This is a genomic window from Bradyrhizobium sp. 137 (assembly GCF_023074095.1).
Taxonomy (GTDB): domain Bacteria; phylum Pseudomonadota; class Alphaproteobacteria; order Rhizobiales; family Xanthobacteraceae; genus Bradyrhizobium.
The window spans coordinates 1-57,671 of sequence record NZ_JADPKU010000127.1 but is presented as its reverse complement, the minus strand read 5'-3'; the positions used below and the strand labels follow the sequence as shown (position 1 = coordinate 57,671).

The window sequence follows — 57,671 nt, the reverse complement described above, 5'->3', positions numbered from 1 at the left end:
CGTCGTTGCGCAGATAGAGAACGGCGGGCGGATAGCCTCTTGCGACAGCCTCTCCAATCTGCAGTTCACCGGACATTCGACAAGACTCGGCGGGAGAGTAATGGACCGGCACAGACCAAACCAACCGGCGGCATTCTACAAGTCATACGCGATGTTCCGGCCCGCATGCAAAACGTCGACGTAATTTGAGGGTCTGTTTACGCTCCGCCGACCGTGGAATCAACCGGGAATGGCGGCGCACCGAGCGGGCCGGAAAAAACAGCTCGCCACGAGCACGCTCAGCAGTCTGGAGGACGGAATCCGTCGAAGTGCGCGATTCCGTCCGCTCCCACAACCTTGCATTGTTCGTGTGGCTCCCGTATGACCGAAGCTTGCCAGGTCACTCCATTCAACCGAGGAACCTCCGACATGCGCTGGCAGACAAAGGCGCGAGCGTTCTCGGTGCTGTCGAATATCCCCTTTGGCGAAGACATTCACTATGCCCTGCAGCGCTACGTCACTCGACGGCTGCCGCGGCCCGAGAAGCAGGTCAAATCCGTCTATACGCTTGCGCAGCGGCTGCTGGGCGTTCACGAAGCGTACAGCCTGCGGCCGCTCCGGGATTCGACCTGCTTCGAGTTCGGCGCCGGGCGCGATCTGATTATTCCGCTCGCCTTCAGCGCGCACGGCGCGCGGCGCTTCATCACCGTCGACATCGAGCGTTTGGCCAAGCTAGAGTTGATCCGCTCCAACGCCGCCATCATTTCCCGCCTCAGCGGCACCAGCCACCCCGACATCGATTCCCTGGACGATCTCGAACGGTCGTGGAGGATCGACTATCGTGCGCCAGCCGATGCCCGGACGACGGGCCTGCCGGCCGGTTCGATCGACTGCGCGGTCTCCGTCGAAACGCTCGAGCACATTCCCAAGACCGACATCGCGGCAATCTTGAAGGAGCTGCGGCGCATTATGCGTCCAGACGGACTGGTCCTCGTGCAAATCGACTATGGCGACCACTTCAAAGGCTTCGATCCGTCCATCAGCTCGTTCAACTTCCTGACCTATTCCGAGGAGGATTGGGCGCCCTTCCAGTCGCGCTTCCAATACGTCAATCGTCTGCGCCACAGCGAATATCTGGAGCTATTCAGAGAGGCCGGGTTCGAGCTGCTGAGCGACCAGCCCGACCGCCGGCCACCGGAGCGACATATCCTCGAACGATTGGCACCATGCTTCAGAGGGTTCTCCGAGGAGGATCTGTTCACGCTCGGCTCCCTGATCGTGGGTCGTCCGGCCGCCCCGTCGAAAGGAAATTGAAGATTGCCAGTTCCCGGCTGGGCGCACGGACATCACATGGCAGAGCGGCGAAACAAACGAGTCCTGTCGGCTAGCACCCACGGGAGAATGGGCCGGCCGAACCTCTGCACCCGCTCCTCCACAACGATTGCGGCGAACAGCGCAGCAATTTTGACCCAATATGTCGGCGTCGCGACGAAGTTCAGCATGCCACCGATGTACATGACGTAGAAGCCGTACAACACATAAAAGGATAAAGCCGCGGTGAGATATCGCTCGGCGACGATTGAGCGGATCATGACCGCGGAGATGAGCGCAGTGAGCCAACCGGCCCCCAGCAGAAAGATCCAGCCCAAATAAGGACCAAACAGCTCGAAGAAGATTTCAGGAAATCCGCCTGCGAATTGAAATCCGCCCGTGATGTGCTCCGTTGTCCGTGGCTCACCGATCGTCTCGGACATCAGAAACTGCGGTGTCGTGTTTCGTCCCGCAACGATGGGGCGCTCGAACAGGGCATCGAACGCGTGCCGCGCATCCCAATCTCCGTTGACCAGAACACGTTGATAGGATGCCCATCCAATCTCTGACGGCTGCACGAGAACGCGCTCTACAAAAGCGCCCCGCGCGGCCTCACCTTCGAATCCTCTGACCCTGGTCAGATTCCAGTAGAGCGCGAATGCGATCATCGCGGCCGTCGCCACAATGACGCCGGCGCCGGCCAGCACGATGCGGCGATCGGCAATCCGAGGCATCAAGCTGAATAAAGTTCCGTTTCCGAGTCCCCGCGCCTGAACGAGCAACACCGCCGAGAACGGTATGACAAAGAATGCACAATATCGGTAGAAGGGCGAGAACCGGCCGCCTGCGAGAAACGTGTAGAACATGAGTGCGGCCAGCAAACTCAGAAAACGATAATCGTATCGCTGGCGCCGCAACCACTCCGTGACGAACATGGCTCCCCACCAGAAGCAGAGCATGTCGCCTCGCTCGATCACAAATCGATGGAGGAAATTGGCCTGCTCGTTAAAGGTCCAACGCTCGATCTTGGCAAATAGCGGAATGACGCCCCCTTGAATCAGGGCGCCGAAAAGCAAGACCAAGAAGAGGACGGACGCGTAGCACGTGGCGTCCGAAAGGGTCAGTTGAGAATGGCTCGCACGCGGTTCGGGAATTGGCGCCGACCGCGCCCACTCGTCGAGCGTCGCCGGACTGAAGACCCAGAGGAAGGGAATTAGCGTCAGAAAGTACGCCATGGACTGGAACACCGTCATGACGCCGGGGCCAATATACATCTGAAGCTGGGACGAAAAAACCGGCCCCGAGAGATCGATATAGAGCGACGAGATCGTGCGCCACGCGAAGGTAAACAACAGAAAGGCGACGCACACGAAGATCGTCGACCTGAAGAGCGCCAGCCAGACGATGAAGAGGAGTATCGAGACTCCAGCCAGAAGGGTCATTGCCAGGCCCTACACGGCACGCGCCGACCGTCTCAGGAAGAAGGTCAACAGACCGATAAAAAGAACCATGCCCAAGCCCGCCAGGATCGCCTTTCGCACGAGATTGACTTGCCGGGGCCCTTCCGTCGCAGGTGACGCTTCATCTTGTGAAGCCGTCATCCGCCCGGTGCGCTCGAGATAGGCCAGTACAGCGATGCGCGTGTCGATGTTGAGCATCCTGTCGACCGACGCACCTGGACTAGCCACGAACACAGGTCCGGCAAAAGTTCCATCCGATCGAGCCGGCGCGAACTCCATGTCGCCTTTCTTGAGCGTATCGTTGAGCCGCGCTCTCGCATCTTGCAGGCTAGCGCGCACCGAGCGCAATAACTCCATTCTCGGCTCGAATAATTTCTGGTGCGCTGCCTGGATCGCGAGGATTGCTTGTTGAAGCAGGGTCAGCGCCTCCTCCTTCGAGGCGGAACTCGCCTCCAGACGGATCGAGGAATCGTCGACAACGATCCCGCGCAACGAGGCTCCCGCGAATGACCCCCGGGGGTCGCGAAGTGCCTTCCGAGCATCGGCCAGAACATTGTCCTGAAATTGGATCGCTCCGATCCGCGCCACCAGATCACGGGCATTCTCTACACGTTCGACCGGCACCCCGGAGAGCCCGAGAATGCCGTCAAAGCTGGGCATTGTGCCAATTGCGATCGACGTGGTCGCGGTCCAGGATTCCACCTTCCGGCCGACCGCAAGGGAACCAAGAGCAGCCAACAGGATCGCTCCGATCACGAGCGAAAGAATCCAATGTCTCCGTACCGCTTGGGCAGCGATATCTGACCACCTCGCAAGCGGCAAAAAAGCTGAAGCTTGCGGTGTACGCTCGACCATCGGCATGTAATTCTTGTTCCGGACACGATATGAATGGGAAGCTCCACAATGTGAATGTGGATGGGCGCCCAGTCGATATCATACTGAGCCATCTATGGTTGATCAATCGGCGCATACCAGAGGGCTCTCGATGAACGATTGTGAGCCTGGCTGCCGCTTGGATCCGCCTGGACGCTGGTCTAGCGAAGGGGATCCACGACTTTTCCCTTGCTCGTTGCTTCCGGCCGCTGCTAAGTAAACACTGCATATACAACAGTTCCTGTCACGGCGAGCAGCGCGCGATTTTGCGCGCTGGTGCGGGACGCTGGTCACTCCTGTTGCTTCCTCCAAGCCTTGTTCGAAGGTCGACCGCAGCTGGGAGAAGACCCGGCCAAAGCTCCATCCAACGAGAAGCCAGAGCATTGAGTCAGGAATATTGCGCTGCTCACCTTCGACTGAGGTGCCCACGGGTAGATCTGTCATGCTGAGACAGGCCGTCATCCTCGTCGGTGGGCTCGGCACCCGCCTCGGCGAACGCACCAAAACCGTGCCGAAACCGATGCTCGAAATCGGCGGGCGGCCGTTTCTCGACACGCTGATCGACGAACTGGCTCGATACCACGTCTTCGATGAAATCCTGTTGCTTGCTGGCCACAGGGCCGAGATCGTCGAGACCCATTATGCTGGCGCGACCAAGGGCCGGGCAAAGATCCTGGTATCGCGCGAGAGCGAGCCGCTCGGCACCGGTGGCGCGCTCGTGCATGCGCGCAACCTGCTGCACGACCGCTTCCTGCTGCTCAACGGCGACTCGCTGTTCGACTTCAACCTGCTCGATCTGATCGCGCGCGCGCAGGGCGGGCGCGTTCACATGGCATTGCGCGACGGCGTCGTCGGAGACCGCTACGGGCGCGTCGTGCTCGATGGTGACGTGGTGCGTGACTTCATCGCTCCCGGCTCGGGCGCCACAGGGCCTGTCAATGCGGGCATCTACGTCGTCGACAAATCCATTCTCGCCGACATCGCGAAGCTTCCGGCTTCGCTCGAGCAGGATGTATTCCCCGGCCTTACCGCATCCGGCGCACTGCGGGGCACGGCCTATCGCGGTTACTTCATCGACATCGGCATTCCCGACGATTTCGCACGCGCCGATCGCGAGTTGCCGGAGAAGCTGCGGCGGCCGGCCGTGTTCTTCGATCGCGACGGCGTGCTCAACCACGATTCAGGCTACACGTTCGAGACGCACAAGCTCGGATGGATCGAGGGCGCGCGTGAGGCCGTGAAAGCCGTCAACGACGCCGGCTACTTCGCCTTCGTCATCACCAATCAGTCCGGCGTCGCCCGCGGCTACTACGAAGAGCACCACGTCCTCGCTTTGCACCGCTGGATGGCCGACCAGATGGCGCTGATCGGTGCGCATATCGATGCATTTGAATATTGCCCTGATCACCCGGACGGAACCGTCGCCCGCTATTGCCGCACGAGTGACCGGCGCAAGCCGGCCCCCGGCATGATCACCGATCTCATCAAGCGCTTCCCCGTGGACATGACGCGCAGCATGGTGATCGGCGACAAACAAAGCGACATCGAAGCAGCGCAGGCGGCGGGGCTGACCGGGCATCTGTTCGAGGGCGGAAATCTGGAAGCATTCGTGAAGCACCGCCTGGTCTCGACCGGGAAGAGCTAGAGGTGCGCCCAAAAAGCTGCACCCCGGCATTTGGCGGATGTTGCTCTGTTGCACGCCACGACCAGTGTGCTATAGCGCCATCTTGTTGCGAATACTGGCTTAATCGCCTTTCTGGGGTCCGGCATGGAAGATCTGAAGGGTGCCCGCGTCCTTGTCACCGGCAGCGACGGCTTCATCGGCTCGCACGTCGTCGAGGAGTTGGTCAAGGCCGGCGCCCGCGTCAAGGCGATCGTCTATTACAACTCCTTCAACTCCTGGGGCTGGCTCGACACGGTGCCGGCCGACATCATGACGTCGGTGGAGGTGGTGGCTGGCGACATACGCGATCCCCACTTTATGATCGCGGCCGCGAGCGGCTGCAGCGACGTGCTGCATCTTGCGGCGCTGATCGCGATCCCGTTCTCCTATATCGCGCCCGACTCTTATGTCGAAACTAATGTGCGCGGCACCGTGAACGTGCTCCAGGCTGCGCGCATGGCCGGCGTGCGCCGCTTCGTGCAGACCTCGACCAGTGAAGTTTACGGCACGGCGCAGACGGTTCCGATCAAGGAGAGCCATCCGCTGGTCGGACAGTCCCCCTACTCCGCCTCGAAGATCGCCTCCGATCAGATGGCGCTGTCGTTCCAGGCTTCGTTCGACATGCCGGTCGTGGTGATCCGCCCCTTCAACACCTTCGGCCCGCGGCAGTCGGCGCGTGCGGTGATCCCGACGATCATTAGCCAGATCGCGACCGGCAAGCGGAATATCCGCCTCGGCGCCGTCAATCCTACGCGGGATTTCTCGTTCGTCACCGACACTGCGCGCGGCTTGATCGCGGGCCTCACGGCGCCTGCAGAGCAAGTCGTCGGCCAAACCATCAATCTCGGCAGCGGTTTTGAGATCTCAGTCGGCGCGACCGCGCGGATGATCGCCGAAGTCATGGGAACATCGATCGAAATCGAGACCGACGAGCCGCGCCTGCGTCCCGCCAACAGCGAGGTCGAGCGGCTCTGGGCCGACAATTCCAAGGCACGCCAGCAGCTCGGCTGGAGCCCTGAATTCGGCGGTGTCGACGGTATGCGCCGCGGCATGGTCAAGACGGTCAACTGGTTCACCAATCCCGCAAATCTCAGCCGCTACAAGGCTGACGTCTACAACGTCTGAGACGATAGTGGATAGTCGCGTGACCAGCACAAGCTTCGAGCCAAAGACGATCGTCGATGCCGTGCGGCGCGCGGTGGGGACACCTAACGGAGTCCTCGGCCTGCACGAACCGGTGTTTGCCGGCAACGAGATCGCCTATCTCGAAGAGTGCATCAAGAGCACCTTCGTCTCCTCGGTCGGCCCGTTCGTCGATCGGTTCGAGCGTATGCTCGAGGAGATCACCGGCGCCAAACGCGCGGTCGCCGTCGTCAATGGCACGGCCGCGCTGCATGCCTGTTTCCGGCTTGCCGGCGTCGAGCCCGGTACCGAAGTCATCTCCCCTGCGCTGACCTTCATCGCGACGACGAATGCGATCGCCTATTGCGGGGCGACACCGCACTTTGTCGACAGCTCGTTCGAAACGCTCGGCATGGACGCGAATGCGCTCGCTGTGCGACTGGACGCGGTCGCGCAGAAGACTGCAATCGGCACCATCAATCGCGAGACCGGCCGCCGCATCGCGGCGATCGCCCCGATGCACACGTTCGGGCACCCCGTCGATTTGGACGCGATCGCCGCCCTTGCGGACGCTTGGAACATCGCGCTGGTTGAGGATGCCGCGGAATCGCTGGGGTCCACCTACAAGGGCCGCGCGGTCGGGTCGCAGGCACGCCTGGCAGCGCTTAGTTTCAACGGCAACAAGATCGTGACCACAGGCGGCGGCGGCGCCATCTTGAGCAATGATGAAGAGCTGGGGCGCCGCGCCAAGCACCTGACGACGACCGCGAAGCTGCCGCACAAATGGGCCTTCATCCACGACGAGATCGGCTTCAACTATCGGCTGCCCAATCTGAACGCGGCGCTCGGCTGCGCCCAGCTCGAGCAGCTCGAAGGCTTCCTGGCCAGCAAACGCAAGTTGGCTGCGGCCTATCAGCGTGCCTTTGCGGATGTTCCCGGCGTCCGCTTCTCGCGCGAGCCGAAGGGTACCACGAGCAATTACTGGCTGAATGCGATCCTGCTCGACGAAGCCCAGGCCGGCCAGCGCGACGATCTTCTCGCCGCGCTCAACGACGCCGGTTTCGGCGCGCGTCCCGCCTGGACCTTGATGCACAAGCTGCCGATGTTCGCGCAAAGCCCGCGTGGCGACCTTTCCACCGCCGAAGCCATCGAACGCCGGCTGATTAACCTGCCCAGCAGCGCCAGCATCAGAGCCCGCGATGAATAATGTCGCGCGAAAGATCTGCTTCGTCACCGGCAGCCGCGCCGATTTCGGGCTGCTGGTCTGGCCGATGCGCGCGATCCGGGAAACGCCCGGCCTGACGCTTCAGCTCGTGGCCACCGGCATGCATTTTGCGCCGGAGTTCGGCTACACCTTCAACGCCATCCGCGAGGAAGGCTTCGAAGTCGACGAGGGTGTCGAGTCGCTGCTCAGCAGCGACTCCGGCGTTGGTGTTGCCAAATCAGTCGGACTCGGTGTGATCGGCTTTGCGGACGCCTTCACGCGCCTGCAACCGGATCTCGTCGTTGTGCTCGGCGATCGCTTCGAGATGTTCGCGGCCGCGCAGGCTGCGATGTTCATGCGACTGCCGATGGCGCATCTGTTCGGCGGCGACGTGACCGAGGGCGCGATCGATGAATCCACCCGCCACGCCATCAGCAAGATGGCGCACCTGCATTTCACCAGCAATCGGGCTTCGACGCAGCGGCTGATCCAGCTTGGCGAGCATCCGTCCCGCATTCACACCATCGGGTCGGTCGGCATCGATGCCATCAAGCATCTCGATCTGATGGACCGCGACGGCATCGGCCGCGCGCTCGGAATGTCGCTAGGCGAACGCAATGCGCTCATCACGTTCCACCCGGTCACGATTGAATCCGGGCGTTCAGTGGCCGAGCTGGACGAATTGTTCGCGGCACTATCGACGCTCGATCCCGCCTTTCGTTTCGTATTCACGCTCGCCAACGCGGATGCTGAGGGCCGTGCGTTGAACGCCAGGATCGAGGCTTTCGCGGCTCACCGCCGCAACACGATCGCTGTCGCCTCGCTCGGGCAGCTTCGCTATCTCAGCCTGATGAGTCAGGTGGATGTGGTGATCGGAAATTCCTCCAGCGGCGTGCTCGAAGCGCCCTCCTTCGGCGTTCCCACGGTCGACGTCGGCGACCGTCAGAAGGGGCGCGAGCGTGCGGCCTCGGTGTTTCACGCCGCGCCCGAGCGCGGCGCGATCGCCGCCGCCATCTCGCACGCGCTCCAGCGCGGCCGGCAGGCTACCGTGAACCCTTACGGCGACGGCGCATCAAGCCGGCGATTCGCCGAAATCGTCGCCGGCATTCCGGATTTCAGACGATTTCTGGCGAAGGGCTTTTACGAGCTTCCGGCAATGGGGGCGCAGCCATGACGACACACACGCTGATCATCGCGGAAGCCGGCGTCAATCATGATGGCAGTCTGGAGAAAGCACTGGCGCTGGTCGATGCGGCCGCCGATTCCGGCGCCGACATCGTCAAATTCCAGACGTTCAACGCGAAGGCGCTGGCAGGCAATGCAGCCAAGAAGGCGGATTACCAGCAGCGTGCCACCGATGCCGCCGAAAGCCAGCTTGCTATGCTGGAACGCCTCGAGCTGCCGCAGGCAGCGCACCATACGCTGATTGCGCGCGCCAAGGAGCGCGGCATCGAGTTCCTGTCAACGCCATTCGACGACGCCTCGCTCGCCTTCCTGCTGTCGCTGAAACTGCCGCGCATCAAGATCGGATCGGGTGATCTCACCAATGCGCCGCTGTTGCATGCTGCTGCGAAAGCCGGCGCAATGCTCATCCTCTCGACCGGCATGGCAACGCTCGGCGAGATCGAGGAGGCTCTGGGCGTGCTCGCCCATGGCTACGGCGAGCGCAACGAACGGCCCGGCATTGCCGCGTTCCGCGCGGCGTGGCGCGATCCGGCGGCACGCAGCGCGCTCGCACGGCACGTCAGCCTGCTACATTGCACGACCGAATATCCCTGCCCGATCGGCGACGTGAACCTCGCCGCGATGGCGACGATGCGGACATCATTCCAGCTTCCAGTCGGCTATTCCGATCACACCGACGGTTTTGAAGTTTCGGTCGCCGCCGTCTCGCTCGGCGCCACGACGATCGAAAAGCACCTGACGCTCGACCGCAGGGCGCAAGGCCCCGATCACGCGGCCTCGCTGGAGCCTGACGATTTCAAGCGAATGGTCGCGGCCATCCGCAACGTCGAACGCGCGATCGGGGACGGCGTGAAGGCGCCGAAGGAATCCGAGATCAGGAACGTGCCGGTGGCGCGCAAGAGCCTCGTCGCAGCGCGCGCGCTGAAGGCCGGTGAAACCATCGGCCCGGCCGACATCACTGCCAAGCGGCCCGGCGCGGGCCGGCCGCCGATCGACTATTGGTCACTGATCGGAACGGCAGCGCCGCGTGCGCTCGAGCCGGACGATCCGCTCTAGCCTTGCGGCTTTGCCGGAACGCCGCGAAGGACGGATCCTGGCGGCCATGGGGCCGTAACCACCGATCCCATCGCAACCAGCGTGTCTTTGCCGATCGCGATGTGATCCCTGACCCGGCTGCCGAGACCGACGAAGCAGTTCTCGCCGATCTCCGCACCGCCGCCGACCACCGTCCCCGGCGACAGATGTGTGTAGTCGCCGACCCGCACGTCGTGCTCGACGATGGCGCCAGAGTTGATGATGCAGTGATCACCGATCCGGCTCCGCGCATTGACGATCGCGCCCGGCATGATGACGGCGCCTGCGCCGATCCGGGCTGACGGGGAGACGATCGCGCGCGGGTGAATCACGGACGCCCAGCGCTTGACCTGCATGCGGCCCACCATCTGCCGGCGGGCAGGCCCCGCCTGCATCAATCCGATTCCCGCCACGAAGGCGGCATCCGGATAGTTCAGCGCGGCCTCGTCGGTTCCGAGATAGCTGAGGTCGCCGAGCGTTCCGGGCTGGCGATCGAGAAAGCCGACGACCTTGAACCTGCCGGACAACAGCGCCGCCTCGTAGACCATGAAGGCATGCTCGCCGCCCCCTATGATGATGAGATCATCCATCGCGATTCCCCTGCGCGGATTGATCTTAACGGCCGGATCGCCGGTCTTCAAACTGCCGCTTCGGGCCGCGAAATGGTGAGGTTAACGGGGCGGCCCGAGGCACGTCCGCCGGGGTTGACGCCGCCTCTCGCAGCCGCGATATAGCAGGCTCAGCCCTGGGCCGCTCCCCCTATATCTGGCGTATACGAGGCAGATTGCCATGAAATCCTGGCGTAAGGCCGTCGTCGGAACGCAGGCGACCGTGGGCGAGGCCATTGCCGCCATCGAGAGCGGAAGCATCCAGATTGCACTGGTGCTAGACGACCAGAATCGGCTGCTCGGCGTTGTCACCGACGGTGACGTGAGGCGCGGGCTGCTGCGCGGCATCCCGCTGACCGGCCTTGCAACCGATATCATGAACCGAGCGCCGGTGTCGGTTCCTGCGACCCTGCCGCGCGAGGATCGCCTGCAATTGATGCGGCAGAGGTCGATCAAGCAGCTCCCGCTCGTCGACGAGGGCGGCCATTTGGTCGTGGTCGAGACGCTCGATGAGCTGCTCGAACCGCGCCATTATCCGAATCCTGTCCTGATCATGGCGGGCGGTCTCGGCGAGCGCTTGGGCGCGCTGACGCGCGAGGTACCGAAGCCGATGCTCAATGTCGGCGGCCGGCCGCTGCTCGAGACGATCGTCCGCAATGTCGTGCAGCAGGGCTTTGGCAACATCTTCATCTCGGTCAACTACAAGGCCGAGGCGATCAAGGACCATTTTGCTGATGGTAGCGCCTTCGGCGCCAATATCCAGTACGTGCACGAGACCGAGCGCCTGGGGACCGCAGGCGCGCTCGGACTGTTCCCGACGCCGCCGGCTTTGCCGACGATCGTCACCAACGGCGACATCCTCACCACGATCAACTACGGCGCTCTTCTCGACTTCCACAACGGAACACCGGCGGAAGCGACGATGGCCGTGCGCGAGCACAAGGTGCACGTGCCCTACGGCGTGGTCTCCACGTCAGACGGTTTTCTCGACGCCATCCGCGAGAAGCCGACCGAGAGCTGGTTCGTGAGTGCCGGCATCTATGTGGTCGGCAGTTCCGTCTTCAGCCATGTCGCGCCCGGCGTCAGGATCGATATGCCGACCGTGCTGGAGCGCGTTATCGCCAGCAAGGGGCGCGTCGCGGTCTATCCGATCCGTGAATATTGGCTCGACATTGGCCGCCTGGAGGATTTCGAGCAGGCGCATGCAGAGTTTCATGAGGTCTTCCCGTGACCTCGACAACCGCCATCGTAGTTGGCCTCGGCTCGATCGGCACAAGGCATGCGCGCGTCCTGGGCGGGCTTGGGCTTCAGGTCGCGACCGTCAGCCGCCGCGAGGGCGGCGACTACGGATCGATCACGCAGGCGCTCGCGGCTGCGCATCCGGATTACGTGGTGATCGCCACCGAGACTATGCGCCATGCAGACGACCTGCAAGAGCTCGCGCAAGCCGGCTTCCATGGCAAGGTGCTTGTCGAAAAGCCGCTATTTGCGACACCGGCATCGCCACCGAAATATCCGTTTGCCCATGTCAGCGTCGGATACAATCTGCGGTTCCATCCCGTGATGACGGCGCTCGCCGAGAGATTACATGGGCGCGACGTGATCACGGTGGCCGCCTATGTCGGTCAAGACATCAGGGACTGGCGACCCGGCCGCGACCATCGTGCGACCGCATCCGCCACGGCTGAGGCCGGAGGCGGGGTGCTGCGGGATCTCAGCCACGAATTGGATTATCTCTTGTGGCTGTTCGGGCCGTGGCATCGCGTCGCCGCGCTGGGCGGCGCGTCCGGGGCGCGCGACCTTGACGTCGACGACCATCTCGACCTGCTGCTTGACATGCAGCGGGCGCCAGCGGTCCACGTCCATATGGACTATCTCGACCGCCAAGGCATCCGCCGCATTCGCGTCAACGTCGACGACGACACCATCGAGGCCGATTTGGTCGGCAGCCGCCTCTCGGTCAACGGCAAGACAACGGAGATCGCCTGCGAGCGCGACCAGAGCTACCGCAACATGCATATCGCCGGGATGCATGGCGCGAGCCCGGCCTGCTCGCTTGCCGAAGGGCTCGGCGTGGTGCATCTGATCGATGCTAGCGAGCGCGCGCTGCGCACCAAGACCTGGATATCGCCATGAGTCTGCTTTGCACCATGTGCGCGCGGGGCGGCTCGAAAGGGGTCGTCGGCAAGAACGCGCGCGATCTGCTGGGCAAACCCGTGCTCGCATGGAGCATCGAGCAGGCGCGCGAGACCGGCCTGTTCGACGCGATCGCCTTCAGCAGCGATTCGGACGCTCTGCTCGACGCAGCGCTGAGGGCCGGTGCAGACATCGCGGTCAGGCGCCCGGCTGAGATGGCGACGGATGCGGCGCCGAAGCTGCCGGCGATCCGCCATTGTCTCGAGCAGGCCATCGCACAAACGGGCAAGACACCGGAGATCTTCGTCGATCTCGACGTCACCTCGCCGCTCAGGCTTGCCTCGGACATTAGCGGTGCGGTGGCGCTGCTGCGCGAGAGCGGTGCTCGCAATGTCATTACCGGAGCGCCGGCGCGCCGGTCGCCCTATTTCAATCTGGTCGAGCAGCGCAGCGACGGCAGCGTCGGTCTTTCGAAATCTGCCAACCCTCCGATTACGCGTCGGCAGGATGCGCCGCGCTGCTTCGACATGAACGCGTCGATCTATGTCTGGCACGTCGCGCCATTCCTGGAGCAGCCCGCGGTGTTCTATCCGGATACGCGTCTGTTCGAAATGCCGGAAGAGCGCTCGATCGACATCGATTCCGATCTCGATTTTGCGCTGGTGGAACTGCTGCTGCGCCAACGATTGCCGGTCTGAGGAGCCTCAAACGATGACCACGAGCTTCAAGGCTCTGTTCGATCTGACCGGCCGCACGGCCGTCGTCACCGGCGGGTGCGGCATCCTCGGCCGCCGCTTCGTCGAAGGCCTCGCCGAGTTCGGCGCCAATGTCGCGATCGTCGATCTCGATCAGGTCGCGACCGATGCGGCAGCGGCCGACGTCGCCTCACGCCATGCCGTCCGCGCCAGAGGCTACGGCTGCGACATCACCAGCCCCGATGCAGTGCGCAACACGGCCGATGCGATCGAGGCCGGCCTTGGACCGGTTTCGATTCTTCTCAACAACGCCGCCAACAAGACTCGCGACATCGATGCCTTCTTCGCCCCGGTCGAGAGGTTCTCCCAGGAAACGTGGCGGGAGATCATGGCGGTCAACCTCGATGGCATGTTCAACGTCGCGCAGGTGTTCGGCGGGCGAATGGCCGAGCGCGGCTACGGTGCCATCGTGCAGACCGCCTCGATCTACGGCCTGATGGCGCCCGACCAGCGCATCTACGAAGGCTCCGAATATCTCGGCCGCGCCATCAACACGCCCGCGGTCTACACGGCGTCCAAAGCCGGTGTCATCGGCCTGACGAAGCACCTGGCGACCTACTGGGCGGCTAAAGGCGTTCGCGTCAATACGCTCACCCCGGGCGGCGTCGAGAGCGGGCAGAACGAGACCTTCAAGCAACGCTACAGCGCCCGCATTCCACTTGGCCGGATGGCCAAGCCCGACGAGATGGTCGGCGCGGTGCTGTTCCTGGTCTCCGATGCGGCTTCCTACGTCACCGGCCAGAACATCGCGGTCGACGGCGGCCTAAGCGCGTGGTGAACGGCGGAGCATGCTCAGACAATTGATCCGCAACACGCTGATATCCAGCGCAGCCTTCGGGATTGCGGCGGTGCTCGGCTTGGTCGTCATCCCCGTCATCATCCGCACTTGGGGCGTGACCGAGTTCGGCCTCATCGTGCTGGCCCGCATCCTGCTGCCGAGCGGCATGATGGGACTGCTCGATCTCGGCCTCTCCGAAGTCACGACGCAAGCGGTCGCGCGGGCGCGCGAGCATCGCAATTGGCGCGTCGCTGGCCAACAACTCGCGCTTCTCACCGTGATGGCCGCCGTCCTCGCAGGACTGCTCGCGGTCACGATCTGGATCAGCGCGCCATACCTGACCATCGCACTCCGCGTCGATACCGCTCACGCGGACAGGTTTGCGCAAATCTTGCGTTACACCGCGCTCGCCAACCTGGTGCTGATCCCCGCGCTGGTCTGGGAAGGCATCGTCAAGGGCTTTGAGCGCTACAATGTCCTGCGGCTGGCTGAGGTGAGCTCCACGATCGTCTACGTCGCCTGTACGATCTGGGCGGCCAACGCCGCAGCATCATTCGAACTGGTGGCCTATATCTATCTCGCCAGCACCTTGATGCGCGCAGGTCTGGTGTTCACCGCGGCCTTCGTCGCCGTCGTGCGCAAGGTCAGGCTCGCGATGTGGGACGCGCCGATCCGGCACGAGCTGTTCCACCGCTGCGCGCTGTTCGCGCAGGGCAAGCTGACGGGCGGCTTGGCGCTGCCGATTCAGCCTTTCCTGGTCGGCCTCTTATTCGGGCCCAAGGGCGTCGGCGTGTACGACACCCTTGTCCGGCTGCCGCGGGTGTCCAAGATCGTCGTCGGCCTCCTGACGTCCGCCTTGTTGCCGGTGGCAAGCCGCTTGGACGAGCGCGGCAACGCTGCGGCGTTCCAGCGGCTCGGTGAATTCGGCCTCATCATCCTGCCCATGTTCACGGTGCCGCCGCTGATGGCGGCCGCCATGCTGTCGCGCGAGATCATGCAGGTCTGGATCGGACCACAGATGGCTCCCTACGCCTTCTGGATGGGCCTGAGCTTCGTGGTGCCGATCTGCGCTCAGTACCTCGCCTTCGGCAACGTCATGTTCCTAACCCGCGCAGACGTGCAGTCCCGCCTGAATCGGCTCATGATCTATCAATTGGCGGTGTGGGCCGCGGTGGCGGTGGCGACGCTGCACTTGTTCGATGAACGAGCGCTGATCCTTGGCCAAGTGGTTGGGAACGCCGTCATTCTACCGTTGCAGATCGGGGTCGTGAGCCGCGGGTTGCAACTTGACTCCTACCGCCTCCTTAGAGCACTTCTCGCCCAGGCCGTCATTCTCATAGTCTTGGGCCTGCTGCTACTCGAGCTTGCAGACCATTTTGCAATCGACGGCTTCTGGAGGCTCGGGCTTGCGATCGCCGCGTTCTGCGCAGTGACCTGGGCCATACAGTATTTTCTCGTTCTGGAAGACCGCCAGCGGGCGATCTTCGTGGAACTTGGCCACCGCTTCGGCTGGGCGTCGACCTAGCTCGTCAATTTGCACCATGCGGGAGATCGATGAAAGCCTTGCTCGACACGAGGAGACGCAAACGGTGCGCATAGGCCTAGTGGTCGATCACCCCAAGCGCGACCTGCCGGGAGCAGTCATGCTTGGTTATCAGCTCGCACGGCGTGGCGCCGCAGTCACGCTGGTGCCGATGTACGAGCAGGCCGTTGATGTCCCGAGGCTGGGGCTGGACGCCCTGGTCGTCAATTACGCACGTCCCGTCAATCTCGACCTGATGCGGAGCTTTGCCAAGGCCGGACTCGCGCTGTACGTCCTCGATACCGAAGGCGGCGTGCTCGCGGAAAAGGGCGGCAACTCGCCACCGGCGATGGCCGCACATATCAAGGATAGCGGTTACGCCGACATCCTGGCGGGCTATTTCTTCTGGGGCAACCGGCTGCATGACGCCTTCCTGGCGGCCGGAACCATGCCTCCGGAGCATCTTCACCTCACCGGCTGCCCGCGCTTCGATTTTGCAGCCCCGCGCTGGCGCGCGCTGCTCGACGGCGAACCGCGCGGCTACGTGCTCGTCAACGCCAACTTCCCTCTGGTCAATTCACGCTTCACCGGCAAGCCGGGCGGCGAACGCCAGGCGATGGTGCGGGCCGGCTGGGACGGCCCCTATGTCGATCGCTTCATCGCGGACCTGAAGCAGGTCTTCGCCAACTATCTCACCGAGATCGACCGCCTCGCCACAGCGCGGCCTGACCGCAGCATTCTGGTGCGTCCGCATCCCTTCGAGAGCGAGGAGGTCTATCGCAACGCGCTCGCGCGCCACGCCAACGTCCTAATCGACGGCACCGGCAGCGTGCTCGACCGCATTCGCAATGCGGCGGCAGTCGTTCATCTCAACTGCGGCACCGCCGTCGAATCGGCATTGCTCGGAAAGCTGCCGCTCCAGCTCGAGTATTTGAACACGTCCATCACCGCCGGCCATGCTGCGCTACCCGCGCGGGTGAGCCGGAAAGTCGCCTCGTTCGATGAGCTGCTCGGCGTGATCGATCACATCGAGCGTGAGACCGAGACCTTCGATTTCGCTCGCGTTCACGCCGCCGATATCGAGGCGTTCTTCCATCTCAACGACGGGCAAGCCGCCGAACGCGTCGCCGACGTCCTGACCCGCGCAACGACTTCGCGCCGGCCATACCTCTCGCTGCTCGCAACCGTGAAGGGCACGCGCGCCAAGCCGAGCCTCGGCCAGGTCGTCAAGGGTGCCGCCAGCGCCGCGCTCGGCTCGGCCGTCACCGAGCGGCTGCGCAGCCAGTTCAATCCCGCCCGGCGCGACAAGCGGATCGAGCCGATCTTCGTCAGGACCCTGCTTCAACGCATCGCAACCCATGATCGTGCGAACCCGTCGCAATTTGCGGCAAGACGCGCGCATTGCGCGATGACGGGCCTGCCGCTCGCGAGCATTGCGATCGAACACACCAAATAGACTCATGACCACTGCAAAGACCATTCTCCTCACCACGCTTGCCGAATACCAGACCCGGTTCTGGATTCCGGTCGCGCAGCGGTTGCGCGCAGCCGGACATGACGTCGAACTGCTCGCCTTCGACGATCGCAGCGCCGAGATGTCGGTCGCCGAAGGCGTTCCGGTCACGAACATGTATCGCGAGGGTCTCAAGGCCGGCCCCTGGCCTGACGATCGCAAGGCGTTCGACGCGCGCGTGGCCTCTTACGGACTCGACGGGACCAATCTCCTGTTCAGCCATGAACGTTTCACCTTCGGCATCAACGATACCGCGGCGCTGCGCCGGCGTTTCATGATCTATGCCAATGCCATGGAGGCGCTGCTCGACCGGCTGGAGGCGCAGGAGCGACGCGCCGAACTGGTCCAAGAGCTCGGCGGCTTCCTTTCCGTCATCGCAAGCTTCTACGCCGCCAGGCGCCGGGGCATCCGCAACTGGTTCATCGAGCCGTCGTTCTTTCGCGGCCGGATGTATTTTACGCCGGACAGCTTTGCTGCGCCCGACGTGATGGCAAAGCCCGCCGATGCGGTGTCCGCCGAGGTCCGCGGCTATCTGGACGAGACGCTGACGCAGCGCGCGATCGTCATTCCCAAGAAGGATCAGCACCACTATTCGGCGGCGTTCAAGAAGGTCGTCAATTTGCGCAATGCCCATCGTCTCGCCGAGAAGCTCTGGGACCAATTCGCGCTCGGCAAGCACCAGGAATTCGGACACAATCTGCGTCATGCCCGCGTGCACGCCGCGATGGCGCTCAACGCGACGCGGCTGCGCAAGCTTTACCGGCCGCTACCCGAAAGACCCTTCGTCTACTATCCTTTCCATGTTCCGGCCGACATGGCGCTGACGCTGCGCTCGCCGGACTATCTCGACCAAGTTGCGACCGTCGACTTCCTGCTGCGCACCATCCCGGATTCGCACGTGCTCGTGGTGAAGGAACATCCAGCCCAGATCGGCGCCATCTCGGCCGCCCGCCTGCTCGAGCTCGCGCGCCGGTTCGACAATTTCGTGCTGCTGCCGCCGCAGACCAACAATTACACCGTGCTTAATCGCGCCGACGCCGTCGTCTCCGTCAACAGCAAGTCGGGTGCCGAGGCACTGCTGCTTGGCAAGCCGGTCGTGGTGATGGGCGATGCATTCTACCGCTCCTGTCCTCTGGTGCATGCGGTCGATCGACTGGCCGACGTGCCCGCGCGGCTGCGCCAAGCGCTGTCTACCGGGCCATTCGATCCCACCAAGGGTGCGCCCTATTTCGAGTCCGCCTGGCGCCGGTCTCATCCGGGCGAGCTCTATATCAGCGATCCCGAACTGCTCGACACGTTCGCGGCCTCCTTGCGCGCTGCAATGGCCGAACCGGCCCGTGTGAATTGAACGGACCCATCATGCCGCTCGTCTCGATCATCACACCGTCCTGGAACGTCGAAGGCCTGATCGAGGAGACGATCCGCTCGGTGCAGAGCCAGACATTCGCCGATTGGGAGCTCTTGATCGCCGACGACTGCTCGACCGACAACACGCCGGACATCATCGCGGCGATCGGCGCGCGCGATCCCCGCGTCAAGCTGATCCGGCAGGCCAAAAATGGCGGCCCGGCGCTCGCGCGCCAGGCATCGATCGATGCCGCGCAGGGCCGCTATCTCGCCTTCCTCGACAGCGACGATCTATGGCTCCCCGAAAAGCTCGAGCGGCAGCTCGCCTTCGCTAAGGCGAAGCAGGCCGCCCTCAGCTATACCGCTTTCCGCCGCATCAACGAGACCAACACGGTCACCGGACGGCTGATCGAGGTGCCGGCCTCGCTCAGCTATGGCCAGCTCCTGAAGAACACCGCGATCGCGACCCTGACCGCGATGGTCGACCGTGAGATCTCAGGTCCCATCACGATGAAGAACGAGGGCTACGATGATTTCTGCCTGTGGCTCTCGATCCTCAGGCGCGGCCGCACCGCATACGGTCTCAACGAGGACCTTGCCCGCTACCGCGTCAGGGGATTCTCGGTCTCCAGCCGCCCGGTGCGCTCGGCCAAATGGGTCTGGCAGATCTACCGCAACGTCGAACATCTCTCGCTGATCAGGTCGGTCTGGTGTTTTGCCCATTGGGGCGCGCGGGCCTGGCTGAAGCGGCGGGAATTCTAGCAAAGCCCGGCGCACAAGCGCCGCGTAGCCATCAGCCAGCCGGAAATGATCATTTCGGCCCGGACGGCGGCCCACTGGACTTTTGACGTATCATCACGCCAGAATGCAAGCCTATTGGCCTTTCCGCCCGTAGCCGATACCACTCTGCCGGCCTCACCGGACGAGTCCGCCCCCAAGATCCTCCTGGAACCCGATCATGCCGTTTGAAAGCTACAAGAACAGCCGCATCCTCGTGACCGGGGGCGCCGGCTTCATCGGATCGCATTTGTGCGAGCGACTGCTCGAAGCGGGGGCCGAGGTGGTGTCCGCGGACAATTATTTCACCGGCAGCCGGCGCAACATCGCCCATCTTATCGCCAATCCGCTGTTCGAGCCGGTCAGGCACGACGTCACCTTCCCGCTCTACATCGAGGTCGACGCGATCTTCAACCTGGCCTGTCCGGCCTCGCCAATCCACTACCAGCGTGACCCCGTGCAGACCACCAAGACCTCGGTGCACGGCGCCATCAACATGCTCGGCCTCGCCAAGCGACTGAAGGCGCGCATCTTCCAGGCCTCCACCAGCGAGGTCTATGGCGATCCGCTGATCCATCCGCAGACCGAGGACTATTGGGGTAATGTCAACCCGATCGGCATCCGCTCCTGCTACGACGAGGGCAAGCGCTGCGCCGAGACGCTGTTCTTCGACTACTGGCGTCAGCACGGCCTCCCGATCAAGGTCGCGCGCATCTTCAACACCTACGGCCCGCGCATGCAGCCCAACGACGGACGCGTGGTGTCGTCCTTCATCGTCCAGGCTCTCAAGGGCGAGCCGATCACCGTGTTCGGCGACGGCGGGCAGACCCGCTCCTTCTGCTATGTCGACGACCTCGTCGAGGCCATTACGCGGCTGATGGTGACACCGGAAGACGTCACCGGCCCAATTAACCTCGGCAACAACTCTGAGTTCACGATCCGTGAACTCGCCGAAAAGGTCATCAAACTCACGGGCTCGCGTTCCAAGCTGGTGTTCAACCCGCTGCCCCAAGACGACCCGCGGCAGCGCCAGCCCGACCTCGCCAAGGCGAAGGCGGCGCTGAACTGGGAGCCGAAGGTTGCGCTTGAAGATGGGCTGAAGGAGACGATCGCCTACTTCAAGCACTCGCTTCAACTGACCTGATTCCGCGCGCAGCTTTCATCGTCCGCAGCGCGCTTTCGCAATAAGCGCGCTGCGATCGCAAAAATCATCATTCGATGCTCGCTACGAAAAGCGCGAAATCAACCCAATGCACAGTAGCCGGACCCGCCCATCAATGGCTTAACCACTGGCCCGAACGCGTTGCGGATTTTACGACGCAATTCGAGTCGTCGGGCAAAACAGGCGCACTATGTCAGCATGTCAATGGTGCGTCAGGCAGGAAGCTGCTGCCGTGGAGGCCGTTGAGAAGGCAGCCGGGCTGACGGGCACGTGGGCATCGTGATTCACGACCGCACACCGACGGAGGACGTGACCTCCGCACCAACCCAACCGGGCATAGGATGGTGCCTCTGTCGGGCTGGACAGTGACGAGTCATCGACATTGAACATGAGACTATCCGCAGCCACCGGCGCTGCGCCGACGACGCCATCGCCATTGAGATCCTGCTGGAGTCGGCTCCAGTACTTTGATGGGATCGGTCCCCACCACTTCGGGAGCCGCGGCCAGCGTCGTCACGAAATTGCCGTCGCTGTGCGCGCTCCAGACTGCCCTCGACGAATCCTTCCAGACCACGTCGCAGCCACCACCTGACACCTGCTCGGCGGCAATGACCGACCCTGTAGTGTAGTTGGCCGTGGTCACCACAATGCCTGCACTATTCAGCATAGGCCCGGCCGGTCGAGATGTTGTCCTGTTCACACCAAGGTCCGCAACAGATCGGGCGATCTCTTTCTGAACGTTATGCCGGCCAGCCCGCCTTCACTTCGCTACTGCACTTGCTAGTTTTCCTCCCTCAGCGTCGTAATCTTCCGCTAGCAGCCAGCAAGCGTCGACAGCGTGACACACACCGGCTCCCGCAAGCCCGTCGGCCTTCTGAGTGCGTCAATGTGCCTGCCGGTCAGGCCGCATCCTTCCAGTCAACGATCCGCCCGACACGTCTGATCGCCGCTTAGAGCTCCTCACAGACGGCAGGGATGATGATTACTAGACTGGCCGCCGCCTTGCCTTCTTGCGATCACTCTATGGACGGCTCGACGCGGATGGAACAAGTGCTCAGCTTCCAAGCTGCCGCAAACACCTGAGCCATGTGCCGGGCGCGAACCAATTCACGGTCATCATGCAGCACGTAACTTGGCGCATCATCGCTGTCGCCACGACGACGATCTCGCCGCGCCGACCGCAATCAGTCTTCATAGACTGCGAGATAGGCCTATGCTAACCACCTCAAAAATGTCCTCCCGATCTTCACTATGCTCCTGAGCTTCGCATGTTTGATCTTGATCGTTCGAAGAACGATACTGCGATAACGATTGACTTCCTTCGAGCTCTCGCTGCGCAACTGGTGTGCGTGGGCCATGCCCTGTCGTTTTTTTTGAACTGGCATCCGTCAAACCTGCCGTATATGCAGAACGTCGGTGTTCTCCTGTTCTTCCTAATTTCTGGCTTTCTGATCACACACACCTTGGCGCGCAAATCGAATAATCCGACTTATGGATTTACCCAATTTTTCATTGAGCGATTTTCGCGGATCTATTCTGGGCTTATTCCCGCCCTCTTACTTGTTGTACTTGTCGACGGAATAACGATCTATTGGGCCGGCGCTCCGGATATCGCACGCTACTATGATTTGCAGACCCTGCTCGCAAATCTCGGTATGCTGACCGGCTATCGTGGAGCTTTCGCGTCTTCGCTCGCGCACTCCGAATTTGGATCGGCCAGTCCTCTTTGGACTTTGGCGATCGAATGGCACATTTACATGTTCGTGGGCGCGACGTTTTTTGCGGCGACACGTCCGAAGTCCATTCCCTTTATGCTGCCACTGGCACTCATCTTCAGTTCAAATCCGATCCACTACGTTTTCGGATCCTATCAAGAGGATGGGGTGGGCTTTGGCTTGTTCATCCTCTGGCTCTTGGGCGCGCTGGTCTATTTCATCGGCCTAACATCTATACGCGAGCGCGCTCCCGCGGCGATCGTTGGAATCCTGGGATGCGTGGTCTTTGTCGCGATCACCCGTGGTGGCCACGAATACAATTTGATCTCATATTTTGCCCTGTTCGCAGCCTTCTTTGGGGTAACAGCTGCAACACAGTCCCTTCATCAGGTCACATCGACATCTTTGGTCAGATGCATCGGCTTTTTGGCAGATTATTCATATTCGCTGTACCTGATCCACTACACGCTGATGTATGCGCTTTGGGTCATTTTCCCGACCAGAGGCTTTGCGATGTTTGTCCTTGCAGTCACGGCGTCCAATGCAATCGCGGTTGGGCTCGCCGAAATTGGGGAAAAGCAGCACAGACGTCTGGCGAAGAGATTGATCGCGGCGACCAATTCCTCGTGGAGCAAGGTCGGCTCGCAACATGCTCGCTGACATTCGTCTAAGGGCTCTGAGGACGTCCTGACAAGCGGCTCTTCTGCGCATCGTCGGAAGTTCTCTTGCGGACCGTTCAAGCGTTCAAGCGAGCAAATGCCACTCTGCACTCGAAGAAGTCGCTCCTACTACGCCGTCGCCATTGAGATCCTGATGGAAGCTCGGTTCCAGCGATTTGAGGGTCGCGTTTGAGCCCGAGACGATGCCGCCTACTGCGTTGGAGACTACGTTGCCGTTCGCGTCGGTATTCCAGACCGTATACTGATCACTGCCTTGCAGATGCAGCGCGACTTCGTAGCCGCTGGCCGTCTGCTCCACTCCAGTAAAGTTCCAGCTGCCGAACTGACCCGCAGTTACCACCGCACCGGAGTATTTGAGCGCCGGGCCTGCCCCGCCGGGAACAGGGTTGAAGTAGAAATTATCTCCAGCCTGAACGAGACTCGTCGATCCCAACGTCTCTATCACCGCGGTGCCCGCTGAAGCCGAGCTCACTATGACGCCATCGCCATTGAGGTCCTGATGGAAACTCGGCTCGAGCGATTGGAGTGCAGAACTCGAACCCGAGACGATGCCTCCCACTGCGTTGGAGACCACGTTGCCGTTCGCGTCGGTGTTCCAGACCGTATACTGATCGCTTCCCGGCAGATGCAGCGCGACCTCGTAGCCGCTGGCCGTCTGCTCTACACCGGTAAAGGTCCAGCTGCCGAACTGGCCCGCCATTACCACAGAGCCGGAGTATTTGAGCGTCGGGCCCGTCCCGCCCGAAACAGGGTTGAAGTAGAAATTAACTCCAGCCTGAACGAGACTCGTTGATCCGAAGGATTCGATCACATTGGTGGGGACCCCAATGGTGCCATCTCCATTGAGGTCCTGGTGGAAACTCGGCTCGAGCGATTGGAGTGCAGAACTCGAGCCCGATACGATGCCGCCCACCGCATTGGAGACCACGTTTCCGTTCGCGTCGGTGTTCCAGACCGTATACTGATCACCGCCCGGCAGATGTAGCGCGACTTCATAGCCGCTGCCGGTCTGTTCTGCGCCAATGAACGTCCAATTGCCGAACTGGCCGACCGTCACTACAGCACTAGAATATTTCAGCACGGGACCGGCTCCACCGGAGCTGGGGTTCAGATAGTAATTATTGCTCGTCAACACCAAGCTAGTCGCGCCGAGGGCTTCGATCACAGCGTCCGGAAGCCCAATCGTGGCATCGCCATTGAGATCCTGATGGAAGCTCGTCTCGAGCGCCTCGAAAACCTGACTGGTTCCTGACACGATGCCACCCACGGCATTGCCAACGACGTTGCCATTCGCATCCGTGTTCCAGACCGTATATTGATCGGCCCCGGGCAGGTGAAGCGCGACTTCGAAACCGCTACCGGTCTGTTCTGCCCCAACGAACGTCCAACTGCCGAACTGACCGCCCGTCACTGCAGCACCGGAATATTTCAGCACGGGGCCAATCCCGCCGGACGCGGGATCCAGATAGTAGTTGTTGTTGGCAACGACCAAGCTGGTGGCTCCGAAGGATTCAATCACAAGGGGTGTGAGCAAGCTCAAGAGAGCGGCACTCGATATCGTCGTGTCGGCAAACTGGAAATACTCCACGCCGTTGACGGTATCGGCACCGTCGGGAGAGCCGGAACGCTGGTCGCTAATCGTAAAGATTTGCGAACTGCTGTTGTAGGCGAAGCTATAGGTGGAGTGGTTGCCCGAATACACGGCCGTATCGCTGCCCGAGCCGCCACTGATGGTGTCGTTGCCCGTACCGCCGGTGATCGTGTCGTTGCCGCCCCCGCCGTTCAGCGCGTTGGCGATGGCGTTGCCCAAGATCGTGTCATTGCCAGAGCCGCCGATGGCGTTATCGATGTAGGAGCGCGCGTCGCCGTTATAGAGATAGGCGTTGTAGACATTGCCCGATGCGTAATGGCCGTCGCCGAGATAGGCCAGTTGGACGGAGGAGAATACCGACGACGCGCCGGGGTTAAGATTGATGCTCAGGTTCGTCGTGTAGTTCGACAGGTCGTAAGTATCGACGCCGCCCCCGTCCCAGACTGTCTCATAAATGCGATTGGCCGAACCGCCGACGCCGTCGCCCGGCGCGAGCTGCCCGACGCCATTGATGAACTCCTGCCCCGTGGTCGGGCTCCAGGTGTAGACCGTGTTGCTGCTCCGGGTCGTGAAGTTCGCGCCGTACATCGTCTGCAGCGCGAGGATGTCGTTGGCCATGTAGGTCTGCGGATATCCGTAGGCCTCATTGGTGTATCCGCTCGTGGTGGAAGCGCCGACATAGCTGCGATAGCTCATGACGGTATATTCGCTGTCGTCGTGCGCGGTCGGCACTGCGACGTTGGCCGGACCACCGGTCTCCTGGCTGTGCTTGAGGCCGACGGCATGGCCAAGCTCGTGGAGCGCGGTCGTGAAATAGTAGTTGCCAAGCTTGGCGAGCGAGTAGTTGTATTGAGTCCCGAACCAGATGTCGCCGCCGGAGGCATAATTGCCGGGATAGTAGGCGTAGGAGGTCGGATTGGCCGACGGCGACTGCGCGATCATGATGTCGGCGCCGTTCGTGCCTGCGTATTGGATATTGGCGTTGGTGTAGCCGTTGATCAATCCGATGGCGTAGTTGATCGCCGCCTGCATCTGGGTCGGCGCCGAGGCGAAGCCCGACGTGGTCGGCTCGCTGCTGCCGCCGGTGTACGGATTGGCGTAGTCGCTGGACGAATCCGGGAAACTATAGGTGATCGCGCCGGACCATTTGTAGCCCGACAGCAGACCATCGATATCGGCGTTGTTGGTCTTGGTGACCGTGACTGCGGTTGCCAAAGCGAATCTCCGAAGCAGCAAGCCCCGTCCGATTCGAGGCGTTAACGCAGGATTAGCGAGACAGTTGAACGTTTGGTTTAATTGGGCAAGGGCACCCGGACTTCTTTTATAATGCGCCGTTAGCCATTAAATCCCGTACTCATACGGGCACAAGCAGGAACCTCAGTTCCATGCGGCACCCAGGATTTGCAGGGGTTTCATGACACGACGCTCATTTGCGGCCGGACTGTTTGGCGCCCTGGCAGCGCTCGCCACATTCGATCATGCGCCCTTCGGAGGACTGCTCGTGATGGTAGAAAAGGCCAACGCGGAAGACGGCAGCAAGGCCGGCCGCTCGCCCTCCATGCCAATGGCTCGCGATCCTGCCGTTGCGGTGGCCGAGGAATACGAAATCGCCCGCCGGGAAGGAACGCGGGAGGCGTTCGAACTCTTCATTGCGCGCCACGGCGATGACCCGTTGGCCGAGAAGGCGCGCGCCGAACTGAAGCGCCTGTCGCGCTGATCCCGTCACGCAGCGCAGCAAACCGCGCCAGCCATGGCATTTCGGCAGGCGGCATCCGCGCCGACCCAGACTTGTCGCAAGGTCTTACGACACTATGGTAGCCACCGCAATCTGTCCCGGAGCCCTTTCACGATGCCCTTTCCGCATGCCTCGGAAGCCCTGTCGCGCTTCACCGTGCTCGATCTGACCCGGGTCCGCTCCGGGCCGACCTGCGTGCGGCAGCTCGCGGATTGGGGCGCCAATGTCATCAAGATCGACGCGCTGACTGAGGATACCGGTGGCGAGCAGCCGGGCGGACCCAGGCGGGGTTCCGACTTCCAGAATTTGCACCGTAACAAACGGGCGATGACGCTGAACCTGAAAGACGAGCGCGGGCTCGCCGTGTTCAAGCGCCTTGCCGCGAAGGCCGACGTCGTGGTCGAGAATTTCCGCCCCGACGTGAAGAAGAAGCTCGGCATCGACTATGAGAGCCTCGCCGCGATCAACCCGCGCATCGTCTATGGCAGCATTTCCGGGTTCGGCCAGGACGGCCCCTATCACAAGCGGCCGGGCTTCGATCAGATCGCGCAGGGCATGGGCGGCCTGATGTCGATCACCGGCGCGCCGGGCGGAGGACCGATGCGGGTCGGCATTCCCGTCGCCGACCTCACGGCGGGCCTGTTCTGTGCCATGGGCATTCTCACCGCGCTGCTCGAGCGCGAGGTCTCCGGCAAGGGCCAGTGGGTGCAGACCTCGCTGCTCCAGGCCCAGATCTTCATGCTCGACTTCCAAGCCGCGCGCTGGCTGATGGAGAAGGAGGTGGCCAAGCAGGCCGGCAACAATCACCCGACCAGCATCCCGACCGGCGTGTTCAGGACCTCGGACGGCTACATCAACATCGCGACCACGGGCGGGCGAATCTGGGAGCGCTGCGCCCAGGCGATCGGCGCGCCGGAGCTCGTCAGCAATCCCGACTACGCGACGGCCCCTGCGCGCTCCAGGAACCGCGACGCGCTCAACGCCGAGATCGAGAAGCGGACCGTGACAAAGTCGACCGAGACCTGGGTCCGTGAGCTCAACGATGCCGGCGTGCCCTGCGGGCCGATCTATGCCATCGACCAGATGTTCGAGGACGCGCAGGTCAAGCATCTTGGCATCGCGCAGGACGTGCCGAACGACGAGGACCGCCACATCCGCCTGGTCGGCCAGCCTGTGACGCTGTCGCGCACGCCGAGCAAGATGGTGGCGCGGCCGCCGGAATTCGGCGAGCAGACTGACGAGGTGCTGAGGGAGTTCGGCTTCGGTGGCGACGAGATTGCCAAGCTCAGGGACGCCAAGGTGGTGTGAACGTCACGCGCCGTGCCCAACGACAAAGCCCGGCACAAGGCCGCATTCTGCTTTACGACACAACAAAACGAATCCCCAACCTAATTCACTTTTCGTCGGGCAGCCGTTTGCCTTGCTGCCGCCAACCGACGCGGCCGAACAGACCGTCGATAACAGGCCAGAACAGCAGCCCGACCGCCAGCGTCGTGATGGAGCCCACCAGGCCGTTGGACCAAAACACCTTCAAGGTCCCGCCGGAGCCGATCATGGACAGGCGGAAGGCATCCTCGGCGCGGTTGCCGAGCACGAGCGCCAGCGTGAACGGCGCCAGGGGAATGCCGATCTTCTTGAAGACGTAGCCGACGATTCCGAAGCCGAGCATCAGCCAGATGTCGAACATCGCATTCTGGATCGCATAGGCGCCGATCGCGCACGACACCACGATCATCGGCGCCACCGCGGCGAACGGCACGCGCAGGATCGAGGCGAAGATCGGCACCGTCGTCAGCACCAGCACGAGGCCGACGACGTTGCCGAGATACATCGAGGCGATCAGGCCCCAGACGAAATCCTTGTGCTCGACGAACAGCAGCGGGCCGGGATTGAGCCCCCACACCATCAACCCGCCGAGCAGGATGGCCGCGGTGCCGGATCCGGGAATGCCGAGCGCCAGCATCGGCAGCAGTGCCGAGGTGCCGGACGCGTGTGCCGCCGTCTCCGGCGCGAACACGCCCTCGATGCGACCCTTGCCGAAACCCTCGGGATTCTTGGCGAAGCGCTTGGCGAGGTTGTAGCCCATGAAGGACGCCGCGATCGCGCCGCCGGGGGTAATGCCGAGCCAGCAGCCGATGAAGGACGAGCGCAGCAGAGTCATCCAATATTTCGGCAGGTCCTTCCAGACGCTGAGCACGACGCGGAGCGAGATGCTCGCCGCATGCCCGCGCAGCGCCAGCCGTTCCTCCATCGTCAGCAGGATTTCGCTGATGCCGAACAGGCCGATGACCGCGACCAGGAAGTTGATGCCGCGCAAAAGCTCGGCCGAGCCGAAGGTCATGCGCAGATTGCCCGAGACCGTATCCATACCGACCCCGGCGAGCAGGAGACCCAGCGACATCGAGATGACGGTCTTGTGCTTGGCTTCGCGCCCGAGGCCGACGAAGGAGCAGAAGGTCAATAGATACACCGCAAAGAACTCGGGCGGGCCGAACTTCAGCGCAAAGGACGAGATCATTGGCGCGAGGAAGGTGATCAAGAGCACCGCGACCAGCGAGCCGATGAAGGAGGACGTGAACGCCGCGGTCAGCGCCTCCGCTGCCCTTCCCTGCTGCGCCATCGGATAGCCGTCGAAGGTGGTTGCGACCGACCAGGCCTCGCCGGGAATGTTGAACAGGATCGAGGTGATCGCGCCGCCGAACAGCGCGCCCCAGTAGATGCAGGACAGCATCACGATCGCCGAGGTCGGATCCATCGTGAAGGTGAGCGGCAACAGGATCGCAACGCCGTTAGGGCCGCCGAGCCCCGGCAGCACGCCGACGAAGATGCCGAGCACCAGCCCGACCAGCATCAGCACAACTGTCTTCCACGTCAGCAGGACCGCGAAGCCGTGAATCAGGAGACCAAACGCTTCCATCGCGATCCGCCCTAGCGCCCGACGGCCGCTTCGAGCGGCCCTTTCGGCATGATGACGTCGAAGGCGATGTCGAAGGTGACGAACATGATCGCCGTGAACACGAAGGCGGTGAGCAGCGACTTCCACAGCGCGATCTTGCCGACGAAGCGCATGAAGCCGGAGATCAGGAGGAAGCTCGCGACATAGAGGCCGAGGAATTGGGTCACCAGGCAGAACAGCAGCGTCGGCACGAACACTGCCGTCACGCGGCGGGCTTGCGCCCGCGTGACAAAGGTCTCGCGCGCCGCGCGGTGCGCGAGGAGCGCGACGATCAGGCCGTAGAGGCTGCCGCCGCCGAGGATCACGCAGAGATAGAACGGGAAATAGCCGGGCTCGGGCCCTGTCGCATCCCAGGCCGCACCAGTGCGCCAATTGTCGTAGCCGAGCGTGACGGCAAGGGCCAGCAGCATGAGGCAGACGACGATCTCGATCGTGCCGGAGGAAACGACGGAGGGGGAGTCGTCCTCAGGCGCGGTCGGATCCTCGACGACGATTTCAAGATCGGTTTGGGACATTACTGTCACGGACGGAGTGCGTTCAATTCCCCCTCTCCCCGCTTGCGGGCAGAGGGTCGGTGAGGGAGTCTCCGCGGAGCCAATGAGAGTTACTCTCGCGGAGAGTCCCCCTCACCCGGATCGCGCCTTCGATGCAAATCCGACCTCTCCCCGCAAGCGGGGCGAGGTGACAAGCAGCTACTTCGCGACGAATCCGGCTTCCGTCATCAGCGCCTTGTTGATGGCATCGTCCTCCTCGAGGAACTGCACCATGTCCTTGCCGGTGAGGAAGATCGGCTTCAGGGCCTGCTTCTCCATATAATCCTTGTACTCGGCAGTCTGTGTCACCTTGTGGAAGAGATCGACATAGAACGCCTGCTGCTCCGGGGTGACCTTGCCGGGCAGGAACATCGCGCGCAGCATCAGGTACTGGACGTCGACGCCCTCCTCCTTGCAGGTCGGGATGTCGGCCCAGGACTGCGTCTCGGTCACCTTGGTGGTGTAGGCGATGCGCTCCTTGTCGAACACGCAGAGCGGACGCACCTGGCCCGCGCGCCAGACTTCGAGATTTTCGGAGGGGTTGTTGACATTGGCTTCGGTGTGGTTGCCGACCAACTGGGTCGCCGCCTCGCCGCCGGACTTGTAAGGCAAATAGGAGAATTTCGCGCCGGTCTTCTGCTCGAGAAAAACGGTCAGCACGTGATCCTCACGCTTGGAGCCGGTGCCGCCCATCTTGAACGGCGAGCTAGCCGCCTTCGCGGCTGCGACGAACTCCTTCACAGTCTTGGGACCTGCGCTGTTGTCCCACAGCACGAATTGGTCGAGCGCGATGACTGAGACCGGGGTCAGCTCGCGCCAGTTGAAGGGGATCTTCGCCGACAGCGGCAGCATGTAGATCAGCGAATAGGCGATCAGCACCTTGTTCGGATCGCCCTCGCTGGACTTCATGTACATCAGCGCTTCCGCGCCCGATGCGCCGCCCTTGAGCGAGACGACCATCGGCTGCTTCATCAGATTGTTCTTCTGGATCGCAGCCTGCATCATCCGCGCCATTTGGTCGGAGGCGCCACCCGCGCCCGCCGCGACCACGATCTCGACTGGCTTAGCCGGTTCCCAGCCGGCGAAGGCCGGCGTGCTCAACAACAGCGCCGTCGCAGCGCCAACGGCCTTTACTGGAATTCGCACGAGTTTCATCCCCTGATGTTTTTTGTTGTAGTGCGGAAAAGTTCTATCCTTGCATTGTGCGGAGTAATACCGACGAGTTCAAGCAGGCGGGCAATTCAGCGCATATGACTTTCGACTGACGAAGCCGAAAGCTCATGAGACTTTACCTGCCCTTCCAGTTCGGCGTACGCTTGTTGAGGAAGGCGTCCATGCCCTCGCGGAAATCCTCGCTCATATAGGCCTTCAGGATAAGGTCCTCGCCCTCTTCGCGCGACAGCGTGCGGCGGATACGGCGCACCGCTTCCTTGGTCGCTTCCAGCGTCAGCGGCGCGTGGCTGGCGACGAGCTTCGCCGTCTCGTCGGCGCGGCGCTGCAACGTCTCGACGTCGGGCACGACCTCGTTGAGCAGGCCGAGCGCGAGGGCTTCCGGCGCCTCGACGAGGCGCGCCTTGAAGATCAAATCCTTGGTGCGGGCGGGACCAACCAGCGCGACGACGCGGCTGATGTTCGACATCGACAGGCAATTGCCGAGCGTGCGCGCGATCGGAAAGCCGATCCGCGTCGTCTCGGTGCCGATGCGGAGATCGCAGCAGGCCGCGATCCCGGCGCCGCCGCCGGTGCAAGCTCCCGCGATCGCAGCGATCACGGGCACGCGGCACTGCTCGAGCGTGCCGAGCACGCGGTCGATGCGGGCCTCGTAGTCGAGCGCGTCCTGCGCGGACTTGAAGGCGCGGAACTGCGAGATATCGGTACCGGAGGCAAACGCCTTGTCGCCCGCGCCGGTCAGGATCAAGGCCTTGATCGAACGATCGGCGTTGATCTTCTGGCAGATCTCCGCCATGCGGTCATACATGGCGAAGGTCATGGCGTTGCGTGCCTGCGGGCGGTTGAAGGTGATCCGCGCGATGCCGTCCTGGACGGAGTAGAGCAGGTCTTCGTTGGCAGTTGGTGCGTTCATCGCGCTCACTTCTTCTTCAGGTTGGATGGATCAAGCCACCTGGGCCTTTGCCATCGGCACCATTTCGCGCCCCTTCAGGACGTCCATGGCCGCCAGGACGCCGCCGCTCCGGTGCGGGATCTTTGCAAGATCGAGGCCCATCTCGACGCCGGCGAGCGTGCCCATCAGCATCAGATCGTTGAAATGGCCGATATGGCCGATGCGGAACACCTTGCCCTTGATCTTGTTCAGTCCGGTGCCGAGCGACATGTCGAAGTTCTCCAGCACCACCTTGCGGAAGGCGTCGGCGTCGTGTCCTTCCGGCACGCGAACGCCGGTCAGCGCCGGCGAATGCGCGACAGGGTCGGCGCACTGCGTCTCAAGGCCCCAAACCTTGACCGCGGCCCGCGTCGCCGCGCTGTGACGCTTGTGGCGGCTCCAGACGTTCTCCAGCCCCTCCTCTTCCAGCATCTTGACTGCTTCGCGCAGGCCGTAGAGCAGGTTGGTTGCCGGCGTATAGGGGAAGGTGCCGAGCTTGTTGAAGCTGATGACCTCCTGCCAGTCCCAGTAGGAGCGCATGCCGGCGTTGGCCTTCGCCACCGCGAGCGCTTTCTCCGAGACGGCGTTGAAGCCGAGCCCCGGCGGCAGCATCAGACCCTTCTGCGAGCCGGCGACGGAGACGTCGATGCCCCAGGCATCGTGCTCGTATTCCATCGAGCCGAGGCCGGAGATGGTGTCGACCATCAGCAGCGCCGGATGTTTTGTGCGGTCGAGAATCTTGCGCACGTCGAGCGGCGGCGTCGCGCAGCCGGTCGACGTCTCGTTGTGCACGACACAGACCGCCTTGATCGCGTGCTGCTTGTCAGCGGCAAGACGCTTCTCGATCTCGGCGAGATCGGCGCCATGACGCCAGTCGCTCGGAATGAAGTCGACGTCGAGCTTGAACTTGTCGGCGATGCCGCGCCACAGCACGGCGAACTGGCCGGTCTCGCACATCAAAACCTTGTCGCCGGGCGCGAACACGTTGACCATCGCCGCTTCCCAGGCGCCGGTGCCGGACGAGGGGAAGATGATCACGGGTTGCTGGGTGCGAAACACCCGCTGCATCGAGGCGAGGACCGCAAAACCGAGCTCGGCGAACTCCGGACCGCGATGGTCCAGGGTCGGCATGTCCATCGCGCGCAGCACCCGGTCGGGCACATTGGTCGGTCCTGGAATCTGTAAGAAATGCCTTCCAGTATGCACGGTCATCGGCGTCCTTCCCGGTCTAGCCTTGGTTGGTGGGCGCCGAATAGCACCATTTGACCGGCTTGTCCCCTCCTCCAAGAGGGTCCGTCCGTGCATAACGGGCCGACCTGCCCTCGGATACCATCCTCTTTCACCGCGACCACTTTACGTGCCGACGACCTTCAGATGCGGCGATGCATTGCCCTGCGGGCGCTGCTCCAAGAGCTTCATCGCGACTTCGACGCCGCCGGCGCGATGCGGCACGCCCGCAACCGACAAGCCCATCTCGACGCCGGTGAGCGCGCCGAGCAGCGTCAGGGCGTTGCATTCGCCGAGATGGCCGATGCGGAAGACCTTTCCGGCGACCTTCGACAGGCCGGAGCCGAGCGACATGTTGTAATTGTCGAGCACCACTTTCCGGAACTGGTCGGCATCATGTCCCGGCGGCATCAGCACGGCCGTGAGCACCGGCGAGTACTCGGCCGGCTCCTGGCAGAGGATCTCAAGGCCCCAGTGCTTGACGGCAGCGCGCGTCGCAGCAGCCATCCGCTGGTGGCGAGCGAACACGTTGTCGAGGCCCTCTTCGAGCAGCATCGCGATCGCCTCGCGCAGGCCGTAGAGCAGATTGGTCGCCGGCGTGTAGGGGAAGAAGCCTTTCGCGTTGGGCTTGAGCATCTCCTCCCAGTCGAAATAGGAGCGCGGCATCCTGTTGGTCTTTGACGCAGCACGGGCCTTTTCCGAGATCGCGTTGAAGCCGAGACCGGGCGGCAGCATAAATCCCTTCTGCGAGCAGCTGACGCTGACATCGACCTTCCACTCGTCGTGGCGGTAGTCGACCGAGCCGAGCGAGGAGATGGTGTCGACCATCAAGAGCGCCGGATGCGAGGCGCGATCGATCGCGGCGCGGATCTCGGCGATGCGGCTGGTCGCACCGGTCGATGTCTCGTTGTGCACGACCATGACGGCCTTGATCGCATGCGCGGTGTCATCGGTGAGCCTGGCCTCGATCACGGCGGGATCGGCGCCGCGGCGCCAGTCGCCCGGAACGAAATCGACGTCGATGCCGAAGCGCCCGGCCATCTGCCGCCACAGCGTGGCGAAATGGCCGGACTCGACCATCAGCACCTTGTCGCCCGGCGACAGCGTGTTGACGATCGCGGCCTCCCAGGCGCCGGTCCCCGACGAGGGGAAGATCACGACGGGAGCTTTGGTCTGGAAAATCTTCTGACTGCCTTCAAGCACGCCCTGGCCGAGCTCGGCGAATTCAGCGCTGCGGTGGTCGATGACGGGCATGTCCATCGCGCGCAGCACGCGCTCGGGGACCGGGCTCGGGCCTGGAATCTGGAGGAAATGGCGTCCCTGATGCATGGAAACCTCCCGGTCGGCGGGCTCTCGACGGCCCCCGTCGGCTACTTTGCATTCATTCTTTGTCCTTTCAATCGAATTTTGGTATTCGATTGTGACCGTCGACGCGACGGAACAGGCAAACTACTGTGCTGCAAATGAAATCCACGATTCCCGACACCGGGGTTCCGATTACCCCGCCCAGCCTAAATGGCGGCGATCGCCAGGAGGCCTCGCTTCATGGCGAGATCCTGCTGCGGCTGCGCGATTACGTGGTCGAGGGCAACATTCCGGAAGGCGGTCGCGTTCCCGAGCGGCAGCTTTGCGAGATGCTCGGAATCTCCCGCACGCCCCTGCGCGAAGCCTTGAAAGTGCTCGCTGCCGAGGGGCTGATCGAACTTTTGCCCAACCGCGGCGCGCGGGTGCGCCAGCTCAGCCAGCGCGACCTCGAGGAGCTGTTCGACGTGATGGCAGGACTGGAGAGCCTCGCCGGGCGTCTCGCCTGCGAAGCCATTACCGACGCGGAGATCACCGCGATCGAGCAGCTGCATTACGAGATGTACGGCCGCTATCTGCATCGCGACATGCACGGCTATTTCCAGGCCAACCAGCGCATCCATGAGAGCATCGTCGCGGCCGCGCGCAACGAGACGCTGAAGGCGGCTTACGCCAACTTCGCCGGCCGGATCCGGCGCATCCGCTACTCCGCCAATTTCGCCCGCAAGCGGCAGCGCTGGGCGGAGGCCATGCGCGAGCACGAGGCCATTCTCGATGCGCTGCGCCGCCGCGCCGCGAGCGAGCTCAGCGACATCCTGTTCCAGCACCTGCGCAACAAGCGGGCGGCCGCGATCGAGCACTTGACCGAACCCCGAGAGGACGCGCCGGTCTCGTCCTGAAGACGGCCGGGTTGCTCATTTTGAATTCACAATATAATCGAACACGAAACATAGTGAATAACTCAGCAAGGCTGGGCCACCTCGCTGGATCGGTCCGGGATCAGGGATGACAAACGCTTCCTCGCTGGAACGGCGCCTGCGCGCGGAAATGACCGGGGACGTCCTGTTCGACGGTTTCAGCCGCGGCCGCTACGCGACCGACGCCTCGTTCTACCAGATCATGCCCGCCGGCGTGGTCGTGCCCAAGACCATGGATGAGGCCTTCCTATCGCTTGCCATTGCCCGGGACGAGGGACACAAGGTCACCCCGCGCGGCGGCGGCACCTCGCAATGCGGCCAAACCGTCAATGATGGGCTCGTGGTCGACCTCTCCAAGCATCTGAACCGGATCCTGTCGCTCGACGTCGAGAGTCGCACCTGCGTGGTCGAACCCGGCATCGTGCTGGACGATCTCAACCGCGCGCTTAGAAAGCATGGCCTGTGGTTTCCCGTGGACGTCTCCACAGCCTCCCGCGCCACCATCGGCGGCATGGCCGGCAACAATTCGTGCGGCGGCCGTAGCTTGCGCTATGGCACCATGCGCGACAACACGCTGTCGATGGAGGCCGCCCTTGCCGACGGCACGCTGAGCCACTTCGGCGAGGTCTCACGCGATCTCTCCGATGTCGAGGCCGGCGACAGCACACGGGCCCTGTTCCGCGACATGCTCGATCTCGGCGCGCGCGAAGCCGAGGAGATCGCGGCGCGGTTTCCCAAAGTGCAGCGCCGCGTCGGCGGCTATAATCTCGATGCGCTAGTGCCGCGCAACGCGCCGAACAACATGGCGCATCTGTTGGTGGGCTCGGAGGGCACCCTCGCCTTCACCACCAAGGTTGAGCTGAAGCTGTGGCCTGTGATCCGCAACAAGGCGCTCGGCGTCTGCCATTTCGGCAGTTTCTACGAAGCGATGGACGCGACCCAGCATCTGGTCAAGCTCAAGCCGATCGCGGTCGAACTGGTCGACCGCACCATGATCGCGCTCGGCCGCGACATCGCGATGTTCGCACCCGTCATCTCCGCAGCCATCAAGGGCGATCCGGATGCCGTGCTGGTAGTCGAGTTCGCCGAGGAAGACCAGGCGGATAACCTCATCCGCCTCAAGCAGCTCGGTGAGCTCATGGCTGATCTCGGCTTCGGCTGGAACAACGACAAGCGCAAATGGGGCGGAGTGGTCGAGATCACGGAGCCGGCACTCCAGAGCGGCATCGCCGATTTCCGCGCCGCCGGCCTCAACGTCATGATGTCGATGAAGCAGGAGGGCAAGCCGGTCTCCTTCGTCGAGGACTGCGCCGTGCCGCTGCCACACCTCGCCGACTACACCGCACGGCTGAACGAGGTGTTTGCCAAGCATGGCACCAGCGGCACTATGTATGCGCATGCATCCGAAGGCTGCCTGCATGTGCGGCCCGTGCTGAATCTCAAGTTGGAGAAGGACGTCAAGGCGATGCGCGCCATCGCCGAAGAGGCGTTTGCGCTGGTGCGCGAATACAAGGGCTCGCATTCCGGCGAGCATGGCGACGGCCTGGTGCGCTCCGAATTCCACGAGACCATGTTCGGTGAACGCCTCGTCGCCGACTTCAAGGACGTGAAGCAGCGCTTCGATCCCGACGGCGTTCTCAATCCCGGCAAGATCGTCGATGCGCCCAGGATGGACGACCGCTCGCTGTTCCGCTACCGGCCCGACTATCGGGTCGGCGAGCTGAAGACGAGGCTCGACTGGTCCGCCTATCCCGGCGCCGGCGGTGGTTTCCAGGGCGCGGTCGAGATGTGCAACAACAACGGCGCCTGCCGCAAGCTCGAGGGCGGCGTGATGTGCCCGTCCTACCGCGCGACGCGCAACGAGAAGGACGTCACGCGGGGCCGCGCCAATACGTTGCGGCTCGCGATCTCCGGCCAGCTCGGCCCCAATGCGCTCTCCTCCGACGAGATGATGGAAACGCTAAAACTCTGCGTCTCCTGCAAGGCCTGCCGCCACGAATGCCCGACCGGCGTCGACATGGCCAAGATGAAAATCGAAGTGCTGGCCGCGCGCGTGGAGTCCCATGGCCTCACGTTGCGCGACCGCTTGGTCGGCTACCTCCCGCGCTATGCCGGCCTTGCATCCCGTTTCGCGCTGCTGGCGAATTTGCGCAACAGCAGCCCGCTCTTGCGAAAACTGTTCGAGCGCTTTGCCGGCATCAGCGCGCGCCGTGCCCTGCCCGCCTTCCGCAACGATGTGTTCGTGCCGCCGGCTGACAGCGTGGGACCGGAGAGCGGCCGCGAAGTGGTTCTGTTCGCCGATACGTTCAACCGCATCTATGAGCGCGAAAATCTCGACGCAGCGCTGCGCGTACTCGTGGCCGGCGGCTATCGCGTGCATCTGCCGAAGCCGTCGAGCGGCAGTCGCGCGCCGTGCTGCGGCCGCACGTTCCTGTCAGCCGGCCTCGTCGACGAGGCCAAGGCCGAGCTCGATCGTCTCGTGGCCACCTTCGCGCCCTTCGCCGCGCGCGGCGTGCCGATCATAGGTCTAGAGCCGAGCTGCCTCTTGACGCTCCGCGATGAGCTAGCCTCGCTACGCAAGGACAACGACGCCAAGGCGGTCGGTGCCCACGCGTTGACCTTCGAGGAATTTCTGGTGCGCGAGGCCGAGGCCGGGCGGCTGCAACTGCCGCTCGGTAACCTGGCCGACAAAGCCATTGTGCACGGCCATTGCCACCAAAAATCCTTCGGCGCCTTCAAGCCGGTCGAGCAGGTGCTGCGCCTCGTCCCCGGCCTTGAGGTCGAGACCATCGAATCGAGCTGCTGCGGCATGGCCGGCGCGTTCGGCTACGGTGCCGACACTTACGATGCCTCGATCGGGATGGCCGAGCTGTCACTGCTGCCGGCCGTGCGGCGCGCGGACCAGACTACGCTGGTCGTCGCCGACGGCACCTCCTGCCGGCACCAGATCCACGACGGTGCCGGGCGCGAGGCCCTTCACGTCGCGCGGGTGCTGGCCATGAGCCTCGATCGCGCCGGACCCAATTCCAGTTCTCCAGCTACAAAGGAAACCAGCCATGGCTGACCTCACCCTCGACACCGCCCGCAAAATTCTCGACGCCGCCTTCGCGAAGGCCGGCGAGCTCAAGCTGAAGCCGCTGGTCGTCACCATCCTGGACGCGCGCGGCGTGCTCAAGCTCGCCGCCGCGCAAGACGGCACCAGCCTGATGCGCGGCGAGATCGCGCACGGCAAGGCCTATGGTGCGCTCGCGATGGGGATGGGTTCGCGCGCCTTATTCCAACGCGCGCAGGAGCAGGCCTTTTTTATCGACGCGGTGAACACGATCGCCAAGGGCGCGTTGGTGCCGGTCCCCGGCGGCGTGCTGATCATGGATGGCACGACGCTTTTCGGCGCCGTCGGTGTCTCCGGCGACACCTCCGACAATGACGAGGCCTGCGCGGTCGCGGGCATCCAGGCGGCGGGGTTGAAGGCGAATGCAGGCTAGGACTCACCAGCCGAATGACAAAAGAAGACAGCTAATCCGGATGCTGGTCGCTGATCCCTACCGATGCGATCCGAGAGACCGGCTGTGACGTTCTCGACGAGACGGTGGGGCTTGAGCATGGCTGTTCGCCGTCGCGCCTACAAGGCAGCTTCGACTGATCATGCTCAATGCCTGCCGCGACGACCTTTCGCCAAGACCATGAAACGGGCTATCGCCTCGCGCGATCGGACTGGAACGCATCCTCGCAGCTGGCTCTATCAACTTTCAACAAGCCGCTGGCACGAAGTTCGACGCTAAAGTTTAAGCTCGCGACCGTCGATGCGTTGGACGCGAAGGCCTGATCAGGCCGCGCTTGCCCGCTTGCCTCGTGGTCATGGTTTCAGGGCAGACGCAGTTGCCAAGGTGAAGATCGCATGTCGCTGGACATTGAAAAAAATGGGCGGAGCGAGCGGATTTAAACCTCCGCCCCCTGCGTCCCGAACGCAGTAGATATCTTCTAAGTTATTGATCTTTCTTGGTATGGGGCTGGATCGGTCGCATTCTGTTCACGGTCATTTCACACAATTCGTTGCGAATTCGTTGCGGCGTCCTAGACGAGAACGGGGCTTGCGGGAGATCTGAGATAGTTGGATGCGGGCTAGCTCCTGGCCGCCGGCAACGCGGCCCCTTTCCAAATCCTAGCTTCCAAATGAACAGCCGAGTGGAGCGCTAAGTCCAGGAACTCCGCACCAACGTCTGGCTTGAGCGAACGCCAGAATGGCGGAATCAAAATCAGTTCGATTATCTAATGATTTCAAGTCGCATTTGGAAGAAACGGGCCAATTCGCCTCTAGTAATATCAATTGCTTAGCAGGCATTTCCAAATAAGCACGCGCCTCTCCTAGCGAGGAGCTTAGCCGACTACATGCTGCTGGCGTGAAAGCGTCCACCGTCAGCACATCGACCTTTAGGTCGTGTGGACAGTTACCTTAACCAGAGCAGAGTTGCCGCGATAGCCGATTGGAGCCAAACATTCTAGGCGAGGAGCAAGAACGAACCCGGCAGGCGGCATGAACTCGAGATGGCTGCCGGAGAGTGTGGCAGTGTATTCGGGAGCCCGTTTTGGATGGTGTGCTGAAGCTGACGACGTTCCAAACGCATGCCTGCGGTTCGCCGTAGTGGCCGAGCGATGGGTCGACTTCTTCGAGACCAAGATGTCGAGTACCTCCCAACACCCCGAATGGGTGCAGTCAGTCAGCCGCCGCCCAATTCCTCCAACCCTGATCGCCTGGCTGTTCGTGTGATGGTGCAACTGCCGTGATCATTTCGGGTGGGCTGTACTGCCGATTCAATGCGCTAGTCTCCAATCACCATCTCGATCAACTTGGCAATTTTTTCGCGCGTGAGATCTCCCGAATTGGAGATATACGGTTCCACGTCGGGCGCGTAAACGTAGGGAACGCCCTTGGCAGTCCGGCTATCTCCGATTCGAGTCACGACGATGTTTCCGTAGGCGGTCGTGATGCTGGTCGGCGCGCCGTTGCCGATGGTGAAGGACACCCCGACTGGCCTGTGGTCATTCATCTCGATCTGAGACGCAAAGGAGAACTGAGCATCGCCCAGGTGACGCTTCAACTCCGAAAGAAACGGAATAACTTCCCGCTCCAGAGCGAGTTTGCAATACTCAACATCGGCTTCCCTCTTGTCGGCGTTGTCGGCAGCAATGCCGCTTTGTCGTTGCTTTTCGGCCAGTGCGGCAGCGATCTTGCCTCGAAATTTGTGAGCTAGTTCCTCGGCATTCATTTGCTATTCCAATCTCGGCTAAGCGTTGCCAACCCATTGAGCGCGGTGACTGTGGCTTAGAAGCGTCTCCGCTGCACCGCTTCTTGGAGCACCGATCGAGTGCGTAGATCGAAACGGGTGAATTTACCGGGAGCGAGGCGGATGGGCTTGAGGTCGGGATCCGCAATGCTCTAGACTAGAAGAAAACTTCTAGCGCGTTTTGAACAAGGCGTCGTTTTCGGTGCGCCACTTTTGGTCGGATAACCACTTGTAGTCCTGATCTGGCATGAGGGGCACGGTTTTCATGACCTCTTTGGTGACCGGGAGATAGAAGCTCGCACGGTCTTGCGAAACCATGATAGACCGGATTGGAACGACGATACTGTCCTTTCCGGCCGTGAAAAATCCTCCTGAGGCCACCACCGCGTAATCACGTCCGTCTTTCGTCCCGAACACGATGTTCCTGACTTCGCCGACGATTTTGTCGTCCGAACTGCGGACTTCCGCGCCGATCATCTCATCAGTCCTCAGGCCGGGGGCAAGTTCATCGATCCTTAAGAGTGGTTTCGCGTCTTTTTTGCTGCGATTGCCGAGGACAGCCCCGCGCTTCATCTTCGGCTCGCTGGCGGCGATTTGCTTGTCTGCCTCTTCTTCGTCGTTGTCGCCCAGCGATCCCATCGGAGGGCCTGCGATCAGTTCGCGGATATTGGCGAGGAGTCGCTCACAATCCTCATGACGCCCATAAGACCGAAGCGTCATCGCGGCATCTCGGAGACTGCGAAGATCCCGCACGTACTGGCTGTTGGCAGGACCGCGAAAACGCGGGTTTTGTTGGACCGCTTCTTCTAATTTCGCGTCGGCAATTTCGCATTCTGCCTGAGCTGCCGAGATACCAATTAGTCCGATGGCAGCGGCTATAGCGATGGTCTTAGAGGTGATCATAAGTATCTTCCAAAAAAGAGGCCTAGGAGTCCGCAAAATTTTCGTCCACCTGAAGCTCTACAAACGGCAGGCCGCTTGGAGGTCTGCATCGACGAGATGTCCGCCAAGATGGAGGCCGTGCGCTCAGGCCCGATGGCCACGCGAGTGCGACGGCGGATAGGCCGCCTGCGCGTCTGACTGAAGTTGCTCGATCGCACGGTGCCAGTATTCGTCTGCTCTCCCTTCCTGTCGCCCCTCCAGCTCCCAGAGATGATGTGCTCGCTCCCGTATGCGGCGTTCCAAGTTGTCGGCCTGGTGCCGTTCGTTGATTTTTGGTTCGTCGGACATGCAGCTTAACCTTTGGTTTTGCTGGGCTCGATGACGGCGCAACGAGCCCTACTGGGGCGGCGAGATGCGCCGCGTATTAAGAATGAACAGACCGGTGAAGAAGACGAGATCTCACACGGGGGCGCTAACTGAACTGAGCGGCACATCCAACGCATAGGTAAATCCGGATGGCTCGTAAGCGAGCTGCACTCGGCCATTCAGCTGCTGGCCGAGAGACTCCATCATGCGGGTCCCGAAGCTTCGGCGTGTCGGAGGCTGGACTATCGGCCCACCTCGTTCGGTCCATACAAGTTTTAACCGTCCGTTCTGCGCGTCTACGGTCCACGCCACTTCGACATGCCCCTCCGGCACCGACAGCGCACCAAACTTGATGGTATTCGTGCACAATTCGTTGAAGGTCATTGCCAGCGCGATGACGGCGCCGGCAGCTATTTTGATGTCCGGCCCATTGAAGTGGAATCGTCTGGCACCATGGCCGTCATATGGCTCGGTGGCGCTGCTGAAAGTATGGGTTAGACTGGCACTTGACCAGCTTACCTGCATCAGCAGATCGTGGGCACGCCCCAGCGCGGTCAACCGGCTCTCCATTGCCTTTTGTCCCTGCTCGACGCTGGTCGCCGTCCGAAAGCTCTGGGACGCAATTGCGCTTACGGTTGCCAGTGAATTCTTGATGCGATGATGGAGTTCGCCAATAATCAGCTTCTGCAACTTATCGGACGCCTCGCGCTCCTTTGCCTCGACCCCGGCTTGCTCCAGCAATGCCTTGGCGTCCACCGCGGCTTGGTCGAGCAACAGACGAAGGCTCTCGTTTTCGGCGGACATCGCCGACGCGGCATCTGGCACCGCGCTTGTCGTTGGAACAATCTTCAATGCGCCAAACCCCACCATTCCCTGAAGTTCCGCGATCAACTGTTCCACGTGGAGAGGCTTGCCAAAAAACCTGCTGTCTTCCGGCGTATCCGTACCCGATGGTTTCACCTCACCCGAGACGAGAATGATCTTGATGGTCGGCCATCGCTCATGCACTGCATGCGCCAGCTTCAAGCCGTCTATGCTTCCGGGCATCTGAATGTCAGTGAGCAGCAAAGATATGTCGGAGCGAGTTTCCAGGATGGAAATAGCCTCATCGGCATTGACAGCCTCAACGGGGTGAAAACCGGCATCCTCGACGATGTCCACCGCGCGCATACGCAAAATCATCTCGTCTTCGACAACCAGAACGTTGGGGACTTGGGTCGGGTCTATGGTCATCGGTTTCTCCAAAATGGAAAGCAGATCCGGCCGCGGTGTCGCCGCCCCCGCATCCGCGCCGCGTGAGCTTTGATTGGTCGGGAGTAGCTCGACAAGTTTCAGCGGCCGCTGGATACGAGGCGGACCTGCAGCACTGGCGGACCGGATCCTTGGCTGCGCAAGCAAGGCGAGGTAAAGTTTGGCCAGACCTGAGTTGAGCACATTGTTGCCCGGAGCCTGTCCCCTTGGGCCAACGCGGCAGTTTCACGCGCTTCCACCGTAAGGGCGGATCCCGGCAACGCCAGGACGATGGTGGCCAGTATTGCAGAGAGGACTACAGCCCCCACAAATTTTAGCATTAATGCTCCTGTCGCTCCCTCACTCAAGGGAACATGCAGACAACAACCACCATTAGAATTTGTTCCTCTAATGCAACTTATAAGTTATTAAACGTCATCTGTTATGCAGCACGTTTTCGTTTCACAGCAGCAAGAGTAGCTGAGAGCTTGTTCAACGCGTACGCCAGCGAAATTACGGCTGCGCAAGTCGCCTCTCAGGTTGCAAAGGCTCATTGAGACGCTCTGACCGTCGCATCGAGGCTCGCGGAGACGCGTTTCAGGATGCCGCTGCGTAAGCGCAAACTGCAAGGGCCGTCTTCCGGCGACGCGGTCCTCAATCTTCTCCGGGAGCGACACCGGACTAGCCTTCAAGGACGTGCCCCAAAGCTTTGAGCGGACGCACGCGATCGCTAACGATCTTGAGGATGGCCAGCATCGGAACGGCCAGGATCGCTCCGGGCACCCCCCACATCCAGAACCAGAACACCAGCGAGAGGATGACTAGCACCGGGTTCAGGGTGAAGCGCCGGGCAAGCAGCATGGGAGTCAGGGTTTCGCCTTCGGCGAGGTGGATGCCGAAGTAGAGGGCCGGAGGCAGCAGCGCCCACCACAAGCTATCGAAGCTCAACATGCCGGCCAGGAGGAAGATGACGGTCCCGAACAGCGGTCCTAGAATTGGAACGTAGTTGAGCAGGAAGGCCGCGGCTCCCCACAGCAAGGGGTCTCCAAGTCCGCAGAAATACATCGCAACGGCCGTTGCAATTCCCACTGCAGCATTCATGGCGGTGATTGTAAGAAGATAGGCAGATATGTCCGCTTCGATCTGCTGAGAGATGTCCACCGCCTGCCTCTTGTCGCCGAAGTTCGGCAAGACCTCGACGATGCGTCGCAGAAAAATGTCTCCGGCAACCAGAAGAAAATAGAGCACCAGAACGGTCGTAAACAGGCCATCGATAACAGCCCGCGTTCCAGCGAATAGCGCGCCGGTAAGGCCGAGATCGTTACGGACCGCAACGGTGGCGCCCTTCTTCTCGGGAGCGTCAGCGACGTGCTCGGCCTGCTGGATGACTTTCTGCAGCGCTTCGATCGGGCGCTTCAGAACGACCAGGTGAGTTTCGAGGCGAGGCAAGCCCTCTGGCAATTTCTCCGCCCAAGTCGCGGCAGGTAGCGACAAGGCTGCCACAAAACCCACGAGGGCTCCCATGACCATCAAGATCGCCAAGAGCGCTCCGATGGCACGGGGAAGACCGATACGCTCGAGCAGACGGACGGCGGGTTGCAGAATGAGCTGCAACACGAAGGCGAGCACCACGGGCAGTATGATTGAGCTTGCCACATGGACGGCTGTCAGCACGGCTAGTGTTAACAGACTACCGAGAAAGAACGTCTGCGGACTGGACGGCAGCGGCATGTCCGTATCGTCGGCCGCCTGCGGTGGCGAGGCAGCAGGTTGCGGCACGCCGACATTCGGCCCTGGCGACGAGGGGAGTTCGTGCGGCAACTTTGACAGTGAGACCACGACGCTTTCTCCATCGCGATATTGGGCTTGTCACCCCGACCAACTGAGGCAGCTTCAAACGGCCGGGAAGGCGATGCCGCTTCAGGCCTCTAGTCACATAAGCTAATCGGCCCGGCTTCACGGTTCGGTCACAGCGGGCCTGTTCGCCAATTGGAGACAAGAAAGCACACGTTCCCTGTGGGAGCTTTCCTAGGCTCTGGCAAACCTGCGTGGCGCGTTTCCGCCGATGTCTGTCTCTGCAGCAGCCTCGTCGATGGCCGCCATCAACTGCACCGTGGCAGACTGCTGGATCATGTGCCCTGCACCGGCGATACGGTGCAACTTGCTATGAGTGACTTCACCGTGCAGCCTAACCGATTGCTTGTTGATATCGATGAGACGATCCTCATCGCCGGCAATGATGATGGTGGGCATCTTGAGGTGGTCGTAGGTCTTCGCCGACTTGAATGCGGCGGGTATCATCAACGTCGCCTCCGCCGCGCTGGCGCGCATCTGCGAGGGTCGCAACACCAACTCCTTGGGGAAGCCGGCGAACTTGTCTGGGACTGGCGACGGGCCGAACATCTTGCGCAACATGGAAGGCCATAGGAGGCGGCCCGAGATCGGCGAGATGGTGTGACTGACGGCATCGCCGATCCAAGGTGTCGCAGACATCGAAGATGCCGCCGCGTCAACACGGACCGTTGGAAAATAGTAACCCGACGCCAGCACCAAGGCTTCGACAAATGATGGATGTCTTGTCGCCAGCGCAAGAGCAACCGCCGCACCCCATGAGTGTCCAAGCACGATCGCACGCTGGACGCTCAGCCGATCAAGCGCTTTTCTGAACAGATCTGCCTGTGCTTCCGGGGTCCAGATCACGTTTCTTGGCCGCGAGCTGTGTCCAAATCCAGGGCGGTCAAATACGATCACCCGAAACCTGTTGGCCGCGAGCTCGATCAGGCCGCTTGATTCGAAATCCTGGATCATGCTGCCGTTGCCGTGCAGGAGCACAAGCGGACGCCCATTGCCGCGTTCCACGTAGTGCAACCGGACGCCATCGATCTCCAAGAACTGCCCACGGGGCGGGTTATCGCGCTCCGCTTTCTTTGCGACTCGTCGGTTTACGATCGCTAGGGCACCGAGAAGGGAGGCTGCCCCGGCAAGTGCTATGAGTGCGGGATGTCTCCGCAAGACAGTCGTGTAGTCGGACTGGAGGGAAACGGCGCGTGTTCGCGGGAGTGCCATGTGCAGTACCTCATGTGATCTGCACGATGACTCAGGCGAATTGAGAAATGTTGCAGCTCATCGTCAACGGTCGCCGCGGAGCCTTCGTTCCTAACGCGACTTGGAGAGCATCATTGTCACTCCCCGGCCCAAGATTTACTCTTACTGATCAGTCGAGTGCTGGCGTCCAGACATGATGACGAGGAACATGTCGACGTTCGTCTCGAGCTCGCTCGTTTTGGGACATGCAGGGAGAACAGCCGGCTCAGACAGCCTTTGCATTTCGACCGATCTGCCGGCCAAACTGCCGCGCAACGCGAGCCGTTGCTCGGGCATCACGATACAGACAGACAGTTGGCTGCGCCAATCGGAAATGAAGCCATTGGCCGGCGCCCGCTCCGTTGGTCAGCGCAATACGAGCTCAATCTGGCCGCCCTCAATAACCCTCGTCGCTAGAGCGTCGCGCGCCATCTTTTCGATGGCCGGCCAATTCGAGAGAAGGTACCTCTGCGCCTGAGCTTTCGTCGGAAAACCGGTTTGCAAAACGCAAGTCTGACGCACGTTTCCATTCGCGATTTGGAAGGATACCCTTTGAGGTCCCTCCTGAATCTCTCGCTCGGTTGGCTCGGGAAACTTGCGCATCGTACTCCTTCACGGGTTGCCGAAAAGATTTCGTTGGCGAGGGTTACGACGACCTCCGCACCTAATGACGCGAGCCCGCTGCTCGATCCGCGATGCCGAGGTCTGGAGCAAGGTTGTCAGTCAGACGCGCTTTAAGCGGCGAGACCAAGTCGTTTGGCCGAGCTCGATGGGTATCACATGGCTATTGCTCGTTCGTTCCGCAAGTGACCGTGGCAAGAGCCTGCATTCCGCTTGCAAACATAAGGGGTCAACTGGCAGTAGCCCCTACACGGGTCAAGCCGACGCGCGGTCCGCTGTTCTGCTGACAGCCTACGGCTCTAAGGGAACAAAGGGTGGAACGGCAGCTTGAACCTGGCGGCAGAACCAAGAGACTGGGAGCCGCGAAGAAAAGCCGTTCGGTGTAACGCCCGGCGGCTTTTGTTTGATGGGCATCTCTCGAGACCTGTGCGGTGTCATCCCGCAAGCCGGGACGTCTACAGCGCGATTGCAAATGCCTCCCCTATCTGGGGCAGTCTGTGCGGACATGAACGTCAAGCAAGGGCCCGAGCTCAGAGTACCTGACTGCGTTCTGCACGACCCACGCGAGCTCGCCGCACCTTCATCTGTGCGCAACCCGGGAGAGCTGATGTGGTCGTCCACTGTCGCAGCAATACTGCCCTCTTCGCGTCGCCCCCGTGAATTGCATCACGTCTGCTTTACCCCTCCGTAGTTGAACTCCGATGCGACAGGACGGAGGAACACTTCACCCCCAGTCGGTTTGGTTCCGAGTACTTGCGGGACGCGCTGCTTCAACACTCACGCGCATCGGAATTGGCATGGCTTCCGTCAAAACGGGGCTGAACAGATACTTCACATTGATTGAGCGTCGAGTGCCCACGAAAGTGGGGACCTTCATTCGCTGGCTGCGAGAGCCTCCCAATATCTGGATCCGTTTCATTTTCGCCGGGGTACTTATTCTCGGGGGCGTCCTCAGCTTCCTGCCCCTCTTCGGCCTCTGGATGCTCCCCCTTGGACTGCTTCTCATTGCGCAGGACATTCCGATCCTGCAGAAGCCTCTGCTCGCCGCGCTGCGATGGATTGAGATGAGGTGGAAGCGGCTAAGGCGACGTTTCAGAACGGAGGCTTCATAACAGCGACGAGACCAGTCGCGCGAAGCAAGCCAGAATGACGCGACAGTGCCGCTCGCGGCATCGGCGCAAATCCTCGTATTTGGAACGTTGGGTTGAGCCGGGCTTGGTCCGGCAGGAGGTCACCATGACCAGAGCATCAGACCACGGCATCATGCGCACCCGCGGAGAAGACCAGCCGGTAGACGGGGAGCGCGCCCAATTGACTCAAAAGCTTGAGCTTGGCCACACGCCCCCTGTGATCAAGGAAGAGGCGAACGACCGGGACTAAACCGCAATTTCCTGTCGGCATCGGGGGCGTCCGATCCGGGCGCGCTGCTTTCTGATGCTGCCCGCAGCGATGGCTCGTTTCGAAAGCATCAGAGTGCGGGCATTCTCCCTTAAAAAGTTGCGTGTTGATGCTTTCCAGTAGGTCTCGTCCACCTGCTGAGGATTGGCGATCCCGCCTGCGGTTTAGAAAACTTACGCAGTCTGAAGCGAGTTTCTATGAAAATGGGAAGTGTTCGTGCGGGAGGAACGCCCACTGAGATGGTCGAGCCGCGTAGCGTCCGGATCACTGGTATCCTCTTCCTGAACACCAGCATCAAAGCCGCTCCCGGTGCAACGAATCCACGTGACTGGCGGGCGACTGCGGCTTGTCACCTGTGGTCTCTTTGCCACGGCGCGACCATGGCCCGTGCGATTCCATGCCTCGGCGCTGCGGACATAGGGGCTCGGCCGAGGCCTGGTTGAAGCGGGTCGGCCCGGCAGAACGTAATCGGGATCGCAGTCTCGATCTCAGATCTCGGATACGGCCCCAGTTCGGTTTGTCGACAGCCGACCTCTGCCAGCCGCAGCCTCTTCCCTAGGAACTAGTAGCAAGCGACAGGATTGGTGCCGTGCTCCGGCTCCAGGTCCCCCTTGCGCTGCCGGAGGCGTCCCAGCGGCCCCAGCCGCCAAAAGCTGGGGCCGTTTTTTTGTGTCGACCAACCGCCGTCGAGTTGGCCTTCGCCTAGCAACTGCGGGCGGCGGAGATATGGGAAGCTTTCCGCGCCTGGAAAATGCCATGCGAGAATGTTGCGTACATGGTCGATCTATCCGGCGCTGCTCGCACAGTTTACGGGCTCGATTGTCAGACAGGCCAAGAGGCGCGAGGCCGAGCGACAAATTTCTGAATGCGCACCTTGTTGTGGGGGCGTGGAAGAGGGCCCCGCGGGCTCGCTCGACTGTGGCGAGAGCTCGGACTACGCGGCGAAATGCATGCGAGCTACCGCCTTCTGTGGCTCTCAAGAAGTAGCAACCTTCCTTTTCGAGCTCCTGCTGATTGCTGTCACCCGTCTCGATGATAGGAACAATGTCGAACGTCGCCGTTTAAGGTCTACCCGCAGTGACCTCTATCTGATCTCGAGCCGCTGGCTGGATTATCTCGGCAAGGTCTACGATTAAGGCGGCACAAATGGTACGCGTGACATCTGTCTCCTGGACGGCTGAAAAACTTGAGCGCCTACAAGAGCTCGTCAGCGAGGGTGCTTCCGTCGCTCGAGCAGCAGTTGTGCTGAGACGATCCATGTTTTCCGTCCAGCAAAAGGCGCGCGAAATCGGCTCGCCGTTTCCCACGCAGAGAACTTTGCGCGGGCGAGCGTTTGCGAAAGGCACCGGTGCATGACGATCCGTTCCCGACGCGAAGTCGTCACCTTCAACCATCCGTTCCGAATAAGAGGCATCGACCGACAGTTGCCAGCCGGCGTCTACGAGGTCGTCACGGACGAGGAGATGATCGAGAGCCTTTCATTCGCGGCATTCCGTCGCGTTGCTACCGTGATCAAGGTGCCGGCGGAAGGCTCGGCTGGATTGACGATGGAGGCCATCTCGATCAGCCCTGCCGACTTGTCGGACGCGCAGCGTATCGACGCAAGCCCATCCAACAGCTAACAAGCCGCTTGACCTCTTAGCCATCCTGATCTGGACGCCTCATATTTCGAGAGGCATCTGAGAAGGAGGTCGCCTTTAGGTGGCCGGCCTCGGCGAGCACGGCGACAACGCTTGGGCCGCATGTTGCAAAATTGATAGATCGATTCAAGGAAGCGAGATGATGGGCAATTTCACGGTGAGGGTCGCTCGTATTGAGATGATCGAAAGCAACGAACGAGGTGAAGACATTCGTTTGACGTTTCACATCGAAGGGCATCAGACCAGTTTCAACTTGCCGATCTTCCTGAACTCTCGCGAGTTCGACGACACTGAAGTCGTCAAGATCGCCCGCAGCAAGTTACATGATGTTTTTGATCAGCTTTGCAGTCAGTGCCAGGATTGGCAACTATCGGAAGACGAGCGTAGCCAGCTGGCAGGCATTAACGTGCGGCCATCGACGCGGGTCTAGATGTCGCAAGATCCTTCGCTCGATGAAGGTGGCTCTTGCCGAGCTTTGGTCGGAGCTGGGTCGAATAAAGAGGCGGCTGACTGAGGCGTCCTCAATGCTTGGTGCTCACATTTCGATATACTATAGAAACGCAGAACAAGGGTTCATTCGTCGAGCGCACTTCGACTGCTAAATCGGGCCGCTCACGACGGGTTTCATTTGGCGATCCCGGCAATGTATGCATCGCCTCTAGTTCGGCGGCCTTCTGATTGGGCAGGCGTAAACCTTGATCGTCTGCAAAGAAGTCTCGGCCACTCTGGATGTCGAAGAAATAGCGTTCCATGACGACTCCCTAGTTGCATGCAGTGAGCTGGCCCCGCAAATCTGATCAGTGCGATAAGTGGAGTTTCTGCCTGACGGCGGGCAAGATTGACCCGCGAGTCAGGAGAGACGATGAGCAGACGAGCACGGCGGAACCACACTCCGGCCTTCAAGGCGAAGGTGGCGCTTGCCGCCGTCAAGGGTGACCGCACGCTGGCGCAACTAGCGGAGCAGTTCGACGTTCACCCCAATCAGATCACATCGTGGAAGGCCCAGCTCGAAGGCAGCGCTGCCGATGTTTTCGGTCCGGGCGGCGGGAGTCGGATCGCCGAACCCACCGTCGACGTCAAGTCGCTGCACGCCAAGATCGGCGAGTTGACGCTGGAGAACGATTTTTTAGAAGGAGCGCTCACCAAGGCGGGATTGCTGAGCGTAAAGCGATGATCGACCGTGAACACGATCTGCCGATCAGCAAGCAGGCGGAAGCTCTGAACATCAGCGGCGGCAGCGTCTACTATCTGCCGCGTCCAGTGCCGCCCAAAGACCTCGCGCTGATGCAACGGCTCGACCGGCTGCATCTGGAATTTCCCTTCGCCGGTTCGCGAATGCTGCGAGGCCTGCTGGCTGCCGAGGGGTGCAAGATCGGCCGCCGGCATGTCAAAACGCTAATGCGGCGGATGGGGATAGAGGCGCTCTACCGCCGTCCGCGCACCACCCAACCCGAGCCCGGCCACAAGATCTATCCGTATCTGCTGCGCGGTATGGAGATCACGCGTCCGAACCAGGTCTGGGCGATGGACATCACCTACATCCCGATGGCGCGAGGCTTCGTCTATCTGGCCGTGGTGCTGGACTGGGCGACCCGCCGGGTTCTGTCGTGGCGGCTGTCGATCACCATGGAGGCGGCATTCTGCGTCGCGACACGGGAGGATGATGGCCCGTCACGGCAAACCGGAGATCTTCAACGCCGACCAAGGCTCGCAGTTCACCGGCGCGGCGTTCACCGGCGTGCTCACCGACAACGGCATCGCCATCAGTATGGACGGCCGGGGCGCCTGGCGGGACAACGTGTTCGTCGAGCGGCTGTGGCGCAGCGTCAAATACGAGGAGGTTTATCTGCGGGCCTACGAGAACGTCAGCGAAGCGCGTGCCTCGATCGGCCGATACCTCGACTTCTACAATGGCCGCCGTCCACATTCGAGCCTTGACGGCAGCACACCGGATCACGCCTACTTCACCTCGCTGCCGCTCCGCACGGCAGCCTAACCCCGGCAGAGGCTCCACTTATCGATGCGGAGATTCTGTTCAGACAACCGGGACCGGCTCACAGGAAGAGTAAACTCGCCCTCTAAGCGCTTCGACGCCACGGGAGAACGCCTCAGTCGGTCGTAGAGGACAATAAACGGGTGGTCAGATCGTTGCTGGAATCACTCCGCGCGGCTGCAGCCCGACGACCTAGTAGCTTTCTTGCCGATTCGCGCCCAAGCGGCTTCTCTTAATTAGCTGAAACAGTGACTTCCACGGTCATTTTGGAGTAAGTCGATCCCAAGTAGCTTCCGGACACCGGCATCACTTGTCGAATGTCCCGCGCAACAGCAACAGGGATCAAATTGTGGCCTCCTACACTACGGTTGGTCGGGTCGAATGTAATCCATCCTGCGCCCGGAACGTAGACCTCGGCCCAGGCGTGGGTCGAACCGGAACCCGCTGAGCCCACCCGGCTCATGTCTGGGTCGTATAGGTACCCGGAAACAATTCTACTCCCGAACCCAAGGATACGAGCGGCTTCCACGGACAGCGTCGCCATATCTCTGCACGTTCCGATGCCAAGCTGGAGTGTCTCATCCGGAGAATGAGTGCCCTCGGCATCCCGGGCTTCGTAGCGTATCCACTGTGTGACCCCTTGGTTCAGGTCTTTGAGCAGGGACAAAGTGTCCGTTGTGCTGCCGAGCACAAATGATCGAGCCCACTTTCGTAACGCATCGCCGCCATTCAGGTACTGAGGCGTGGCGAGTGCTCCCAGGTCCGTCCACTCTTCGTCGCTGTACCGGAATGGATAGGAAATGGCCGAGGCAGCAATGGGAAACACGGGCCAAGCGCTGGAGGTCAGCTCAACCTCTGCAACACTTTCTAAAACGAGCTTGTCTGTCATGGCCATGAAATTGGCCATCGCCACAGCATTTCCGAAGACGTCTTCGGCCCAGGTTATCTCACAAGAGGGCGTTATTTGAAGATCATGAGAAAGAAGCCGCAGGTCGCGACCTTCGCGAGGGCGCAGCAATAATCGATGCGCGTTGAGGCCGACCGTGCTTTCAAAGCGATATTCCGTCCAGTGTTTTATTCTTAGGGCTGTCAACCGCGACTCCTGACCGCCTCAACTTTTACGGTGGCATGTCGAAGCAACGGCCGTGACCAGCCGCCGCGCGTCGACAGGTTTGTGCAGGCAAGGCGCATCCTTGAGGTCCGGCGGGATGATCGCGGAGTCGTAGCCGGTCACCAGGAGGACCGCGACGCCGGCAGCTCGCAGCGCTCTCGCGGGCTCGAAGGTTGGACCCTGGCCGAGGTTGATGTCAACCACTGCGCAATGAGGATGATTGTCTTGTAGCGCCTGCAAAGTCTCCTCGAGGTCCCGACAGGGGCCAAGCACGTGCGCGCCGGCGTCTTCCAATGTTCGCTGCGATTCTTCGGCGATGTAGAAATTGTCTTCGAGCACCAGAACGGAAACGCCGGTGAGCGGATGGGGCGCAATCATGTAGCGACCCCTGAAGGTTGAATGTTGCGATAGGCGACCGGACTGTCGGATTGAAAGATGCTCTCTCCCTGGGCGAGCGGGAATGCGATTGTGCAGCAAATCCCATCTCGTTGGACATCCACGCTCCCCTGTCCCCGCAACTCGTAAGGTACGCGTTTGGTGATCAACTCGGTCCCGAACCCGATTCGACGGGGTCCTGCAGCCGGAATGACGGATACGCCATGCTCTTGCCAGGTCAGGCGGAGCCAATCCTTTTCTCCGTTGCGCTCCCGCGACCAAAACACATTTAAGTGGCCGTCGGGCTGGCCCAGGGCTCCGTACTTCAGCGCGTTCGTGGTCAATTCATGGATTGCGAGGGTGAGAACTTCCGCCGCCTTGGGCGGCAGCGTCACCGCGTCTCCTGAGATCGTGAGACGCTCCTCTGCAACGGCGTGAGTGAGGAGCTCTTGGCGGATCAGCCCGTCAAGATCAACCCCAACACCTGCCCCGCGGGTCAGCAGTGCCTGTGTCCGTGCCATAGCTGTGATCCGGCCCTCCAAGTCACGCCTGAATTCTTCAACAGAGGCGCCATCGCCCTTGGAAACGATCGATCGCACCATGGCCAGTACGTTGCGAACCCTATGCTGCAGTTCGGCGAGGAGAATGCCTTGGCGTTCTTCGTTGCGCCGCCGCTCGGTGGTGTCCTGACCGATCTTCATGAATCCGCGCACCGTGCCCTGCGAGTCACGCAGGGCCACGGTTTGGCCGTCGATGAACACCCGGTTTCCTTCCTTCCGCCGGTGCCACCTGACGTTTGGCGCGGCGCCATGCTTCCGAGCCCCCTCAGTCTCCATCACTGGGACCCCGGCCTCCTGGTCTTCGTCAGTGAACAGCACAGCGCCGGACTGTCCGATGATCTCATCGGCCTTCCAGCCGAAGATCGCCTCGGCGCTGGGGAACCAATCGGTGATGATATCCTGCGGGTCGCTAAGAAAGATGGCGTAGTCGCGGGCGTTCTCGACGATAAGCCGAAAGCGTTCCGTGTTGGTCTCAGTCTCGCGGATTTTCCGCAGCCGGTCGATGACCGGGCCAAGGATCATGGCGTAGGTGCGCAGAAACTGGATGTCGTCGTCTCCGAACTCACGGGTCTCGCGCGCATCGACCTGCAGCAGTCCGAAAGCATTGCCCCCCGGCAGGAAGATGGGCACGTTCACAAGTGCAACGACACCATGAGCCTTCATGAAGTCCGGAAAGTCGAACCGGGTCTCCTTGACGATATCTCGCGTGACGACCGGCTCGCCCTTGTCGAGGGCAAAGCTTTCCGATGAACGTTCATGGAGGGGGATGCGGGCCTTGCCAACAACGTCCGGTGCCCAACCGACGCCCGCGAGGACGACGGCGCTGCCCCGCTCGCGCTCAATCTCCAAAACCTTTGCAAGATCCGTATTCAGGGCATCGGCAATCAGCCGGCATCCCTCCGTCAGAATGGCTGCAAGATCCTCGCAACGAAGGACGAACTCACCGAACTTTGCGAGCGCGCGCTGGCGATCACTAGCCTGATTTCGACTGGTCAACGCCGGCCCTCATTCGGAAATTGTTGGAAGCACCAGAGCCTATGCTCCCGGGAAGAGTATACTCCCAACGGTGGCCAGAGTAGTCGGTTCCTCTCGGCGCTTAGTGGAACTATTCAACCTAGGCCGCGGGGGGCGACCGAGAACCGGCCCGTCGCCCGACGCGCGTCGAACGGCGGACCGTCCCGGGTGGATAGCGCGTCTAGATCGCGCCACAGACCAACTGCGCAACCTCTTCCTTCAGCGTGTAGTTCCTATCATGCATCAGCAGCGTTAGTTCGCAGCAACGCGATGTCGAACAGTCGGTGTCGGCAAGGTCGAGGACAAAATTGTCGTGGTCGAAGGCTTGAGGGACAGGCGAGCGTTGCCGTCGCTCAAAGGCAGCCGTTAGGCTCCTCCGGAGGACGTTCGCTCTACCGCCCGCTCCAGACATGCCGCTGCGCTGCCGACCACGAGATGGGCCACGACTAGAAGTCGCGGAGCGGCGCACCTTTGTCACAGCGAAGAATTCTGATGGAGATAGGTCGGATCGAACTGGCCCAACCGTTCCAGCCGCTCCTTTTCAAGCAGATAGAAGGATTTCCGCTCCGTCGTGACGAGACCCTCGTGCCTAAGCTGCTGGAGGGTTCGGTTGAGGTGGACGACAGATAAGCCGAGGCAATCGGCCAATTCGACTTGCGTGATCGGAAGCTCGAATGAGCCGTTTGCGGTCCGGCCGATCATTTCAAGTCGTGCATGAATCTCTGCAAGCAGGTGCGCCATACGAGGCAGCGCTTGCCTGCACCCGACGTTAATGATCCATTCTCGGAAAATCGCTGAATCGATCAGCGTCTCGCGCCAGAGCGCGGCCGATACGTTTGGCCGCCGGCGGATCAACTCGCGCAGCGCATCGTGCTGGATGAAGCCTAGGGTGCAATCCGAGAGGGCAGTTAGGTCATGATCCATGACCTGCAGGTGCAGAGCCTGAAGGTCGGGGATTTCTCCCGGAATATGAATCGAGAGAATTTGGCGTATTCCATCCGGCGTGAGCTTGGACCTAAACGCAAACCCATCCACGATCAGGCAGGATTCCGAAGGCCGATCACCCTCGCGCACGAAGCAATGATGGGCCGCTACCCGCTGGCCGCGGATAGGAAGTTGTTGAATAGCCAGAATATCGTCTTGATCCAGCCGATTGTTCTTTTTGAGTTTCAGGACGAGCGCAGCCGTCAAGGTACTGGGCATCACACGCCACTCCTTGCTTGAGGAAGCTTGAGCCGGCATGGAACTGACCGCTCCGACCGACAAGGCGGGAGCACAACACTCTCGGCCGCTGGCGCCCAAACTTCAGCCAGCGGTGAGGTGATAAGCATAGGTTAAGAGGACGGTTCCAAACCAGCCCATGTTAATTGCGGGCCGTTGCGTGTTCGATTTCAAAGCGCAACGAGACCAGCAGAACGGGGCCGAATTCACCGCGAACTTCGATTGCCAGAGTCCGGACGACCGAACCAGGCAGCACGTCCTTGGCGAAGTCCGGTTCAGCGCGAGGCAATTTCAAGAAGCGCCTTGCCTCCGCGGCCACCTCGCGGAAGTCGCGCAAGCCCAGACTTTCGCGGATGATGTCGAGGAGGTCGCCATGCTCACCGGTCGCAGCATCTATCCACTTGCCAGGTCGGCCTTTAGGTGCCGCACGAACAGCGAGCGGCCCGGGGTGTTGTGGACGTCGCCGACGACCCAGTACCGACCCGACCGCTTGCCATTGGAGAGATAGTGTCGGCACACCGCCTCCGCCTCGCGCGCGAGGCGGCGTGCCAATTCAGACGCATCGCGAGACATTACGCAGCCTCCTGCTCGCCGATGGGTGCAAGCGGATAGCTGTCAAGCACTTTCGACTGGATCTCGGTGCCGCTTGCGTCCGTGGGCACGAACATGCGCAGCTTCCAAGAGATGATCTCGTCTCCATTGATGCCCCCTCGCGCACGATAAAAGGAACGGCTTGCGCCTTCGCCATTCGCTTCTGCATCGTGAGAAGTCCGAGCGCGCGGGTAGCGAAGACCGTCCGCCGGCACCTCAAGCATGCCAGTCTCGTTGCCTTCCGCCTCCACAATCGGCCGTACATTGAGGCTCTGCAGCAGCGAACGGTGCGTGATACTTTGGCGAATTGCTCGATCGAACTTCCGGCCGTGAGCCGCCGAACGTTCGATTGTCTGTGTACCAGTTTGTTCGAGGGGGATGTCGCGCGAAGGCGACAGGGTGATCTTTTGGACAGCCTCCGTCATCTCGATGCTCCACGACGGGTTGCCGGGAGCCACTCTCTCGGCCTCCAACCCATCGCGGAAAACCGCCGCAACCCTTTCACTCTCCTCCCGCCTCCCGCGCCGCTGGTGGTCATCATATCGACCTCAGGCTCCGGCAAGGATCCAAGGAGTTAGTTCAGGACCTTGCGAGCTTGTGAAGAAGCCCGCACCATCACGTTGTTCTTTCGAAGGCTGTCGTATAACCCGCCACGGCAAGCTCGGCGTTTGCATCAGAAAATGCGACAATCTACGACGCAGCCGCCTTTCGTCCCATTCTTGATGGGATTGAGGTGCCTAGGGCTGCAGGCGTGACCAGGCGCGCGCCAATGGCAAGTCGCCTCAACTGAAAATGGCACCCGGAGAGCGTGAGCATAGCGACCCGAAGGGGCACGCGGGTCCGAGTGCAGCGACGAGACCGGTTCAATAGCGGCACCCGGGAACGGGGCAGTGATAGCGATCGCCGCAGGCGAGCCCCTTTCCCGAGTGCCCCCGGCGAGGAGCTCCGCAAGTCTTTGCGCGAGGGATCGAAGCCGGACGGCGTGCGCCGTTGAGGCGTGGAGAAGAAGGGAGTGTTCGAAAGAATGGAGCCTGCTGGTTATGGCTCTTACTTGCCCGGCTTACCGGTGTCGGA

47 protein-coding genes and 4 pseudogenes (1 of these 51 running past the window's edge) are annotated in these 57,671 nt (G+C 61.6%); 27 read left to right on the top strand and 24 right to left on the bottom strand.

Annotated elements, in window-relative coordinates:
* A protein-coding gene (locus IVA78_RS31430) for a hypothetical protein (RefSeq protein ID WP_247469379.1) crosses the window boundary here: on the bottom strand, nucleotides 1-112 show its start. It extends 665 nt beyond the left edge of the window; 112 of the gene's 777 nt are visible here — the first part of the coding sequence; its start codon is at nucleotides 110-112; its stop codon lies beyond the left edge, outside the window.
* 296 nt (nucleotides 113-408) lie between these two features.
* Here IVA78_RS31430 and IVA78_RS31425 point away from each other — a divergent pair, with 296 nt between their 5' ends.
* On the top strand, nucleotides 409-1,293 hold the full coding sequence (locus tag IVA78_RS31425) for a class I SAM-dependent methyltransferase (protein WP_247469378.1): 885 nt from the start codon (nucleotides 409-411) through the stop codon (nucleotides 1,291-1,293).
* Nucleotides 1,294-1,325: 32 nt separating this feature from the next.
* Here the strand turns inward: IVA78_RS31425 and IVA78_RS31420 are convergent, their stop codons facing one another.
* Both IVA78_RS31420 and IVA78_RS31415 read right to left on the bottom strand, forming a co-directional pair.
* Nucleotides 1,326-2,732: a DUF6418 domain-containing protein gene (locus tag IVA78_RS31420; protein ID WP_247469376.1), complete on the bottom strand. Its 1,407-nt coding sequence runs from the start codon at nucleotides 2,730-2,732 to the stop codon at nucleotides 1,326-1,328.
* Between the two features lie 9 nt (nucleotides 2,733-2,741).
* On the bottom strand, nucleotides 2,742-3,611 hold the full coding sequence (locus IVA78_RS31415) for a hypothetical protein (protein WP_247469374.1): 870 nt from the start codon (nucleotides 3,609-3,611) through the stop codon (nucleotides 2,742-2,744).
* 454 nt (nucleotides 3,612-4,065) lie between these two features.
* On the opposite strand from IVA78_RS31415, the gene IVA78_RS31410 reads away from it, so the two are divergent.
* From IVA78_RS31410 to neuB, 5 genes are all read left to right on the top strand, one after another.
* Nucleotides 4,066-5,268 (top strand): HAD-IIIA family hydrolase, encoded by a 1,203-nt coding sequence (locus IVA78_RS31410; protein WP_247469372.1) that lies wholly within the window; start codon nucleotides 4,066-4,068, stop codon nucleotides 5,266-5,268.
* A gap of 123 nt (nucleotides 5,269-5,391) precedes the next feature.
* The gene (locus IVA78_RS31405; protein WP_247469370.1) at nucleotides 5,392-6,411 is read left to right on the top strand and encodes an NAD-dependent 4,6-dehydratase LegB; all 1,020 of its coding nucleotides are present in this window, start codon (nucleotides 5,392-5,394) and stop codon (nucleotides 6,409-6,411) included.
* A gap of 19 nt (nucleotides 6,412-6,430) precedes the next feature.
* A complete protein-coding gene (locus tag IVA78_RS31400) occupies nucleotides 6,431-7,615 on the top strand; it encodes a LegC family aminotransferase (protein ID WP_247469368.1) in 1,185 nt (394 codons plus the stop codon).
* On the top strand, nucleotides 7,608-8,786 hold the full coding sequence (gene neuC, locus IVA78_RS31395) for a UDP-N-acetylglucosamine 2-epimerase (RefSeq protein ID WP_247469366.1): 1,179 nt from the start codon (nucleotides 7,608-7,610) through the stop codon (nucleotides 8,784-8,786). Before IVA78_RS31400 ends, neuC begins: the two co-directional genes overlap by 8 nt.
* The gene (gene neuB, locus IVA78_RS31390; protein ID WP_247469364.1) at nucleotides 8,783-9,853 is read left to right on the top strand and encodes an N-acetylneuraminate synthase; all 1,071 of its coding nucleotides are present in this window, start codon (nucleotides 8,783-8,785) and stop codon (nucleotides 9,851-9,853) included. Before neuC ends, neuB begins: the two co-directional genes overlap by 4 nt.
* On the opposite strand, the gene IVA78_RS31385 is transcribed toward neuB, so the two are convergent.
* Entirely contained in the window at nucleotides 9,850-10,461 is a 612-nt protein-coding gene (locus IVA78_RS31385) for an acetyltransferase (RefSeq protein WP_247422063.1), read from the bottom strand. The two genes, neuB and IVA78_RS31385, sit on opposite strands and share 4 nt — an antisense overlap.
* Nucleotides 10,462-10,660: 199 nt before the next feature.
* On the opposite strand from IVA78_RS31385, the gene IVA78_RS31380 reads away from it, so the two are divergent.
* The 10 genes from IVA78_RS31380 to IVA78_RS31335 all read left to right on the top strand — a co-directional run bounded on the left by IVA78_RS31380 (nucleotide 10,661) and on the right by IVA78_RS31335 (nucleotide 22,844).
* The gene (locus IVA78_RS31380) at nucleotides 10,661-11,710 is read left to right on the top strand and encodes a nucleotidyltransferase family protein (RefSeq protein ID WP_247469363.1); all 1,050 of its coding nucleotides are present in this window, start codon (nucleotides 10,661-10,663) and stop codon (nucleotides 11,708-11,710) included.
* Complete coding sequence (locus IVA78_RS31375; protein ID WP_247469362.1) at nucleotides 11,707-12,615, top strand: Gfo/Idh/MocA family oxidoreductase; 909 nt, start codon at nucleotides 11,707-11,709, stop codon at nucleotides 12,613-12,615. The genes IVA78_RS31380 and IVA78_RS31375 overlap by 4 nt, the downstream gene beginning before the upstream one ends.
* Nucleotides 12,612-13,313: an acylneuraminate cytidylyltransferase family protein gene (locus IVA78_RS31370; RefSeq protein WP_247469361.1), complete on the top strand. Its 702-nt coding sequence runs from the start codon at nucleotides 12,612-12,614 to the stop codon at nucleotides 13,311-13,313. Before IVA78_RS31375 ends, IVA78_RS31370 begins: the two co-directional genes overlap by 4 nt.
* A gap of 13 nt (nucleotides 13,314-13,326) precedes the next feature.
* The gene (locus IVA78_RS31365) at nucleotides 13,327-14,148 is read left to right on the top strand and encodes an SDR family oxidoreductase (RefSeq protein ID WP_247422067.1); all 822 of its coding nucleotides are present in this window, start codon (nucleotides 13,327-13,329) and stop codon (nucleotides 14,146-14,148) included.
* A gap of 10 nt (nucleotides 14,149-14,158) precedes the next feature.
* On the top strand, nucleotides 14,159-15,673 hold the full coding sequence (locus tag IVA78_RS31360; RefSeq protein ID WP_247469360.1) for a hypothetical protein: 1,515 nt from the start codon (nucleotides 14,159-14,161) through the stop codon (nucleotides 15,671-15,673).
* A gap of 64 nt (nucleotides 15,674-15,737) precedes the next feature.
* Nucleotides 15,738-17,126, top strand: coding sequence for a surface carbohydrate biosynthesis protein (locus IVA78_RS31355; protein WP_247469359.1), 1,389 nt, complete (start codon nucleotides 15,738-15,740; stop codon nucleotides 17,124-17,126).
* 4 nt (nucleotides 17,127-17,130) lie between these two features.
* Nucleotides 17,131-18,531: a capsule biosynthesis protein gene (locus IVA78_RS31350; protein WP_247469358.1), complete on the top strand. Its 1,401-nt coding sequence runs from the start codon at nucleotides 17,131-17,133 to the stop codon at nucleotides 18,529-18,531.
* Between the two features lie 11 nt (nucleotides 18,532-18,542).
* Nucleotides 18,543-19,292, top strand: a complete 750-nt coding sequence (locus IVA78_RS31345) for a glycosyltransferase family 2 protein (RefSeq protein ID WP_247334297.1) — start codon at nucleotides 18,543-18,545, stop codon at nucleotides 19,290-19,292.
* A 196-nt stretch (nucleotides 19,293-19,488) separates the two neighbouring features.
* Nucleotides 19,489-20,451, top strand: coding sequence for a UDP-glucuronic acid decarboxylase family protein (locus IVA78_RS31340; protein ID WP_247422075.1), 963 nt, complete (start codon nucleotides 19,489-19,491; stop codon nucleotides 20,449-20,451).
* A gap of 1,286 nt (nucleotides 20,452-21,737) precedes the next feature.
* Nucleotides 21,738-22,844, top strand: a complete 1,107-nt coding sequence (locus IVA78_RS31335) for an acyltransferase (RefSeq protein WP_247334295.1) — start codon at nucleotides 21,738-21,740, stop codon at nucleotides 22,842-22,844.
* 84 nt (nucleotides 22,845-22,928) lie between these two features.
* On the opposite strand, the gene IVA78_RS31330 is transcribed toward IVA78_RS31335, so the two are convergent.
* Complete coding sequence (locus IVA78_RS31330) at nucleotides 22,929-25,670, bottom strand: M10 family metallopeptidase C-terminal domain-containing protein (protein WP_247469357.1); 2,742 nt, start codon at nucleotides 25,668-25,670, stop codon at nucleotides 22,929-22,931.
* Nucleotides 25,671-25,869: 199 nt separating this feature from the next.
* Between IVA78_RS31330 and IVA78_RS31325 the strand changes: the two genes are divergently transcribed.
* Together IVA78_RS31325 and IVA78_RS31320 are read left to right on the top strand one after the other, a co-directional pair.
* Complete coding sequence (locus tag IVA78_RS31325) at nucleotides 25,870-26,172, top strand: hypothetical protein (protein ID WP_247334292.1); 303 nt, start codon at nucleotides 25,870-25,872, stop codon at nucleotides 26,170-26,172.
* A gap of 132 nt (nucleotides 26,173-26,304) precedes the next feature.
* Nucleotides 26,305-27,498, top strand: coding sequence for a CoA transferase (locus IVA78_RS31320; protein ID WP_247469356.1), 1,194 nt, complete (start codon nucleotides 26,305-26,307; stop codon nucleotides 27,496-27,498).
* Between the two features lie 85 nt (nucleotides 27,499-27,583).
* On the opposite strand, the gene IVA78_RS31315 is transcribed toward IVA78_RS31320, so the two are convergent.
* From IVA78_RS31315 to IVA78_RS31290, 6 genes are all read right to left on the bottom strand, one after another.
* The gene (locus IVA78_RS31315; RefSeq protein WP_247469355.1) at nucleotides 27,584-29,107 is read right to left on the bottom strand and encodes a tripartite tricarboxylate transporter permease; all 1,524 of its coding nucleotides are present in this window, start codon (nucleotides 29,105-29,107) and stop codon (nucleotides 27,584-27,586) included.
* Between the two features lie 11 nt (nucleotides 29,108-29,118).
* Nucleotides 29,119-29,661 (bottom strand): tripartite tricarboxylate transporter TctB family protein, encoded by a 543-nt coding sequence (locus IVA78_RS31310; RefSeq protein WP_247469353.1) that lies wholly within the window; start codon nucleotides 29,659-29,661, stop codon nucleotides 29,119-29,121.
* A gap of 177 nt (nucleotides 29,662-29,838) precedes the next feature.
* Nucleotides 29,839-30,834 carry a tripartite tricarboxylate transporter substrate-binding protein gene (locus tag IVA78_RS31305; RefSeq protein WP_247334284.1) on the bottom strand — a complete coding sequence of 332 codons (996 nt, stop codon included), beginning with the start codon at nucleotides 30,832-30,834 and terminating at the stop codon, nucleotides 29,839-29,841.
* A gap of 133 nt (nucleotides 30,835-30,967) precedes the next feature.
* Nucleotides 30,968-31,762: an enoyl-CoA hydratase/isomerase family protein gene (locus IVA78_RS31300; protein WP_247334282.1), complete on the bottom strand. Its 795-nt coding sequence runs from the start codon at nucleotides 31,760-31,762 to the stop codon at nucleotides 30,968-30,970.
* Between the two features lie 30 nt (nucleotides 31,763-31,792).
* Complete coding sequence (locus tag IVA78_RS31295) at nucleotides 31,793-32,992, bottom strand: aminotransferase class V-fold PLP-dependent enzyme (protein WP_247422092.1); 1,200 nt, start codon at nucleotides 32,990-32,992, stop codon at nucleotides 31,793-31,795.
* Between the two features lie 141 nt (nucleotides 32,993-33,133).
* Complete coding sequence (locus IVA78_RS31290) at nucleotides 33,134-34,336, bottom strand: alanine--glyoxylate aminotransferase family protein (protein WP_247469351.1); 1,203 nt, start codon at nucleotides 34,334-34,336, stop codon at nucleotides 33,134-33,136.
* Nucleotides 34,337-34,470: 134 nt separating this feature from the next.
* Between IVA78_RS31290 and IVA78_RS31285 the strand changes: the two genes are divergently transcribed.
* The 4 genes and pseudogenes from IVA78_RS31285 to IVA78_RS31270 all read left to right on the top strand — a co-directional run.
* Nucleotides 34,471-35,208 (top strand): GntR family transcriptional regulator, encoded by a 738-nt coding sequence (locus IVA78_RS31285; RefSeq protein WP_247469349.1) that lies wholly within the window; start codon nucleotides 34,471-34,473, stop codon nucleotides 35,206-35,208.
* Between the two features lie 106 nt (nucleotides 35,209-35,314).
* Nucleotides 35,315-38,290: an FAD-binding and (Fe-S)-binding domain-containing protein gene (locus tag IVA78_RS31280; protein ID WP_247469348.1), complete on the top strand. Its 2,976-nt coding sequence runs from the start codon at nucleotides 35,315-35,317 to the stop codon at nucleotides 38,288-38,290.
* Nucleotides 38,283-38,711 carry a heme-binding protein gene (locus tag IVA78_RS31275; protein ID WP_247422097.1) on the top strand — a complete coding sequence of 143 codons (429 nt, stop codon included), beginning with the start codon at nucleotides 38,283-38,285 and terminating at the stop codon, nucleotides 38,709-38,711. Before IVA78_RS31280 ends, IVA78_RS31275 begins: the two co-directional genes overlap by 8 nt.
* A 50-nt stretch (nucleotides 38,712-38,761) precedes the next feature.
* Nucleotides 38,762-38,933, top strand: a pseudogene (locus tag IVA78_RS31270) (caspase family protein); the annotation flags it as partial.
* Between the two features lie 1,113 nt (nucleotides 38,934-40,046).
* On the opposite strand, the gene IVA78_RS31265 reads toward IVA78_RS31270, so the two are convergent.
* The 6 genes from IVA78_RS31265 to IVA78_RS31240 all read right to left on the bottom strand — a co-directional run bounded on the left by IVA78_RS31265 (nucleotide 40,047) and on the right by IVA78_RS31240 (nucleotide 46,055).
* Complete coding sequence (locus IVA78_RS31265) at nucleotides 40,047-40,493, bottom strand: hypothetical protein (protein WP_247459175.1); 447 nt, start codon at nucleotides 40,491-40,493, stop codon at nucleotides 40,047-40,049.
* A gap of 189 nt (nucleotides 40,494-40,682) precedes the next feature.
* Complete coding sequence (locus IVA78_RS31260) at nucleotides 40,683-41,414, bottom strand: PRC-barrel domain-containing protein (RefSeq protein ID WP_247278866.1); 732 nt, start codon at nucleotides 41,412-41,414, stop codon at nucleotides 40,683-40,685.
* A gap of 123 nt (nucleotides 41,415-41,537) precedes the next feature.
* On the bottom strand, nucleotides 41,538-41,741 hold the full coding sequence (locus IVA78_RS31255) for a DUF2934 domain-containing protein (protein ID WP_247469345.1): 204 nt from the start codon (nucleotides 41,739-41,741) through the stop codon (nucleotides 41,538-41,540).
* A 111-nt stretch (nucleotides 41,742-41,852) separates the two neighbouring features.
* Complete coding sequence (locus IVA78_RS31250) at nucleotides 41,853-42,992, bottom strand: HWE histidine kinase domain-containing protein (RefSeq protein WP_247469344.1); 1,140 nt, start codon at nucleotides 42,990-42,992, stop codon at nucleotides 41,853-41,855.
* A 678-nt stretch (nucleotides 42,993-43,670) separates the two neighbouring features.
* On the bottom strand, nucleotides 43,671-44,828 hold the full coding sequence (locus IVA78_RS31245) for an AI-2E family transporter (protein WP_247469342.1): 1,158 nt from the start codon (nucleotides 44,826-44,828) through the stop codon (nucleotides 43,671-43,673).
* A 189-nt stretch (nucleotides 44,829-45,017) separates the two neighbouring features.
* On the bottom strand, nucleotides 45,018-46,055 hold the full coding sequence (locus IVA78_RS31240; RefSeq protein WP_247278870.1) for an alpha/beta hydrolase: 1,038 nt from the start codon (nucleotides 46,053-46,055) through the stop codon (nucleotides 45,018-45,020).
* Nucleotides 46,056-47,930: 1,875 nt separating this feature from the next.
* On the opposite strand from IVA78_RS31240, the gene IVA78_RS31235 reads away from it, so the two are divergent.
* The 4 genes from IVA78_RS31235 to IVA78_RS31220 all read left to right on the top strand — a co-directional run bounded on the left by IVA78_RS31235 (nucleotide 47,931) and on the right by IVA78_RS31220 (nucleotide 50,162).
* Nucleotides 47,931-48,074 (top strand): hypothetical protein, encoded by a 144-nt coding sequence (locus IVA78_RS31235; protein ID WP_247459170.1) that lies wholly within the window; start codon nucleotides 47,931-47,933, stop codon nucleotides 48,072-48,074.
* A gap of 782 nt (nucleotides 48,075-48,856) precedes the next feature.
* Complete coding sequence (locus IVA78_RS31230) at nucleotides 48,857-49,228, top strand: hypothetical protein (protein ID WP_247469340.1); 372 nt, start codon at nucleotides 48,857-48,859, stop codon at nucleotides 49,226-49,228.
* Nucleotides 49,229-49,444: 216 nt separating this feature from the next.
* A complete protein-coding gene (locus tag IVA78_RS31225) occupies nucleotides 49,445-49,714 on the top strand; it encodes a hypothetical protein (RefSeq protein ID WP_247278872.1) in 270 nt (89 codons plus the stop codon).
* A 79-nt stretch (nucleotides 49,715-49,793) separates the two neighbouring features.
* A complete protein-coding gene (locus tag IVA78_RS31220) occupies nucleotides 49,794-50,162 on the top strand; it encodes a hypothetical protein (protein WP_247459168.1) in 369 nt (122 codons plus the stop codon).
* A gap of 91 nt (nucleotides 50,163-50,253) precedes the next feature.
* On the opposite strand, the gene IVA78_RS31215 is transcribed toward IVA78_RS31220, so the two are convergent.
* Nucleotides 50,254-50,484, bottom strand: coding sequence for a hypothetical protein (locus tag IVA78_RS31215; RefSeq protein WP_247469338.1), 231 nt, complete (start codon nucleotides 50,482-50,484; stop codon nucleotides 50,254-50,256).
* Nucleotides 50,485-50,594: 110 nt separating this feature from the next.
* Here IVA78_RS31215 and IVA78_RS31210 point away from each other — a divergent pair.
* Nucleotides 50,595-51,728, top strand: a pseudogene (locus IVA78_RS31210) (IS3 family transposase).
* 229 nt (nucleotides 51,729-51,957) lie between these two features.
* Here the strand turns inward: IVA78_RS31210 and IVA78_RS31205 are convergent.
* The 6 genes and pseudogenes from IVA78_RS31205 to IVA78_RS31180 all read right to left on the bottom strand — a co-directional run.
* Nucleotides 51,958-52,818 carry a transglutaminase family protein gene (locus IVA78_RS31205; protein ID WP_247278874.1) on the bottom strand — a complete coding sequence of 287 codons (861 nt, stop codon included), beginning with the start codon at nucleotides 52,816-52,818 and terminating at the stop codon, nucleotides 51,958-51,960.
* Between the two features lie 18 nt (nucleotides 52,819-52,836).
* Nucleotides 52,837-53,214, bottom strand: coding sequence for a response regulator (locus tag IVA78_RS31200; protein WP_247278875.1), 378 nt, complete (start codon nucleotides 53,212-53,214; stop codon nucleotides 52,837-52,839).
* Nucleotides 53,211-54,767 carry a PAS domain S-box protein gene (locus IVA78_RS31195; protein ID WP_247469335.1) on the bottom strand — a complete coding sequence of 519 codons (1,557 nt, stop codon included), beginning with the start codon at nucleotides 54,765-54,767 and terminating at the stop codon, nucleotides 53,211-53,213. Before IVA78_RS31195 ends, IVA78_RS31200 begins: the two co-directional genes overlap by 4 nt.
* Before the next feature lie 492 nt (nucleotides 54,768-55,259).
* Nucleotides 55,260-55,988 carry a Crp/Fnr family transcriptional regulator gene (locus IVA78_RS31190; protein ID WP_247278893.1) on the bottom strand — a complete coding sequence of 243 codons (729 nt, stop codon included), beginning with the start codon at nucleotides 55,986-55,988 and terminating at the stop codon, nucleotides 55,260-55,262.
* A gap of 292 nt (nucleotides 55,989-56,280) precedes the next feature.
* A pseudogene (locus tag IVA78_RS31185) lies at nucleotides 56,281-56,579 on the bottom strand (DNA primase); the annotation flags it as partial.
* Between the two features lie 133 nt (nucleotides 56,580-56,712).
* A pseudogene (locus IVA78_RS31180) lies at nucleotides 56,713-57,022 on the bottom strand (DNA-binding protein); the annotation flags it as partial.
* Nucleotides 57,023-57,671 lie beyond the last annotated feature (649 nt).

What these genes read in the sequence shown, in the direction of transcription:
- IVA78_RS31200 (WP_247278875.1), bottom strand. Translation starts at nt 53,214, where the DNA reads ATGATTGCGCCCCATCCGCTCACCGGCGTTTCCGTTCTGGTGCTCGAA.
- IVA78_RS31285 (WP_247469349.1), top strand. Translation starts at nt 34,471, where the DNA reads ATGAAATCCACGATTCCCGACACCGGGGTTCCGATTACCCCGCCCAGC.
- IVA78_RS31190 (WP_247278893.1), bottom strand. Translation starts at nt 55,988, where the DNA reads ATGCCCAGTACCTTGACGGCTGCGCTCGTCCTGAAACTCAAAAAGAAC.
- IVA78_RS31230 (WP_247469340.1), top strand. Translation starts at nt 48,857, where the DNA reads ATGTTGCGTACATGGTCGATCTATCCGGCGCTGCTCGCACAGTTTACG.
- IVA78_RS31255 (WP_247469345.1), bottom strand. Translation starts at nt 41,741, where the DNA reads ATGTCCGACGAACCAAAAATCAACGAACGGCACCAGGCCGACAACTTG.
- IVA78_RS31320 (WP_247469356.1), top strand. Translation starts at nt 26,305, where the DNA reads ATGCCCTTTCCGCATGCCTCGGAAGCCCTGTCGCGCTTCACCGTGCTC.
- IVA78_RS31345 (WP_247334297.1), top strand. Translation starts at nt 18,543, where the DNA reads ATGCCGCTCGTCTCGATCATCACACCGTCCTGGAACGTCGAAGGCCTG.
- neuB (WP_247469364.1), top strand. Translation starts at nt 8,783, where the DNA reads ATGACGACACACACGCTGATCATCGCGGAAGCCGGCGTCAATCATGAT.
- IVA78_RS31340 (WP_247422075.1), top strand. Translation starts at nt 19,489, where the DNA reads ATGCCGTTTGAAAGCTACAAGAACAGCCGCATCCTCGTGACCGGGGGC.
- IVA78_RS31280 (WP_247469348.1), top strand. Translation starts at nt 35,315, where the DNA reads ATGACAAACGCTTCCTCGCTGGAACGGCGCCTGCGCGCGGAAATGACC.
- IVA78_RS31315 (WP_247469355.1), bottom strand. Translation starts at nt 29,107, where the DNA reads ATGGAAGCGTTTGGTCTCCTGATTCACGGCTTCGCGGTCCTGCTGACG.
- IVA78_RS31310 (WP_247469353.1), bottom strand. Translation starts at nt 29,661, where the DNA reads ATGTCCCAAACCGATCTTGAAATCGTCGTCGAGGATCCGACCGCGCCT.
- IVA78_RS31385 (WP_247422063.1), bottom strand. Translation starts at nt 10,461, where the DNA reads ATGGATGATCTCATCATCATAGGGGGCGGCGAGCATGCCTTCATGGTC.
- IVA78_RS31265 (WP_247459175.1), bottom strand. Translation starts at nt 40,493, where the DNA reads ATGAATGCCGAGGAACTAGCTCACAAATTTCGAGGCAAGATCGCTGCC.
- IVA78_RS31215 (WP_247469338.1), bottom strand. Translation starts at nt 50,484, where the DNA reads ATGGAACGCTATTTCTTCGACATCCAGAGTGGCCGAGACTTCTTTGCA.
- IVA78_RS31370 (WP_247469361.1), top strand. Translation starts at nt 12,612, where the DNA reads ATGAGTCTGCTTTGCACCATGTGCGCGCGGGGCGGCTCGAAAGGGGTC.
- IVA78_RS31225 (WP_247278872.1), top strand. Translation starts at nt 49,445, where the DNA reads ATGACGATCCGTTCCCGACGCGAAGTCGTCACCTTCAACCATCCGTTC.
- IVA78_RS31250 (WP_247469344.1), bottom strand. Translation starts at nt 42,992, where the DNA reads ATGACCATAGACCCGACCCAAGTCCCCAACGTTCTGGTTGTCGAAGAC.
- IVA78_RS31335 (WP_247334295.1), top strand. Translation starts at nt 21,738, where the DNA reads ATGTTTGATCTTGATCGTTCGAAGAACGATACTGCGATAACGATTGAC.
- IVA78_RS31420 (WP_247469376.1), bottom strand. Translation starts at nt 2,732, where the DNA reads ATGACCCTTCTGGCTGGAGTCTCGATACTCCTCTTCATCGTCTGGCTG.
- IVA78_RS31350 (WP_247469358.1), top strand. Translation starts at nt 17,131, where the DNA reads ATGACCACTGCAAAGACCATTCTCCTCACCACGCTTGCCGAATACCAG.
- IVA78_RS31240 (WP_247278870.1), bottom strand. Translation starts at nt 46,055, where the DNA reads ATGGCACTCCCGCGAACACGCGCCGTTTCCCTCCAGTCCGACTACACG.
- IVA78_RS31380 (WP_247469363.1), top strand. Translation starts at nt 10,661, where the DNA reads ATGAAATCCTGGCGTAAGGCCGTCGTCGGAACGCAGGCGACCGTGGGC.
- IVA78_RS31415 (WP_247469374.1), bottom strand. Translation starts at nt 3,611, where the DNA reads ATGCCGATGGTCGAGCGTACACCGCAAGCTTCAGCTTTTTTGCCGCTT.
- IVA78_RS31410 (WP_247469372.1), top strand. Translation starts at nt 4,066, where the DNA reads ATGCTGAGACAGGCCGTCATCCTCGTCGGTGGGCTCGGCACCCGCCTC.
- neuC (WP_247469366.1), top strand. Translation starts at nt 7,608, where the DNA reads ATGAATAATGTCGCGCGAAAGATCTGCTTCGTCACCGGCAGCCGCGCC.
- IVA78_RS31325 (WP_247334292.1), top strand. Translation starts at nt 25,870, where the DNA reads ATGACACGACGCTCATTTGCGGCCGGACTGTTTGGCGCCCTGGCAGCG.
- IVA78_RS31425 (WP_247469378.1), top strand. Translation starts at nt 409, where the DNA reads ATGCGCTGGCAGACAAAGGCGCGAGCGTTCTCGGTGCTGTCGAATATC.
- IVA78_RS31360 (WP_247469360.1), top strand. Translation starts at nt 14,159, where the DNA reads ATGCTCAGACAATTGATCCGCAACACGCTGATATCCAGCGCAGCCTTC.
- IVA78_RS31295 (WP_247422092.1), bottom strand. Translation starts at nt 32,992, where the DNA reads ATGACCGTGCATACTGGAAGGCATTTCTTACAGATTCCAGGACCGACC.
- IVA78_RS31290 (WP_247469351.1), bottom strand. Translation starts at nt 34,336, where the DNA reads ATGCATCAGGGACGCCATTTCCTCCAGATTCCAGGCCCGAGCCCGGTC.
- IVA78_RS31405 (WP_247469370.1), top strand. Translation starts at nt 5,392, where the DNA reads ATGGAAGATCTGAAGGGTGCCCGCGTCCTTGTCACCGGCAGCGACGGC.
- IVA78_RS31275 (WP_247422097.1), top strand. Translation starts at nt 38,283, where the DNA reads ATGGCTGACCTCACCCTCGACACCGCCCGCAAAATTCTCGACGCCGCC.
- IVA78_RS31300 (WP_247334282.1), bottom strand. Translation starts at nt 31,762, where the DNA reads ATGAACGCACCAACTGCCAACGAAGACCTGCTCTACTCCGTCCAGGAC.
- IVA78_RS31260 (WP_247278866.1), bottom strand. Translation starts at nt 41,414, where the DNA reads ATGATCACCTCTAAGACCATCGCTATAGCCGCTGCCATCGGACTAATT.
- IVA78_RS31305 (WP_247334284.1), bottom strand. Translation starts at nt 30,834, where the DNA reads ATGAAACTCGTGCGAATTCCAGTAAAGGCCGTTGGCGCTGCGACGGCG.
- IVA78_RS31235 (WP_247459170.1), top strand. Translation starts at nt 47,931, where the DNA reads ATGACCAGAGCATCAGACCACGGCATCATGCGCACCCGCGGAGAAGAC.
- IVA78_RS31365 (WP_247422067.1), top strand. Translation starts at nt 13,327, where the DNA reads ATGACCACGAGCTTCAAGGCTCTGTTCGATCTGACCGGCCGCACGGCC.